General features: G+C 58.5%; 51 protein-coding genes, 3 tRNA genes, 1 rRNA gene and 1 pseudogene. 39 read left to right on the forward strand and 17 right to left on the reverse strand.

Annotated features, from left to right (window positions below):
* Positions 1-6: 6 nt before the first annotated feature.
* The 3 genes from rrf (at position 7) to dkgB (ending at position 1,273) form a co-directional block, all read left to right on the forward strand.
* Positions 7-122 (forward strand): 5S ribosomal RNA (gene rrf / locus F3J36_RS13660).
* Positions 123-222: 100 nt separating this feature from the next.
* A tRNA-Asp gene (locus F3J36_RS13665) sits at positions 223-299 on the forward strand.
* 170 nt (positions 300-469) lie between these two features.
* Positions 470-1,273 (forward strand): 2,5-didehydrogluconate reductase DkgB, encoded by an 804-nt coding sequence (gene dkgB, locus F3J36_RS13670; protein ID WP_088516998.1) that lies wholly within the window; start codon positions 470-472, stop codon positions 1,271-1,273.
* Between the two features lie 12 nt (positions 1,274-1,285).
* Here dkgB and yafC read toward each other — a convergent pair whose 3' ends face one another.
* Positions 1,286-2,194 carry a DNA-binding transcriptional regulator YafC gene (gene yafC / locus F3J36_RS13675; RefSeq protein WP_021507312.1) on the reverse strand — a complete coding sequence of 303 codons (909 nt, stop codon included), beginning with the start codon at positions 2,192-2,194 and terminating at the stop codon, positions 1,286-1,288.
* 100 nt (positions 2,195-2,294) lie between these two features.
* Between yafC and F3J36_RS13680 the strand changes: the two genes are divergently transcribed.
* Together F3J36_RS13680 and F3J36_RS13685 are read left to right on the forward strand one after the other, a co-directional pair.
* Entirely contained in the window at positions 2,295-3,473 is a 1,179-nt protein-coding gene (locus F3J36_RS13680; protein WP_166719875.1) for an MFS transporter, read from the forward strand.
* A gap of 148 nt (positions 3,474-3,621) precedes the next feature.
* Positions 3,622-4,422 carry an endonuclease/exonuclease/phosphatase family protein gene (locus F3J36_RS13685; RefSeq protein WP_031279675.1) on the forward strand — a complete coding sequence of 267 codons (801 nt, stop codon included), beginning with the start codon at positions 3,622-3,624 and terminating at the stop codon, positions 4,420-4,422.
* 192 nt (positions 4,423-4,614) lie between these two features.
* On the opposite strand, the gene mltD is transcribed toward F3J36_RS13685, so the two are convergent.
* Positions 4,615-5,991, reverse strand: coding sequence for a murein transglycosylase D (mltD, locus tag F3J36_RS13690; protein WP_166719876.1), 1,377 nt, complete (start codon positions 5,989-5,991; stop codon positions 4,615-4,617).
* 71 nt (positions 5,992-6,062) lie between these two features.
* Positions 6,063-6,818 carry a hydroxyacylglutathione hydrolase gene (gene gloB, locus F3J36_RS13695; protein WP_166719877.1) on the reverse strand — a complete coding sequence of 252 codons (756 nt, stop codon included), beginning with the start codon at positions 6,816-6,818 and terminating at the stop codon, positions 6,063-6,065.
* A gap of 40 nt (positions 6,819-6,858) precedes the next feature.
* On the opposite strand from gloB, the gene F3J36_RS13700 reads away from it, so the two are divergent.
* Positions 6,859-7,593: a class I SAM-dependent methyltransferase gene (locus F3J36_RS13700; RefSeq protein WP_021507307.1), complete on the forward strand. Its 735-nt coding sequence runs from the start codon at positions 6,859-6,861 to the stop codon at positions 7,591-7,593.
* On the opposite strand, the pseudogene rnhA reads toward F3J36_RS13700, so the two are convergent.
* Positions 7,578-8,145 (reverse strand): annotated as a pseudogene (rnhA, locus tag F3J36_RS13705) (ribonuclease HI). The gene F3J36_RS13700 and the pseudogene rnhA overlap by 16 nt on opposite strands.
* Here rnhA and dnaQ point away from each other — a divergent pair.
* Together dnaQ and F3J36_RS13715 are read left to right on the forward strand one after the other, a co-directional pair.
* Positions 8,099-8,830 (forward strand): DNA polymerase III subunit epsilon, encoded by a 732-nt coding sequence (gene dnaQ / locus F3J36_RS13710; RefSeq protein ID WP_021507306.1) that lies wholly within the window; start codon positions 8,099-8,101, stop codon positions 8,828-8,830. The pseudogene rnhA and the gene dnaQ overlap by 47 nt on opposite strands.
* Before the next feature lie 134 nt (positions 8,831-8,964).
* A tRNA-Asp gene (locus tag F3J36_RS13715) sits at positions 8,965-9,041 on the forward strand.
* 100 nt (positions 9,042-9,141) lie between these two features.
* Here F3J36_RS13715 and F3J36_RS13720 read toward each other — a convergent pair.
* A complete protein-coding gene (locus F3J36_RS13720; protein ID WP_166719879.1) occupies positions 9,142-10,635 on the reverse strand; it encodes an NCS1 family nucleobase:cation symporter-1 in 1,494 nt (497 codons plus the stop codon).
* Between the two features lie 144 nt (positions 10,636-10,779).
* On the opposite strand from F3J36_RS13720, the gene F3J36_RS13725 reads away from it, so the two are divergent.
* From F3J36_RS13725 to puuE, 3 genes are read left to right on the forward strand one after another with little or no spacing between them, the layout of a single operon-like run.
* Positions 10,780-11,502: a GntR family transcriptional regulator gene (locus F3J36_RS13725; protein WP_058769324.1), complete on the forward strand. Its 723-nt coding sequence runs from the start codon at positions 10,780-10,782 to the stop codon at positions 11,500-11,502.
* Positions 11,499-12,230, forward strand: a complete 732-nt coding sequence (gene hpxA / locus F3J36_RS13730; protein WP_021507303.1) for an allantoin racemase — start codon at positions 11,499-11,501, stop codon at positions 12,228-12,230. Before F3J36_RS13725 ends, hpxA begins: the two co-directional genes overlap by 4 nt.
* Positions 12,231-12,265: 35 nt before the next feature.
* The gene (gene puuE, locus F3J36_RS13735; RefSeq protein WP_021507302.1) at positions 12,266-13,219 is read left to right on the forward strand and encodes an allantoinase PuuE; all 954 of its coding nucleotides are present in this window, start codon (positions 12,266-12,268) and stop codon (positions 13,217-13,219) included.
* Positions 13,220-13,293: 74 nt separating this feature from the next.
* Here the strand turns inward: puuE and hpxZ are convergent, their stop codons facing one another.
* Genes hpxZ through F3J36_RS13755 form a run of 4 tightly spaced genes read right to left on the reverse strand, consistent with a single transcriptional unit; the run spans position 13,294 to position 16,857 of the window.
* Entirely contained in the window at positions 13,294-13,677 is a 384-nt protein-coding gene (hpxZ, locus tag F3J36_RS13740) for an oxalurate catabolism protein HpxZ (protein ID WP_058769325.1), read from the reverse strand.
* A gap of 2 nt (positions 13,678-13,679) precedes the next feature.
* Complete coding sequence (locus F3J36_RS13745; RefSeq protein WP_166719880.1) at positions 13,680-15,077, reverse strand: AtzE family amidohydrolase; 1,398 nt, start codon at positions 15,075-15,077, stop codon at positions 13,680-13,682.
* A complete protein-coding gene (gene hpxX / locus F3J36_RS13750; protein ID WP_010616983.1) occupies positions 15,074-15,259 on the reverse strand; it encodes an oxalurate catabolism protein HpxX in 186 nt (61 codons plus the stop codon). The genes F3J36_RS13745 and hpxX overlap by 4 nt, the downstream gene beginning before the upstream one ends.
* 11 nt (positions 15,260-15,270) lie before the next feature.
* Complete coding sequence (locus F3J36_RS13755) at positions 15,271-16,857, reverse strand: gamma-glutamyltransferase family protein (protein ID WP_159377491.1); 1,587 nt, start codon at positions 16,855-16,857, stop codon at positions 15,271-15,273.
* Positions 16,858-17,049: 192 nt separating this feature from the next.
* On the opposite strand from F3J36_RS13755, the gene hpxU reads away from it, so the two are divergent.
* From hpxU to katG, 10 genes are all read left to right on the forward strand, one after another.
* A complete protein-coding gene (gene hpxU, locus F3J36_RS13760; RefSeq protein WP_021507298.1) occupies positions 17,050-17,889 on the forward strand; it encodes a MurR/RpiR family transcriptional regulator HpxU in 840 nt (279 codons plus the stop codon).
* A gap of 194 nt (positions 17,890-18,083) precedes the next feature.
* Entirely contained in the window at positions 18,084-18,869 is a 786-nt protein-coding gene (locus F3J36_RS13765; RefSeq protein ID WP_031279673.1) for a transporter substrate-binding domain-containing protein, read from the forward strand.
* Positions 18,870-18,881: 12 nt separating this feature from the next.
* Positions 18,882-19,550 (forward strand): amino acid ABC transporter permease, encoded by a 669-nt coding sequence (locus tag F3J36_RS13770; protein WP_021507296.1) that lies wholly within the window; start codon positions 18,882-18,884, stop codon positions 19,548-19,550.
* Positions 19,547-20,203: an amino acid ABC transporter permease gene (locus tag F3J36_RS13775; RefSeq protein ID WP_021507295.1), complete on the forward strand. Its 657-nt coding sequence runs from the start codon at positions 19,547-19,549 to the stop codon at positions 20,201-20,203. The genes F3J36_RS13770 and F3J36_RS13775 overlap by 4 nt, the downstream gene beginning before the upstream one ends.
* A complete protein-coding gene (locus tag F3J36_RS13780; RefSeq protein WP_021507294.1) occupies positions 20,184-20,915 on the forward strand; it encodes an amino acid ABC transporter ATP-binding protein in 732 nt (243 codons plus the stop codon). Before F3J36_RS13775 ends, F3J36_RS13780 begins: the two co-directional genes overlap by 20 nt.
* Before the next feature lie 21 nt (positions 20,916-20,936).
* Entirely contained in the window at positions 20,937-22,172 is a 1,236-nt protein-coding gene (locus F3J36_RS13785) for an alanine--glyoxylate aminotransferase family protein (RefSeq protein WP_166719881.1), read from the forward strand.
* Entirely contained in the window at positions 22,169-23,428 is a 1,260-nt protein-coding gene (gene hpxK, locus F3J36_RS13790; protein WP_058781167.1) for an allantoate amidohydrolase, read from the forward strand. The genes F3J36_RS13785 and hpxK overlap by 4 nt, the downstream gene beginning before the upstream one ends.
* A gap of 12 nt (positions 23,429-23,440) precedes the next feature.
* Positions 23,441-23,935 (forward strand): 2-oxo-4-hydroxy-4-carboxy-5-ureidoimidazoline decarboxylase, encoded by a 495-nt coding sequence (gene uraD / locus F3J36_RS13795; protein WP_088517006.1) that lies wholly within the window; start codon positions 23,441-23,443, stop codon positions 23,933-23,935.
* A complete protein-coding gene (gene uraH / locus F3J36_RS13800) occupies positions 23,932-24,267 on the forward strand; it encodes a hydroxyisourate hydrolase (protein ID WP_021507290.1) in 336 nt (111 codons plus the stop codon). The genes uraD and uraH overlap by 4 nt, the downstream gene beginning before the upstream one ends.
* Before the next feature lie 245 nt (positions 24,268-24,512).
* Entirely contained in the window at positions 24,513-26,711 is a 2,199-nt protein-coding gene (gene katG, locus F3J36_RS13805) for a catalase/peroxidase HPI (protein ID WP_166719882.1), read from the forward strand.
* A 47-nt stretch (positions 26,712-26,758) separates the two neighbouring features.
* Here katG and F3J36_RS13810 read toward each other — a convergent pair whose 3' ends face one another.
* The 3 genes from F3J36_RS13810 to fadE form a co-directional block, all read right to left on the reverse strand.
* The gene (locus F3J36_RS13810) at positions 26,759-27,529 is read right to left on the reverse strand and encodes an amidohydrolase (RefSeq protein WP_059010998.1); all 771 of its coding nucleotides are present in this window, start codon (positions 27,527-27,529) and stop codon (positions 26,759-26,761) included.
* On the reverse strand, positions 27,517-28,677 hold the full coding sequence (locus tag F3J36_RS13815) for a pyridoxal phosphate-dependent aminotransferase (protein WP_141496661.1): 1,161 nt from the start codon (positions 28,675-28,677) through the stop codon (positions 27,517-27,519). The genes F3J36_RS13810 and F3J36_RS13815 overlap by 13 nt, the downstream gene beginning before the upstream one ends.
* Positions 28,678-28,861: 184 nt before the next feature.
* Positions 28,862-31,312, reverse strand: coding sequence for an acyl-CoA dehydrogenase FadE (gene fadE, locus F3J36_RS13820; protein WP_058776018.1), 2,451 nt, complete (start codon positions 31,310-31,312; stop codon positions 28,862-28,864).
* Between the two features lie 229 nt (positions 31,313-31,541).
* Between fadE and lpcA the strand changes: the two genes are divergently transcribed.
* Both lpcA and F3J36_RS13830 read left to right on the forward strand, forming a co-directional pair.
* On the forward strand, positions 31,542-32,120 hold the full coding sequence (gene lpcA, locus F3J36_RS13825) for a D-sedoheptulose 7-phosphate isomerase (RefSeq protein WP_021507284.1): 579 nt from the start codon (positions 31,542-31,544) through the stop codon (positions 32,118-32,120).
* 48 nt (positions 32,121-32,168) lie between these two features.
* Positions 32,169-32,936: a class II glutamine amidotransferase gene (locus F3J36_RS13830; RefSeq protein WP_127833720.1), complete on the forward strand. Its 768-nt coding sequence runs from the start codon at positions 32,169-32,171 to the stop codon at positions 32,934-32,936.
* Here the strand turns inward: F3J36_RS13830 and dpaA are convergent.
* Positions 32,907-33,650, reverse strand: coding sequence for a peptidoglycan meso-diaminopimelic acid protein amidase (gene dpaA / locus F3J36_RS13835; RefSeq protein WP_021507282.1), 744 nt, complete (start codon positions 33,648-33,650; stop codon positions 32,907-32,909). The two genes, F3J36_RS13830 and dpaA, sit on opposite strands and share 30 nt — an antisense overlap.
* A 244-nt stretch (positions 33,651-33,894) precedes the next feature.
* On the opposite strand from dpaA, the gene dinB reads away from it, so the two are divergent.
* A complete protein-coding gene (dinB, locus tag F3J36_RS13840; protein WP_058758014.1) occupies positions 33,895-34,950 on the forward strand; it encodes a DNA polymerase IV in 1,056 nt (351 codons plus the stop codon).
* A 100-nt stretch (positions 34,951-35,050) separates the two neighbouring features.
* Positions 35,051-37,603 carry an Ig-like domain-containing protein gene (locus F3J36_RS13845; RefSeq protein ID WP_166719883.1) on the forward strand — a complete coding sequence of 851 codons (2,553 nt, stop codon included), beginning with the start codon at positions 35,051-35,053 and terminating at the stop codon, positions 37,601-37,603.
* 65 nt (positions 37,604-37,668) lie between these two features.
* On the opposite strand, the gene pepD is transcribed toward F3J36_RS13845, so the two are convergent.
* On the reverse strand, positions 37,669-39,129 hold the full coding sequence (pepD, locus tag F3J36_RS13850; protein ID WP_166719884.1) for a beta-Ala-His dipeptidase: 1,461 nt from the start codon (positions 39,127-39,129) through the stop codon (positions 37,669-37,671).
* A gap of 254 nt (positions 39,130-39,383) precedes the next feature.
* Here pepD and gpt point away from each other — a divergent pair, with 254 nt between their 5' ends.
* From gpt to crl, 3 genes are all read left to right on the forward strand, one after another.
* Complete coding sequence (gpt, locus tag F3J36_RS13855) at positions 39,384-39,842, forward strand: xanthine phosphoribosyltransferase (RefSeq protein WP_021507279.1); 459 nt, start codon at positions 39,384-39,386, stop codon at positions 39,840-39,842.
* Positions 39,843-39,962: 120 nt separating this feature from the next.
* On the forward strand, positions 39,963-41,210 hold the full coding sequence (gene frsA / locus F3J36_RS13860) for an esterase FrsA (protein WP_166719885.1): 1,248 nt from the start codon (positions 39,963-39,965) through the stop codon (positions 41,208-41,210).
* Positions 41,211-41,319: 109 nt separating this feature from the next.
* Positions 41,320-41,721, forward strand: a complete 402-nt coding sequence (crl, locus tag F3J36_RS13865) for a sigma factor-binding protein Crl (protein WP_021313042.1) — start codon at positions 41,320-41,322, stop codon at positions 41,719-41,721.
* 81 nt (positions 41,722-41,802) lie between these two features.
* Here the strand turns inward: crl and ompC are convergent, their stop codons facing one another.
* Positions 41,803-42,885: a porin OmpC gene (gene ompC / locus F3J36_RS13870; RefSeq protein ID WP_021507277.1), complete on the reverse strand. Its 1,083-nt coding sequence runs from the start codon at positions 42,883-42,885 to the stop codon at positions 41,803-41,805.
* A gap of 246 nt (positions 42,886-43,131) precedes the next feature.
* Here ompC and proB point away from each other — a divergent pair, with 246 nt between their 5' ends.
* From proB to F3J36_RS13920, 10 genes are all read left to right on the forward strand, one after another.
* A complete protein-coding gene (proB, locus tag F3J36_RS13875) occupies positions 43,132-44,235 on the forward strand; it encodes a glutamate 5-kinase (RefSeq protein WP_088517013.1) in 1,104 nt (367 codons plus the stop codon).
* A gap of 10 nt (positions 44,236-44,245) precedes the next feature.
* Positions 44,246-45,499, forward strand: coding sequence for a glutamate-5-semialdehyde dehydrogenase (proA, locus tag F3J36_RS13880; RefSeq protein WP_166719886.1), 1,254 nt, complete (start codon positions 44,246-44,248; stop codon positions 45,497-45,499).
* Between the two features lie 353 nt (positions 45,500-45,852).
* Positions 45,853-46,584 carry a S24 family peptidase gene (locus F3J36_RS24380; RefSeq protein ID WP_031279669.1) on the forward strand — a complete coding sequence of 244 codons (732 nt, stop codon included), beginning with the start codon at positions 45,853-45,855 and terminating at the stop codon, positions 46,582-46,584.
* A 412-nt stretch (positions 46,585-46,996) separates the two neighbouring features.
* Positions 46,997-47,275: a hypothetical protein gene (locus F3J36_RS13890; RefSeq protein WP_021507273.1), complete on the forward strand. Its 279-nt coding sequence runs from the start codon at positions 46,997-46,999 to the stop codon at positions 47,273-47,275.
* Positions 47,276-47,453: 178 nt separating this feature from the next.
* Complete coding sequence (locus F3J36_RS13895) at positions 47,454-47,921, forward strand: glycoside hydrolase family protein (RefSeq protein WP_166719887.1); 468 nt, start codon at positions 47,454-47,456, stop codon at positions 47,919-47,921.
* Positions 47,922-47,923: 2 nt separating this feature from the next.
* Positions 47,924-48,268 carry a hypothetical protein gene (locus F3J36_RS13900; RefSeq protein ID WP_211073114.1) on the forward strand — a complete coding sequence of 115 codons (345 nt, stop codon included), beginning with the start codon at positions 47,924-47,926 and terminating at the stop codon, positions 48,266-48,268.
* On the forward strand, positions 48,265-48,558 hold the full coding sequence (locus F3J36_RS13905; RefSeq protein ID WP_021507270.1) for a hypothetical protein: 294 nt from the start codon (positions 48,265-48,267) through the stop codon (positions 48,556-48,558). The genes F3J36_RS13900 and F3J36_RS13905 overlap by 4 nt, the downstream gene beginning before the upstream one ends.
* A 201-nt stretch (positions 48,559-48,759) precedes the next feature.
* The gene (locus F3J36_RS13910) at positions 48,760-50,505 is read left to right on the forward strand and encodes an amylovoran biosynthesis protein AmsF (protein ID WP_166719889.1); all 1,746 of its coding nucleotides are present in this window, start codon (positions 48,760-48,762) and stop codon (positions 50,503-50,505) included.
* Positions 50,506-50,702: 197 nt separating this feature from the next.
* Positions 50,703-50,778, forward strand: a tRNA-Thr gene (locus tag F3J36_RS13915).
* Positions 50,779-51,204: 426 nt separating this feature from the next.
* Positions 51,205-51,927 (forward strand): hypothetical protein, encoded by a 723-nt coding sequence (locus tag F3J36_RS13920; RefSeq protein WP_166719890.1) that lies wholly within the window; start codon positions 51,205-51,207, stop codon positions 51,925-51,927.
* 182 nt (positions 51,928-52,109) lie between these two features.
* Here F3J36_RS13920 and F3J36_RS13925 read toward each other — a convergent pair whose 3' ends face one another.
* Entirely contained in the window at positions 52,110-53,528 is a 1,419-nt protein-coding gene (locus tag F3J36_RS13925) for an aldehyde dehydrogenase family protein (protein ID WP_166719891.1), read from the reverse strand.
* A 104-nt stretch (positions 53,529-53,632) separates the two neighbouring features.
* Between F3J36_RS13925 and F3J36_RS13930 the strand changes: the two genes are divergently transcribed.
* Positions 53,633-54,550: a LysR family transcriptional regulator gene (locus F3J36_RS13930; RefSeq protein WP_166719892.1), complete on the forward strand. Its 918-nt coding sequence runs from the start codon at positions 53,633-53,635 to the stop codon at positions 54,548-54,550.
* A 9-nt stretch (positions 54,551-54,559) separates the two neighbouring features.
* On the opposite strand, the gene F3J36_RS13935 is transcribed toward F3J36_RS13930, so the two are convergent.
* Positions 54,560-56,458 (reverse strand): flagellin, encoded by a 1,899-nt coding sequence (locus F3J36_RS13935; protein WP_166719893.1) that lies wholly within the window; start codon positions 56,456-56,458, stop codon positions 54,560-54,562.
* Positions 56,459-57,512 lie beyond the last annotated feature (1,054 nt).

Genomic DNA, 57,512 nt, shown 5'->3' on the forward strand with positions numbered 1-57,512 from the left:
AATTTGCCTGGCGGCAACAGCGCGGTGGTCCCACCTGACCCCATGCCGAACTCAGAAGTGAAACGCCGTAGCGCCGATGGTAGTGTGGGGCCTCCCCATGCGAGAGTAGGGAACTGCCAGGCATCAATTTAAGACCCCTAATCGGGTCGTGACCTTCCCGGTGACGCGGAAAGGGCGAAACACCTGAAATCAGCGACGGTCTGATATCAGTACAGAATCGGTGGAGCGGTAGTTCAGTTGGTTAGAATACCTGCCTGTCACGCAGGGGGTCGCGGGTTCGAGCCCCGTCCGTTCCGCCACTTAAATTGAGAAGCCCTGACTGTAAAGTCAGGGCTTTTTCATGTCCGCTAAAAACCTGCCATTGTTGAGTAAAACGCAAAATTCCTCTGCTCATAAGCGGATTTTTCAGCAACAATAATCCTGCCACAATACGCCTCATCGCAACATTCAACGTAATGATGAGGAAAACATGACAATCCCCGCTTTTGGTTTAGGAACATTTCGTCTGCAGGACGATGTCGTTATTCATTCAGTGAAAACCGCACTGGAACTCGGTTATCGCACCATCGATACCGCTCAAATTTATGAAAACGAAGCTGCCGTAGGTCAGGCTATTGCCGAAAGCGGCGTAGCACGTGATGAGCTGTTTATCACCACTAAAATCTGGATTGAGAATCTTGCCGCCGACAAACTGATCCCCAGCCTGCAGCAGAGCCTGGCGAAACTGCGTACCGACTATGTCGATTTGACGCTGATTCACTGGCCATCGCCGGGTGCAGCGGTATCGGTCAAAGAGAGCATGCAGGCATTGATGGCAGCGAAAGAGGCGGGACTGACGCGTCAGATTGGTATCTCTAACTTCCCGATTGCCCTGATGAAAGAGGCCATTGCCGCTGTGGGCGCAGAGAACATTGCGACCAACCAGATTGAGCTGCACCCGTTCCTGCAAAATCGCCAGGTCGTGGAGTTCGCGAAACAGCAGGGCATTCACATCACTTCATACATGACGCTGGCATATGGCGAAGCGTTAAAAGAACAGGTGATAAAGCAGATTGCGCAGAAACATCAGGCCACACCCGCGCAGGTCGTCCTGGCGTGGGCACTGGCACTGGGTTATGCCGTGATCCCATCCTCAACCAAACGTGAGAACCTGGCCAGCAATATGGCGGCGCAGGATCTGACACTGGATGCGGACGACATGGCGCAGATCGCCGCGCTGGATCGTCAGCAGCGTCTGGTCAGCCCGGAAGGCCTGGCACCAGACTGGGATTAATTCTCCCATGCATCAGCCCTGCACGCGCCAGGGCTGATCTCTGACCCACTCGCTGAGAAAATCAATAAAGGCCCGCACGCGCTGGCTCACCCCTAAATCGCTGTAATACACCGCATTAAAAGGCATCTCAACCGGTACCGACTGGTGCGCCAGCACCTCAACAAAAGTGCCCGCCGCAATTTCCGCATTCACCATAAAGTCCGACAGGCAGGCGATACCCTGATCGTTAAGGCATAGCTGCTTGATCGTCTCTCCGCTGTTCGATGACATCGCCGCGTCAATTTCATACAGATCGCTGCCATTGGCCGACACGGGCCAGCGATTAAGACGAGGCGTCTCGACAAAGCCGAGGCACTGATGCTGTGCCAGCGCCTCCACCGACGCCGGTGTACCATATTTCGCCAGATAAGCTGGCGTAGCGACCATTTTACGATAGCTGGTGAACAGCAGCCGGGCACGCAGCGTGGAGTCGGTTAAATCCCCGGCACGAATAGCGACATCCACTTTACGATCGATCAGGTTAATAAAGCTTTCAGAGGAGATTAGCGATAGCGTGACCGCCGGATAGCGCTCGCGAAAGGGTTTAATCATCGGCATCAGCAGGTTAAGGATTACCGGTGTTGCCGCGTCGATGCGCAGCACGCCCTGTGGCGCCTGCTGGCGCTCAATCAGCTCATTCTCTGCTGTCGCCATCTCAAGGATCAGCTTCTGCACGCGCCGGAAATAGAGTTCGCCTTCATAAGTCAGCGCCAGCTGACGGGTGGTACGCGTCAGCAGCGACACGCCAAGCTTGTTCTCCAGCTTCTTCACCGTGCGGCTCACCGCTGAATTGGCCATCTGTAACTGCTCCGCTGCACGGCTAAAACTGCCGCTTTCTACCACAGCGATAAAGACTTTTAACTCCTCTGAAGATGCCTTCATTATGCCTCCTCAGGCAAAAGTTTATTGTTACTTTGCTTCTTTTTGTTATTAAAGCACGAGTCGATAATGGCGCCCATCAAAACATTATTGGGAGTCAACCATGCCACTTGCACTCTGGGCGCTGACCATCAGCGCCTTCGCTATCGGAACCACCGAGTTTGTTATCGTCGGGCTGATTCCGACCATCGCTGAACAGCTCAGCATTACGTTACCTTCTGCCGGGATGCTGGTATCCATCTACGCGCTTGGCGTAGCCGTCGGCGCGCCAGTGCTCACCGCCTTAACCGGCAAGCTGCCGCGCAAGCAGTTGCTGATGGGGCTGATGGCGCTGTTTACCGTCGGTAATCTGGTGGCCTGGCTGGCACCCAACTATGAAACGCTGGTGATGGCGCGTCTGCTGACCGGACTGGCGCACGGCGTTTTCTTCTCCGTCGGCTCAACCATTGCCACCAGCCTGGTAAGCAAAGAGAAGGCTGCCAGTGCGATAGCCATCATGTTTGGCGGCTTAACCGTGGCGCTGGTCACCGGCGTACCGCTTGGCACACTGATTGGTCAGCATTTTGGCTGGCGTGAAAGTTTTCTGGCGGTCTCTCTGCTGGGCGTGATTGCGCTGGTCAGCAGCATGATACTGGTACCACGTAACATCGCACAGCCGCCTGCCACTTCACTGGCACAACAGGCCGCGGTAATGATCAATCCGCGTCTGCTGCTGATTTACGCGATTACCGCGCTGGGCTACGGTGGCATCTTTACCACCTTTACCTTCCTGGCACCGATGATGCAGTCACTGGCCGGTTTCTCGCCGACTGCCGTCAGCGGCGTGCTGCTGGGGTACGGTATTGCAGTGGCGATCGGGAATATCTGGGGCGGCAGGCTGGCCGATCGCCGCGGGGCGGTACCGGCGCTGACGCTGATTTTTGTCGCGCTGGCCATTCTGTTAGTGGTATTCCAGTTCACCGCCAGCATGCATTACCCCGCGCTGCTCACGGTGCTGGTGATGGGCGTCTTTGCCTTTGCTAACGTACCCGGCCTGCAGGTTTATGTGGTGCAAAAGGCCGAACACTATGCGCCAGGCGCAGTTGATGTCGCGTCCGGGCTGAATATCGCGGCCTTTAATATTGGCATCGCACTGGGTTCAACCGTCGGCGGTCACATCGTGGAACATTACGGTCTGGCGCAGACGCCATGGGTGGGTGCCGTCATCGTGTTTGCGGCTCTGCTGCTGGTCCGCCTCAGTGGCCAGCTGGATAAGCCGCGCACGGCAGCGATCATTGAATAAGCCGCACAACAGCCTGCCGCATGGCGGGCTGTTGCCGTTGCTGGCTGTGAGGCGAATTCCGACAATCAATAACAGCAATTGAAACCCCGCGCTAAAATCCCTATAACAGTCAGGTGAAGTTGTAGTCGTAAATCAGCCAGGCGGGACAGTGCGAAAAAAAACTTATGCAATGCGGTATGTAGCAGGTCAGCCTGCTGAGCGGATTTTTCCGCCAGGGGCGATGCTGCATCTTGGGCAGGCGTTACCGCCCGGTGCACCGCTGCCAGCCGACCCAACCCTGCGCGTGCTGGTGTGGAATATCTTCAAACAGCAGCGGGCAGACTGGATGTCAGTACTGCAGGGCTTCGGCAAAGATGCCCATCTGGTGCTGCTGCAGGAGGCGCAGACCACCCCGGAACTGGTGCAGTTCGCCACCAGCAATTATCTGGCGGCCGATCAGGTACCGGCCTTTGTGCTGCCGCAACACCCCTCTGGCGTTATGACGCTGGCCTCTGCCCATCCGGTCTACTGCTGTCCGCTGCGTGAGCGTGAGCCGCTACTGAGGCTGTCTAAATCCGCTCTGGTCACTGCCTATCCGCTTCCCACCGGCGAAATGCTGATGGTGGTCAACATTCATGCGGTCAATTTCAGCCTCGGCGTTGATGTGTACAGCAAACAGCTGGGGCCGATTGGCGAGCAAATCCAGCATCATCGCGGGCCGGTGATCATGGCCGGCGACTTCAATGCCTGGAGCCGCCAGCGTATGAATGCGCTCTACCGCTTTGCCCGTGAGATGGCGCTGCGCGAAGTAAACTTTACTGATGATCATCGGCGCAAAGCCTTTGGCCGCCCGCTGGATTTTGTCTTTTACCGCGATATGAAGGTCAGCGAGGCGTCGGTGCTGGTGACGCGTGCCTCTGACCACAATCCTCTGCTGGTTGAATTCAGTCCCGGCGCGGCTAAACGTTAAGCTAAGTGCGGCGCGCCAAAGCGCATGATTCACAGCGCTGAAGCCGCATCCTGCTCATTAAGCCACTTCAGGCTGCTAAAGGCATGGCGCAGCGGCGAAAATAACGAGGTTTGCGCGTGAGTGTGTCTGACTGCGGGAACGGGAAAAGGTAAATAATGAAAAAGGCTGACAAAAGTCAGCCTTTTCGGTGCATCAGGTATCGGGTGTTGCGCTATTCTTCACAAACAGCGTCAGCTTGTCGCCGGGCTGAATGTCTTTAGCGTCACTGTTCCAGCGCATCACGTCTTTGGTGTTAACACCGTGACGTTTGGCGATACTGGCAAAAGAATCACCCTTACGTACACGGTAGGTGATGCTGTTGCCGTTATCCGCCAGCTGCGACGCGCCAGCTTTGCTGCCAACGTTCAGTGTCTGACCGATGCGTACTGACGCACTGCGCAGGTTATTCTGCTGCTTCAGTGCACTAACGCTCACACCAAGCTTACTGGCAATGCCCGATAAGGTGTCGCCTTTGCGGACCTTATAGCTATTGCCTGCAGCGCTGACTTTCGCCAGCTCGCCGGGCTGTACCGCAGCAATATCACCGGAAGCCAGTGAATTGCGTAGCTGGGCCACGTTGGACTTTGGCACCATAATATAGTGCGGTCCGTTTGGCGCGGTGGTGCCGTTTTTATACCCGGCATTGAATGTCTTCAGCTTGCTGAGCGACATACCGGCCATATCTGCGGCCTGCGTCAGTTCAATCTGCTGTCCCACTTCAACGCGAGCCAGTGCACGGCTCTCATTCGCGGTTGGCAGCTTAATACCGTAACGCTTGCTGTTCTTGAGAATATCACTCAGGGCCAGCATTTTTGGTACGTAAACCGTGGTCTCGCGTGGCAGCGATAAATGCCAGAAGTCGGTCGGCTTACCGCGCGCCTTGTTCTGTTTCATCGCCTTCAGCACACGCCCTTCACCGCTGTTATAGGCGGCGATGGTCAGTAACCAGTCACCGTCAAACATGCCGTTCAGACGCTGCATCATATCCAGCGCAACTTTGGTTGAGGCCACCACATCGCGGCGTCCGTCGTACCATTGGTTCTGTTTCAAACCATAGTTTTTGCCCGTCTGCGCAACGATCTGCCAGATGCCAGCGGCATTCGCAGAAGAGGTTGCGTGTGGGTCAAAAGCGCTCTCCACTATGGGTAGCAGTACCAGTTCCATCGGCATTTTACGTTTCTGTATCTGCTCGACAATCCAGTACATGTACGGCTCTGCCCGTAATGTTACATCGTGGAGATAGCTCTTATTTTTTAAGTACTTTGTTTTTTGTTCGCGGATTCGCGGGTTTTCCGGAATCCCCATCTTCAACTCGTCACTAATGTGATTCCAGAGATCAGTGTCTTCTGCGAGGCTGGTTCCATCATCTTGCCAGCGCGGCGACAACAAGCGATCTCCGTACTTTCCATTTTCACCTTGACCAGCTGAAGACAGACTCTGTGCATGCTGTACCGGGATACTGGCGTCATTCCTTGATGCCTGACATCCAACCAGCAAGACCGAGGCGAGTAATATCGCTTTAGCCTTCATGTGTGTGTCAATAGTTCGCTTAAAAGACGAGCAACTATACGTTAGCGACCGGCACAACACAACCAGAAATATCAAAAACGGTCTTTCTTCTCGCGTAGATCGGCAAAAGTCTGCCATAACGGAGCCGACGACACATTAATGCCTAAAGCCTTTTGCAAATCAGGATCTTGCGTACGCAGGAATAAATTTATTTCACGCTCCAGCGCCAGTTTTGTTGGCAAAGTAATGCGATTTTCTGCGCGTAAGTCCTTAATTTGCTGATACCTTGCCAAAATTTTCGGGTCCTGAGGCAGAATAGCCGCAGCAAACTTCATATTGGATAAAGTGTATTCATGCGCACAGCAGATAAGCGTATCGGCAGAGAGTTGATTAAGCGCCTGAAACGACTCAAACATTTGCTGCGCAGTGCCTTCGAACAGTCGTCCGCAGCCACCCGAAAACATCGTATCGCCACAGAAAAGATAAGGTGAGCTGAAATATGAGATATGTCCTAAAGTGTGTCCAGGCGTTGCGATGACGCGAAAATTTAGCCCGAGCAGCGTAAATTCATCACCGTCACTGAGAATAGTGCGCGCGCCTTTATCGGCGGTCTCCTGCGGACCATAAACCTCAAGTTGTGGATAGTGCTCCAGCAGTTCGCTAACGCCGCCCACGTGATCGTGATGATGATGGGTCAGCAGAATGGCCTGCGGCTGCCAGTGATTGGCGTGAATTTTTTCCAGCACCGGCCGGGCTTCACCCGGATCGACGATCAGACAGCGTCCCTGTTCATCGTTCAGTGTCCAGATGTAGTTATCCTGCAACGCGGGAATACTGGTAAGATTCATAAACACCTCTCAGGTCGTAGAAAAAGGAAAATGGTAGAGCATGAAGCCAGCGAAAACACGCCAAATCCTGACTGCGCCGCGCTCCTGGCAGGATATGCCCTGGGGCGACTATTTCCGCGACGCGTTAACCCAGCAACTGCAACCGTATCTCGGCAAGCTGTACGGCTTTCATATGCTTAAAATTGGCAGCCTCAGCGCAGAAATCAATACCCGCCAGTGTGCCATATCGCATCAGGTTAATGTGGGCGATGAGGGCGATGGGCTGCACGTCATCGCCAGCGCAACGCAGTTGCCATTTGAAGCCAAATCGATTGATGCCTGTCTGCTGGCGCACACGCTGGCCTGGAGTCAGGATCCGCACCGCGTACTGCGCGAAGTGGATCGTGTACTGATTGATGACGGCTGGATGATTATCAGCGGCTTCAATCCGTTCAGCCTGCTGGGCATCAGTAAAGGCCTGCCCGGATTACAGCGCCGCGCACCATGGAGCGGACGGATGTTCAGCCAGGTGCGCCTGCTCGACTGGCTGAGCTTACTCAACTATGAAGTGGTCTATCGTACGCGCTTTCAGGTGGTGCCGTGGCACCGCCAGGGCGGCAAGATGATCAGCACGCACCTGCCGGCGCTGGGCTGTCTGAATATCGTGGTTGCGCGTAAGCGCACCTTCCCGCTGACGCCGGGCAAAGTGAAGATGATGCCCGGCAAAACCCAGTTACGGCCAGCGGTCAATGCCACGCGGCAGTTTCGTGAAGCCAGCGATCAGGACTCAACCTGATAGCCAATATCGTCGAGGGAAGGATTGCCGGCAGCGCTGCGTGCCAGTTCATCGCAGCGTTCGTTCTCCGGATGACCGGCATGGCCTTTTACCCACACCCACTGAATCTGATGGGTACTGAGCGCCGCGTCGAGTCGCTGCCACAGATCAACGTTCTTCACCGGCTTCTTTTCTGCGGTTTTCCAGCCGCGCTTTTTCCAGTTGTGAATCCAGCTGGTGATCCCCTGGCGCACGTACTGGCTGTCGGTGCTGAGCACCACGTCACACGGCTGGGTCAGCGCTTCCAGTGCCACAATGGCCGCCATCAGCTCCATGCGATTATTGGTAGTAAGGCGATAGCCGGCGCTGAATAATTTCTCGTGCTGGCGATAGCGAAGAATGGCGCCGTAGCCGCCGGGACCGGGATTGCCCAGGCAGGATCCATCGGTGAATATTTCTACCTGTTTGCGCATCTCTGGTAGACTTCCTTCTGACAAAACGCCAAGTCTGACATAAAACGAGTCCTATGAGCACTGCAAATAACCGCCAGATCGTCCTCGATACTGAAACCACCGGCATGAACATGATCGGAGTGCATTACGAAGGACATCGCATCATTGAAATCGGTGCGGTTGAGGTGATCAACCGTCGCCTGACCGGCAACAACTTCCATATGTATCTCAAGCCCGATCGGCTGGTGGATCCGGAAGCGTTCGGCGTACACGGTATTGCCGATGAATTCCTCGCCGATAAACCGACCTTTGCGCAAATCGCCGACGAATTCCTCGATTACATTCGCGGCGCGGAGCTGGTGATCCATAACGCTTCGTTCGACATCGGCTTTATGGATTACGAATTTTCCATGCTGCAGCGCGACATCGGCAAGACAGAAACCTTCTGTCAGATCACCGATAGCCTGGCGATGGCGCGTAAAATGTTCCCGGGCAAGCGCAACAGCCTGGATGCGCTGTGTAACCGTTTCGAGATCGACAACAGCAAACGTACGCTGCACGGCGCTTTGCTTGATGCCGAGATTCTGGCCGAAGTGTTCCTCACTATGACCGGCGGCCAGACCTCGCTGGCGTTTTCGATGGAAGGCGAGCAGAGCAATCAGGTGGCAGGCGAGCATATACAGCGCATCGTTCGTCCGGGCGCCGGCCTGCGCGTGGTTAGCGCCAGCGATGAAGAGATAATGGCGCATGAGAGCCGGCTCGATCTGGTGCAAAAGAAGGGCGGCAGCTGCCTGTGGCGCGCCTGAAGCCGCTGATTTTGCGTGGAAAAGCGTCGTTAAGCTGAAAAAAACGGCAAACGAGAGATTCCCCTGCAAAAAGCGTTGACGAGGAATGAGGCTGCCATTAATATGCGCCTCGTTCCCGACGGGGAACAAAGCGCGGAGCGGTAGTTCAGTTGGTTAGAATACCTGCCTGTCACGCAGGGGGTCGCGGGTTCGAGCCCCGTCCGTTCCGCCAATCTCTTTAAAGAAGCCGATGCAGCAATGCATCGGCTTTTTGCTTTTCTAAATCATACCCATCTGGCGTACGGTCGCCGTTAATGGCGACCGCCAGCGCATTAATCCTTCTGTACCGCCACTTCCGCACGATAGGTGGCTTGCGGCACCTCACGTTCGGCGCGCGCCAGCCAGCGGTAGCAGCCAGCGCCCAACGCCACGCCGATGAACCAGCTGAAGTTCGCCACCGCGTGCAGGGACGGAATAAAGCTAATCACCAGACAAATGCCGACGGAAGGCAGCAGTGCAGCAATCGCTTTCGGATTGAAACCGCCGCGATACCAGTAGCGGCCTTTTGGCGTATCGTTGAACAGGTCATCAACGTATACCTTACTGCGTTTGATCAGGTAGAAATCGGCGATCAGAATGCCAAACAGCGGCCCGATAAACGATCCCAGCACATCCAGCGTGTAGTGAATCAGCTCCGGCGACTGGAACAGATTCCACGGCGTCAGCAGCACTGAACCCACGGCGGCGATCATGCCACCCGCGCGGAAGCTGATCTTCTGCGGTGAGCAGTTAGAGAAATCAAACGCTGGCGAAACGAAGTTCGCCACGATATTGATGCCGATGGTGGCGGTAATCATGGTCAGCAGCCCGATAGCGACCGCTACATCGTTGCCTACCATGCTCACGGTTTCAATCGGATCGGTGATCATTTTGCCAAACAGCGACTGAGTACCCGAGACAATGACCACGGTCACAATCGAAAACAGCAGGAAGTTGAACGGCAGGCCCCAGCGGTTGCCGCGGCGAATCTCACCCATGCTTTTGCCGTAGCGCGAGAAGTCACCAAAGTTGAGCAGCGGGCCGGAGAAATAAGAGACCACCAGCGCGGTCGCGGTGATCATCTGCCAGGTTTGCTCGCCCGCGCTCAGTGATTTACTGGCGAGGGTGAAGGAGATACCGTCAAAACCGGTTTTGTATACAATCCAGCCCGCCAGCGCCACCATCACCACGTAGACCGCCGGACCGGCGATATCAATAAAGCGTTTAATCGCGCTCATGCCGTGCCAGAACACCATCGCCTGCAGCAGCCACATTATGCCGAAACAGCACCAGCCAAGCTGCGACAGGCCGAGCCAGCTGCTCTGCGTCATGCTGCTTAACGACGGGTAGAACTTCAGCAGCACCAGCATCAGCGCATTCGCCGCCAGATAGGTCTGAATGCCGTACCAGGCGAAGGCGATCAGCCCGCGGATCACCGCCGGGATGTTGGCCCCGAACACGCCAAATGCCTGACGCGAAATCACCGCGTAAGGCACGCCAGCCATCTGGCTCGGCTTTGCCACCAGGTTAGCGCACAGCTGCACGATACAAATTCCCACCAGCAGACACAGCAGCACCTGCCAGCTGGCCAGACCGAGGGTGAAGAAGCTGGCCGCCACCACATAGCCCCCCATGCTGTGTACGTCCGACATCCAGAACGAAAAAATGTTGTACCACGACCAGCTCTGGTTGCGGGTCGGCGCCAGGTCGTCGTTACACAGACGCGGGCTGTAATGGGCGTTGGCTTCAGAGGCCACCGCAGAGGTCACTTCAGAATGATTTGGCATGAAACCTGCTCCTCTTAACTTCATGGAAAAATAATGACAGCGTGAAACGGTATTGCAGGATCCAGGCCAGAATTGATTTCTTGTATACAAAAAATGAATTTCACGTATACGATGTCTGCATACAGTCACTTGCCGGAGCGGGTAATGAAGAGTGAAACAGGCCTGAAAACGGCTGCCGATCTGAATGACAGAGACGAACCTATCTATCAGGCGTTGCTGAACGCCATCGTGGAGCACCAGCTGCCGCCGGGCAGCAAATTGCCGGAAGAGGCGCTGTCGGAGGTGTTTGGCGTCAGCCGTACCGGCATTCGTAAGGTGCTGCAGCGCCTCGCGGCGGTGCAAATGATCACCCTGTCGCCCAGACGTGGTGCACAGGTGGCGACGCCGGGCGTGGAGGAAGCGCGCGACATCTTCGCCACGCGCAGCCTGCTGGAGTGCGCCAATCTGCCGGCGGTACTGGCGCATCTGCAGCCGCCGCATCTCGCCGCGCTCAGTGGCTTAATTGCCGACGAGCAGCAGGCGCACCAGCAGCACGACGGAGCCGCCGCCATCCGTCTGTCTGCAGCTTTTCATATCCAGCTGCAGGCGATTTCCGGCAACCAGGTGCTGACTGACATGGTGACGCGCCTGACGCAGCGCTCCTCACTGGTGATCGCCGCTTACGGTGCCCCCTGGCAGCGCGGCTGTCGTTGCGATCATCACGATCGGCTGGTGGATCTGCTGCGGCAAAACGATCTGCCGGCGTTAACCACGGCGCTGCAGCATCACTTCGAACATATCGTTGCCAGCCTGCACTTTGAGCGCAGCGGCGAAACCCTGCCTGATTTCACCCGGTTATTTGCCGGTCATAAAGGAGCGGCATCATGAGCCTGATCCAGGTGATCAACCCGAATACCAGCGCCGCCATGACGGCGACCATCGGTGCAGCGGCGCGCGCCGTGGCCGCACCTGGCACGGAGATTGTGGCGGTGTGCCCGAGCGAGGGCGTGCCCTCCATTGAAGGACACTTTGATGAAGCGATTGCCGCGGTGGGCGTGCTGGAACAGGTAAAACGCGGCAAAGAGCAGGGCGTCAGTGGCCATATCATCGCCTGCTTTGGCGATCCGGGACTGCTGGCGGCGCGCGAACTGGCGAGCGGACCGGTGATTGGCATTGCCGAAGCGGCGATGCACACCGCGACGCTGGTGGCGACGCGCTTTTCGATTGTCACCACGCTGCCGCGCACGCTGGTGATCGCCCGCCATCTGTTGCAGCAGTACGGATTCAGCCATCACTGTGCCGCGCTGCACGCCATTGACCTGCCAGTGCTGGCGCTTGAGGACGGCAGCGGCGTCGCGCAGGAGAAAGTGCGCGAGCGCTGCCTGCAGGCGAAACGTGAAGATGGCAGCGGGGCGATTGTGCTGGGCTGCGGCGGCATGGCGTCGCTGGCGCAGGATCTGACTAAAGAACTGGGCCTGCCGGTGATTGATGGCGTCAGTGCGGCGGTGAAAATGGTCGAGTCATTACTGGCGCTGGGCTTTGGTACCAGCAAACACGGCGATCTGGCTTACCCGATTAAAAAACCGCTCAGCGCGGCATTTCAGCACCTAAACTAAGGGCTGGTTGAGGACTGATGACAGGAACTTGCAGAATGAGTGATGTATCTGAAAAGAAAGAGTACAGCTTCAACAAAAACTATCCGCGCGATCTGATTGGTTATGCGGGCCAGCCGCCGCACGCGCAGTGGCCGGGTGAGGCGCGGGTGGCGGTGCAGTTCGTGCTCAATTATGAAGAGGGCGCTGAAAACAATGTGCTGCACGGTGACGCGGGCTCTGAGCAGTTTCTCTCCGACATCATCGGTGCCGCCAGCTATGCCGATCGCCACATGTCGATGGATTCCCTGTATGAGTACGGCTCGCGTGCCGGTTTCTGGCGCATCCATCAGGAGTTTCAGCAGCGCGGCCTGCCGCTGACCATCTTTGGCGTCGCGATGGCGCTGGCGCGGCATCCGCAGATTGTCGAGGCCATCAAAGCCGCCGATTACGATGTGGTCAGCCACGGCTGGCGCTGGATTCACTATCAGGGGATGGATGCCAAAACCGAGCGTCAGCACATGCAGCAGGCAGTGGACGTGCTCACCGAGTTATTCGGTAAAGCGCCCACCGGCTGGTATACCGGGCGCGACAGCCCCAATACGCGGCGGCTGGTGGTCGAGCAGGGCGGCTTCAGCTACGACAGCGATTACTACGGTGACGATCTGCCCTTCTGGACGCAGGTCACCTGTCAGGACGGCACGGTGAAGCCGCATCTGATCATTCCCTATACGCTGGAGTGCAACGACATGCGCTTCGCCACGCCGCAGGGATTCAACACCGCCGAGCAGTTCTATACCTATCTGCGCGATACCTTTGATGTGCTGTATGAAGAGGGCGCGACGGCGCCGAAGATGATGTCGATTGGCATGCACTGCCGTCTGCTGGGGCGTCCGGGGAAATTCCGCGCGCTGCAGCGTTTCCTCGACCATATTCAGCAGCACGACAAGGTGTGGGTGTGCACGCGTCAGCAGATTGCCGATCACTGGATGAAGACGCATCCGGCTGCCTGAGCGGCCTTACCTTTCACGGATGTCAGGTCGTTTTTGCCCTCTCTTGTCAGGAGAGGGCAACACTCGCGCCCGCCTCAGCTCATCAAACTCACCTGCGCCGCCACGATGCGCCAGCCGCACGGCAGCCGTACCCAGGTCTGCTGCTGACGGCCTATCTTCTCTACGCCCTCGCGGGTGAACTCGGTGCTGCACACAGCATAGTCATCGCCAAAAGTGGTGATCACCGTATTGCGCAGCGTGCGATCGAGCCCCTTTGACGGACGCGCCGCGCGAAAGGCGCGAATCTCGTCAATCCCGTACAGATTCTCTCCGGCACCGAGTCGCACCGTACGCGCATCGTGCCAGAACAGCTCGTCCAGCACGGCGACATCATTGCTCACCAGCGCCTGCTCGTAGCGGTAAAACGCGGCGGTGACTTCAGCCAGTATCGCCGGACGATCGATATGTTCAGGTGTCATCTTCAGGCATCCATAAAAGAGGTTTGTGGCAGCGTCACACCCTGCTGCTGCAGTGCCCAGGCGGCGCGCAGCGCCAGCTGTTCGTTAAACGGCGCAGCAATCAGCTGCAGGCCAATCGGTAAGCCGCTGGCGGTGAGCAGCGGTACGCTACACACCGGCAGGCCGAGGAACGAAATCGGCTGCGTCAGCATGCCCATGCTGGCGCGTGTCGGCAAATCCTGACCGTTGATGTGAATGGTTTCCTGGCCGATGGTGGTGGCGGTACAGGGCGTGGCCGGGGCGATCAGCACGTCGTAATGGTCGAACAGCGGCAGCACCTGCTGCTGGAAGTGACGGCGGAAACGCTGGGCCTGCACATACCACGCGGCGGGCAGCATCGCGCCCGCCAGCAGGCGTTCGCGTGAATTCGGCTCAAAGCGTTCTGGCTGGGTGCGCAGCGCTGGCAGATAGTGATTGCCGCCTTCCGCGGCGGTCATGATAAACGCGGCCGAGCGCGCCAGTTCGGCCTGGGGCAGCGTCACTTCTTCTGTCGCGCCGAGCGCGCTGGCCGCTACCGCCACCGCCGCACGCGCCTCATCGCTGCACCAGTCAGCAAAAAAGCCGCCCAGCACCGCGCTGCGCAGCTTTTCGCTGCCAGCAGAGAGCCTGTCACTGACCGGTTCCGCAGGCCGCGCCGCCTGAAACGCATCGCTGGCGTCGCCGCCCTGCAGCGCATCGTAGACCAGACTCAAATCTTCCACCGAGCGGGCAAACGGACCGATGTGGTCGAGGCTGGCGACAAACGGATGGCTGCCGCTGCGTGACAGACGGCCAAAGGTAGGTTTCAGGCCGAAAATGCCGCACAGCGAAGCAGGCACGCGAATCGAGCCGTTGGTGTCGGTGCCGAGTGAAAAGTGCACCAGCCCGGCAGCGACGGCTGCCGCGGAACCGCCAGATGAGCCGCCGGCCACGCGCGACAGATCGCGCGGGTTGCGGGTGGCACCATAATGGGTGTTCTCGGTGGTAAAGCCGTAAGCGTAGGCGTCCATATTCAGCATGCCGGAGAGCAGCGCGCCGCTCTGCTGCAGCTTAGAGACCGCCCACGCATCCTGCTGTGCCACCGGCCGCTCGCTGAACAGGCTGGCACCGGCAAGCGTGCTGTGACCGGCGACGTCAAACAGGTTTTTTACCGCATAGGGAATGCCAGCCAGCGCCGGCAGCGGCTCGCCGCGCTGACGCTGCTGATCCAGCCGTTCGGCTTCCCGCAGCATGCGCTGCGCGGTGACGGCGGTCCAGGCGTTGATGGCCGGGTTATGCTGTTCAATGGCGGCCAGCGTCTGCTGTGCGATGTCGCGCGCGCTGAGATCGCCCTGCGCCAGTGCCTGCTGCAGCTGGCTAATCGATAAGGCTGCCAGCGTCATGGATGAAACACTCCCGCCACTTCCAGGCGATCGTCCAGCGGCAGCGCCATCAGCGGCTGCGCCATCGCGGCGATACGGTTAAACTGCGTCAGCAGTTCGGCGCGGCGCGTGTCGTCCAGCTCCAGCGCCAGAATCTGTTCCATTTGGGCGATATAGGTTGCCCAGTCCGGTTGTGCACTCATGATTGTCTCCGTTAAAAACCGGCAGCGCTGCCGTTGCTGCGCGGATCAAACGCGCCTTCCAGCATGCCATTGTTGTGTCTGACGATGGCGCCGGCGTGGCCCACCACTTCACTGTATTCAGCCAGCAGTTCGACCTCATGACCGAGCGCGCGCAGCTGCTGCACGGTTTCAGGCGCGATGCGCGCCTCCAGCTTGAGGGAGTCCGAGGATTGGCCCCAGGTGCGGCCAAGCAGCCAGCGCGGTGCGCTGACCGCCTGCTGCAGCGGCTGGCCCTGAATGACATAGCGGGTAAAGATCGCCGCCTGGGTTTGCGGCTGGCCATCACCGCCCATCGAGCCGTACACCAGCGTGCGGCCATCCTTCAGGCGTGCCGCCGCTGGATTGAGCGTATGGAACGGCTGTTTGCCCGGTGCCAGCGTCAGCAGGTGATCCGGCTGCAGGCTGAACGCCGCGCCACGGTTTTGCCAGGTAATACCGGTGCCGGGCAGCACGACACCGCTGCCAAATTCGTGGTAGATGCTCTGGATAAAGGAGACCGCCAGGCCGCTGCTGTCCATCACCCCCATCCACACGGTATCGCCCGGTCCGCGTCCGGTGCCCCAGGGCGCGGCGCGATCGTCCTGTACCTGCGCGGCCAGCGTGCCGAGATGATCGGCATTCAGCAGCGACTGCACATCAATCGCCATGTGACGCGGATCGGTGATGTGTTGATCGCGCAGGGCAAAGGCCTGTTTGGTGGCTTCAACGATGCGGTGCACCGTCTGCGCTTCACTGGCGTCGGCCATCGCCAGACGATCGGTGATCCCGAGGATCGCCAGCGACACCAGCCCCTGCGTTGGCGGCGTCATGTTCCAGATATCGCCTTCGCTGTGCGCGAGGTGCAGCGGCGTGCAGCGCCGGGCGCGCTGCCGGTGTAAATCGTCCAGCGTAATCGGCATGCCGAGCGCGCCCATTTCGCGCGCCAGATGGTGCGCCAGCTCACCGCGGTAAAAGCTCTCCAGCCCTTGCTCGCTCAGCACGCTCAGCGTCTGCGCCAGCGCCGGCTGGGTAAAACGACTGCCGGCGGCGGGCGGTGCGCCATCAGGCAGAAAGGTGGCAGCAAAACCGGGCTGATGTTGCAGCTCATGCTGTTTTGCCGCCGTCGCTGCCGCCTGCGAGGCGGTGACCGGAATGCCATCGGCCGCATAGCGAATCGCATCGCGCAGCAAACGGCTAAGCGGTAGCGGCGTCGCGCCCAGTTCGTGCGCCAGCGTCAGCGCTTCCTGCCAGCCGCTGACGGTGCCGGCGACCGTCAGTGCCGCTTTAGGGCCGCGATGCGGAATATGGCTCTCACCGTGATAGAAGTCGGGGTGCGCCAGCGAACCGGCGGCGCCGCTGGCATCGATAGCAATCGGATCGCCACCGGGCGGCACCACCAGCCAGAAGCCGTCGCCGCCGAGGCCATTCATGTGTGGGTAAACCACCGCAATGGTCGCCGCGGCGGCCACCATGGCTTCCAGCGCGTTGCCGCCTTCGCGCAGAACTGCCAGTGCGCTTTCGCTGGCAAGGTGATGTGGCGTCACCGCCATGCCCATCGGGGCCATATTGCTTTGAATCATAATGAACTGTTCCCGGATTATTCTTTTGTAGCGGCGCGATTTGGCGCGCTGGATAGGGAAAACAAGCGCAACAAATTGCGCCGCTACCAGTCTGTACCAATGGTAAAGCAAGAGCCGTTCCAGTTTTGGTGTTACGCCAGCCTGGATCGATTTATGCTAGCTTGTGATGAAACGAAAGTTACAGGACCGATGATGAAACAGCTCGATGAACGCCTTCGCAGTCACTATCCGCAACTGTCGCCGCAGGAGCAGCGCATTGCTGACTTTGTGTTTGACCATTTTGATGATCTGATTAGCTATAACAGCGCTGAGCTGGCGCGGCTCAGCGGCGTATCAAAGGCCACGGTAAGCCGGCTGTTCAAACGCCTCGGCTATGAAAAATATAAAGACATGCGTGACGAGCTGCGCACCCTGCGCCAGAGCGGAATGCCGCTGACCGATAACCGCGACGCGGTGCAGGGCAACACGCTGCTGTCGCGCCATTACAAGCAGGAGATGGCGAACCTGACGCAATGGGTCAACAGCATTGACGCCCGGCAGTTTAGCGAGGTGATTGCCGCGCTGGGCGCCGCACGGCGGGTGTTCATCATTGGGATGCGCAACGCGTATCCGGTGGCGCTGCACCTGCGTCAGCAGCTGTTGCAGGCGCGCGCCCAGGTGCAGGTGTTGCCGCAGCCAGGCCAGACGCTGGGCGAAGAGCTGGTGGACATGACGCCAGAAGATGTGGTGGTGGTGATGGCGTTTCGCCGCCGGCCACGCATCATCCGTCCACTGATGCAGCAGCTGCAGCAGAGCGGCATCCCGGTACTGGTGCTGTGCGAACCGCAGGCGCAGGGCATTCTCACCCTGGCGCGCTGGCAGCTGTGCGCACCGCTCGACAGCGTTTCCGCCTTTGACAGCTACGCCTCGGCAATGAGCCTGATCAACCTGCTGGCCAACGCGCTACTGCACGAAATGCTGTCGCAGGGGCGTCAGCGCATCCATCAGATTGCCGATCTTTACCAGCAGCTCGACGAGCTGGAACACCGCTAAAGGGCACCGTTTTGGTGCTTTGCACCTTTTTTGATCGCGTCTGCTAACGGGGTGCTCCCCGTTAAGATGCGCCCTTAATCGCCTTAAATCCTCCGCTTAGCCGCTGCGTTTGCTACCTGTTGTGGTTGGCACATTAGTTGCAAATAAATTTATCAAGAATCTTTTGTTTCACCATTAACTCACCGGGGTGCATAATGAACAAAGTATTACTGGCAGTAGCAGGGGCAGCATTGCTGCTGGCGCAGGCAGGCAGCGCCATGGCCGATCAGCTGCAGGATATCCAGAAGCGTGGTGTGATTCGCGTGGCGGTGCCGCAGGACTTCCCGCCGTTTGGCTCGGTCGGTACCGATCTGCAGCCGCAGGGCTATGACATCGACATGGCGAAATACCTCGCGAAGCAGATGAAACTGAAGTTGCAGCTGGTGCCGGTGACCAGCGCTAACCGCGTACCGTATCTGCAGACCGATAAAGTCGACCTGGTGATCTCCAGCATGGGCAAAAACGCCGAGCGCGAAAAAGTGATCGACTTCAGCCGCGCCTACGCACCGTTCTTCCTCGGCGTGTTCGGCCCGAAAGGCGAGACGCTGAAAGATGCGGCGGCGCTGAGCGGTAAATCAATTGGCGTGACGCGCGGTGCAGTAGAGGACATGGTGCTGAGCGATGTCGCCCCGAAAGATGCTCAGGTGAAGCGCTACGAAGATAACAATACTACGCTGTCCGCCTATCTCTCCGGTCAGGTGCAGTATGTCGCTACCGGAAACCTGGTGGTCGCAGCGATTGCGCGCCAGAACGCGGAAAAAGCCCCGGTGCCGCAGTTTATGCTGAAAGATTCACCGTGCTTTATCGGCCTGAAAAAGAATGAGCCAGCGCTGAAAGAGAAAGTGAACGCACTGATTGAGCAGGGTATTAAAGACGGCACGCTGAACAAGCTGTCGGAAGAGTGGCTGAAAGCGCCGCTGCCTGCCAACCTCGGCGCATAACAGGAACGGCCAATGATTGGGCAACTTAACTTTGCAGATCTCTGGCCGCACTGGCCAGAGCTGCTGGCCGGACTGTGGGTCACGGTGCAGCTTACGGTGCTGGCGACGGTGGGCGGTGTCGGACTGGGTATTCTCGGCGCGGCGCTGCGCAGCGGCAAACCGGGCTGGGCCAGCCGCCTGTGGGGCATCTACGTCGAGCTGATTCGCAACACGCCGTTTGTGGTACAGCTGTTTTTTATCGTGTTTGGTCTGCCTAATCTCGGGCTGAAACTGACGGCCGGTGAAGCGGCGCTGCTGGCGATGCTGATTAACCTTGGCGCCTACAGCACTGAAATCATTCGTGCCGGTATCCAGGTCACGCCGCGCGGGCAGTGGGAAGCGGGGCGCGTGCTCGGGCTGAGCCGCACGCAAACCTTCATCCGCGTGGTGCTGCCGCCCTCGCTGCAGCGCATTTATCCGGCGCTGGTCAGCCAGTGCATCATTGTGATGCTCGGCTCGTCGGTGGTGTCGCAGGTCTCGTATGAAGAGCTGACATTTGCCGCCAACCTGATTCAGTCGCGCACCTTTTTGAGTTTTGAAGTCTATCTGGTGACCACGCTGATCTATCTGGCGTTGTCGATTGCCATGCGTCAGCTGCTGCTGGCGCTGGGTCGCAAATGGTTTGGAGCGCAGCCGGCATGACAACGTTTACTGACTGGGACATCCTGCGCAACCTGCTGCTGGCGGCGCGCTGGACGATTTTGCTGTCGCTGGTGGCCTTTTTCGGCGGCACGCTGGTGACACTGCCGCTGCTGTTTCTGCGTCTGCTGCAGCGGCGCTGGCTCACCCGCCTGATTCGCTGTTATACCGAGCTGTTTCAGGGCACGCCGCTGCTGATGCAGCTGTTTCTTGCCTTCTTCGGCGTTGGCCTGTTCGGCATCGACGTCGCGCCCTGGACGGCGGCGTCGCTGGCACTGACGCTGTATACCAGCGCGTTTTTACTGGATATCTGGTACGGCAGCATTCGCGCGCTGCCAAAAGGGCAGTGGGAAGCGTCGCGCTGCCTCGGCCTGAACTTTGGCCAGACGTTGTATCGCGTGGTGGCACCGCAGGCGATCCGCATCGCCATCGCGCCGACCGTCGGCTTTGCCGTGCAGGTGATCAAGGGCACCGCGCTGGCGTCGATTATCGGCTTTGTCGAGCTGACCAAAGCCGGCACCATTCTCAACAATGTGACGTATCAGCCCTTCAAGGTGTTTGGCCTGGTGGCGCTCGGTTACTTCCTGATGTGTTATCCGCTGTCGCGTTACAGCCAGTACCTGGAGAAAAAATTCAATGCCGCTCATCACCATTAATCAGGTCCAGAAGTACTACGGTGATAACCACGTACTGAAAGGGGTCGATCTGGATATCGACAACGGCGAAGTGATTTCCATCATTGGCCGCAGTGGCTCTGGCAAAAGTACCCTGCTGCGCTGCATGAACGGGCTGGAAGGCTATCAGGAAGGCAGCATTAAACTGGGCGGCATGACGATTACCGATCGTGAATCGCAGGCGCGTGAAATCAGCCGCTCGGTAGGCATGGTGTTTCAGAACTTCAACCTGTTTCCGCACATGACCGCGCTGGAAAACGTGATGCTGGCACCGCGCCGCGTGCTGAAAAAGAGCGAGGCGGAGTGCCGCACGCTGGCCACGCAGATGCTGGAAAAAGTCGGGCTCGGCGAACGCCTCAATTACTACCCGGCCAACCTGTCCGGCGGTCAGCAGCAGCGCGTGGCAATTGCCCGCGCGCTGGCGATGCAGCCAAAAGTTTTACTCTGTGACGAAATCACCTCGGCGCTCGATCCGGAGCTGGTGGGTGAAGTACTGAAAGTGCTGGAGCAGCTGGCCGCCGAAGGCATGACGCTGATTCTCGTCACCCATGAAATGAACTTCGCCCGCGACGTGGGCGACCGCGTGGTGTTTATGCATCAGGGACGCGTGTGGGAGCAGGGCGACAGCAAAACGCTGTTTGCAAATCCACAAACCGCCGAGCTGAAGCAGTTTATTTCGACCGTGCGTCTGTAACCGAACAATAAGGAACCCCTCATGGATATCAGCCAGTTCTCGCAAATCAATCCGCCACAGCGTCTGCTGATGGGACCGGGCCCGATCAACGCCGACCCGCGCGTGCTGCGCGCCATGTCGAGCCAGCTGCTTGGGCAGTACGATCCGGCGATGACGCACTATATGAACGAGGTGATGGCGCTGTACCGTGGCGTATTTCGCACTGAAAACCGCTGGACCCTGCTGATTGATGGCACCTCACGCGCGGGTATCGAAGCCATCCTGCTGTCGGCGATTCGTCCGGGCGATAAAGTGCTGGTGCCGGTGTTCGGCCGCTTCGGCCATCTGCTGTGCGAAATTGCCCGTCGCTGCCGCGCGGAAGTCCATACCATTGAGGTGCCGTGGGGCGAGGTATTTACCCCGGATCAGATCGAAGATGCGATCAAAAAAGTCAAACCGCGCCTGCTGCTGACGGTGCAGGGCGATACCTCAACCACCATGCTGCAACCGCTGGAGCAGCTCGGTGCGATTTGCCGCCAGTACGGTGTGCTGCTGTACACCGATGCCACCGCATCGCTGGGCGGCAACCCGCTGGAAACCGATGCCTGGGGGCTGGATGCGGTCTCTGCCGGCATGCAGAAATGCCTCGGTGGTCCGTCCGGTACCTCGCCGATCACCCTCAGCCCGCAAATGGAAGCGGTGATCCGTCAGCGTAAGTGCGTGGAGCAGGGCATCCGTACCGACGCACATCAGGATGGCGACGACGAGATGATCTACTCCAACTACTTCGATCTCGGCATGATCATGGATTACTGGGGACCGGAGCGGCTCAACCATCATACCGAAGCCACCACGGCGCTGTTTGGCGCACGCGAATGTGCCCGTCTGATCCTGCAGGAAGGGCTGGATAACGGCATCGCGCGTCACAAGCTGCACGGTGATGCGCTGCTGAAAGGTATTCAGGGCATGGGGCTGGAAACCTTTGGCGATCTCAGACACAAGATGAATAACGTGCTTGGCGTGGTGATCCCGCAGGGCATTAACGGCGACCAGGTACGCAAATTGATGCTGGACGATTTCGGCATTGAGATTGGCACCTCGTTCGGTCCGCTGCACGGCAAAGTGTGGCGCATCGGCACCATGGGCTACAACGCGCGCAAAGATTGCGTGATGCTGACGCTGAGCGCGCTGGAGTCCGTGTTGAATCACGTCGGTTTCCGCACCACTCAGGGTGCGGCGCTGCAGGCTGCCTGGGACCACTACGGGAGCCACGCATGAGTCATAGCCTGATGAGCGCCAGTGAGGCGCAGTCAGCGGCGGCGCGGGTGATGGCGCGCTGTGACGCGCTGGCAGCAATCAGTGAGAGCGAAGAGGGGCTGACCCGCGTCTATCTGTCGCCGGAGCAGGTGCGCGCCAACGCGCGCGTTGCTGAGTGGATGCAGGCGGCAGGTATGCACACCTGGCAGGATGCGGTCGGCAATATCTGCGGTCGCTATGAAGCGGCGGAGCCGGGCGCACCGGCGCTGCTGCTCGGCTCGCACCTTGATACCGTGCGCAACGCCGGACGTTACGACGGCATGCTGGGCGTGCTCAGCGCCATCGAAACCGTGCAGTGGCTGCATGACCATCAGCAGCGCCTGCCGCTGGCGATTGAAATTGTCGGCTTCGGCGATGAAGAGGGCACGCGCTTTGGCATCACGCTGCTTGGCAGCCGCGGTCTCACCGGCAGCTGGCCGGAGAGCTGGGTGTCACATCCGGACGGTAACGGTATTACGGTGGCGCAGGCGATGCAGGACCTCGGCCTGGACGCGGCGCTGATCCCGCAGGCGGCACGTGAGGTGAGCGACATTGTGGCTTATCTCGAACTGCACATTGAGCAGGGACCGTGCCTGGAACAGGACGATCTGGCGCTTGGTGTGGTGACGGCGATTAACGGCGCGCGCCGTCTTAACTGCCGCTTTGTCGGAGAGGCCGGTCATGCCGGCACGGTGCCGATGACGCACCGCAAAGACGCGCTGGCAGCAGCGGCAGAGTGGATGGTGTTTGTGGAACAGGCCACGCAGGATCAGGATGCGCAGCTGGTGGCAACGGTGGGCACGCTGAGCTGTCTGCCGGGCGCCGTTAACGTTATCCCCGGCGAAGTGCAACTGTCGCTGGACGTGCGCGGACCGCAGGATGAACCACTGGAGCGTCTGCTCTCCAGCCTGCTGACCCAGGCGGAAGCCATCGCGCTGCGGCGCGGGCTCAGCTTCAGCGCTAACGAGTACTATCGCATCGCGGCCACCGCCTGTGATACGCGGCTGCAGCAGGCGCTAAGCCATGCGGTAGAAACCGTACAGGGGCGCAGTCTGGCGCTGCCGAGCGGAGCCGGTCACGACGCGATCGCGATGGCTGAACGCTGGCCGGTGGGCATGCTGTTTGTGCGCAACCATCGCGGTATCAGCCATCATCCGGCGGAATCGGTGCAGGTGGCCGATGTGGCGCTCGGCGTGCAGGCCTATCTGCAGGCGGTGTGCGATCTGGCGCGCAGCTAAAGGAGCCGCGAAATGGATCTGAACGATTTTAATCAGGCGAGCGTCGCGCAGGCGCAGGCGGCGATTGCCCACTGCGTGGCGATTCCCGCCTGGCAGCAGGCGTTGGTGGCGGCGCGGCCGTTCGCCAGCCTGACGGCGCTGTACGCCACGGCGCAACAGCTGGCGCTGGCGTGGCAGGGCGACGCCTTGCGACAGGCGCTGAGCGCCCATCCGCGCATCGGCGAAAAAGCGCAGGGCGCGGGTAAAGAGGCCGCGCTGTCGCAGCAGGAACAGGCGGCGATGCAGCAGGCTAACGGCGCGCTGCAGCTGGCGATGCTGGCCGGTAATGAGCGCTATGAGCAGCGCTTCGGCCGGGTGTTTCTGATTCGCGCCAAAGGGCGCAGCGGCGAGCAGATGCTGGCGGAATTACAGCGCAGGCTCAACAATGATGAAGAGACTGAGCAGCAGGAAGCACTGGCGCAGCTGCGGGAAATTACCCTGTTACGGCTTAAGGAGAGCATCACATGAGCACCATCACCACCCATATTCTCGACACCGCGCTGGGCAAACCGGCGATTGGCGTCGCGATGTCGCTGGAGCAGAACAGCCCTGAGGGATGGCTGCCAGTGGCCGAGGGCGAAACCGACAGCGACGGGCGCATCAAAGATCTCACGCCTGAACCGCTGGCGCCGGGCCACTATCGCTTAACCGCGGAGATCGGTGACTATTTCGCCGCCGACGGACGTGATGCGCTGTACGTCAGCGCGCAGATTGATTTTGTGATTGGCTCCGCCGGCAGCCATTATCACCTGCCGTTCCTCATTTCCCCGTGGTCGTGGTCGACCTACCGCGGGAGTTAATCCAGGTCGCCATAAATGGCGCCCCTGTTAAATCGTTATGCGGTTCCGTAGGGTGCGCATTGATGCGCACCGGTATAACCCAATCCATCATGAGGTGTACCTATGCGCCCTGAAATTCGTGCTCTCTATCACAAACCTCGCGCTTGAAAGCCAGTAACTATCAAAACCTTCGGTCCATCCAAATATATTCTGCAACACGGTGCGGTTATCTTAACCGGACAACGTGAAGCCAATGGAGCCGAGAAATGAGCACGCCCGAAAATAATGATAATGCAGCCGCCTCAGGAAAATGCCCCTTTCATCATGGAGCATCGGAAGAGAAAAGCGTTTTAGCGCGTGGCGCCGGAAGCGGGACCACTAACCGCGACTGGTGGCCAAACATGCTGCGCGTCGATCTGTTAAACCAGCATTCCAGCCGTTCTAACCCCCTCAGTGACACTTTCAACTACCGTGAAGAGTTCAGCAAGCTGGATTACGCCGCGCTGAAAGCCGATATTCGTGCGCTGCTGACCGACTCGCAATCCTGGTGGCCTGCCGACTGGGGCAGCTACATCGGGTTGTTTATCCGTATGGCATGGCACAGCGCCGGCACCTACCGCACCATCGACGGTCGCGGCGGTTCCGGACGTGGCCAGCAGCGCTTTGCGCCGCTCAACTCCTGGCCGGATAACGTCAGCCTCGACAAAGCACGTCGTCTGCTGTGGCCGGTGAAACAGAAGTATGGCCAGAAAATCTCCTGGGCCGATCTCTACATTCTTGCCGGTAACGTGTCGCTGGAAAACGCCGGCTTCCGTACCTTTGGCTTTGGTGCCGGTCGTGAAGATGTCTGGGAACCGGACATGGACGTGGACTGGGGACATGAGACCGAATGGCTGGCGCACCGCCATCCGGAAAGCCTGGCAAACGCGCCGCTGGGTGCGACGGAAATGGGCCTGATCTACGTGAACCCGGAAGGTCCGGAAGCCAGCGGCGATCCGCGCTCGGCGGCCCCGGCGATTCGCGCCACCTTCGGCAACATGGGCATGAACGATGAAGAGATCGTCGCGCTGATTGCCGGCGGTCACACGCTGGGTAAAACACACGGTGCTGCGGCGGCCAGCCACGTGGGCGTCGATCCGGAAGCCTCGCCGCTGGAAGCGCAGGGTCTGGGCTGGCACAGCAGCTACGGCAGCGGTGCCGGTGCCGATGCCATCACTTCCGGTCTGGAAGTGGTATGGACGCAAACCCCAACGCAGTGGAGCAACTACTTTTTCGAGAACCTGTTCAAATATGAGTGGGTACAAACGCACAGCCCGGCGGGCGCGATTCAGTTCGAAGCGGTTGATGCCGAAGCGATTATCCCGGATCCGTTCGATCCAGAGAAAAAACGCAAGCCGACCATGCTGGTCACCGACCTGACGCTGCGCTTCGATCCGGAGTTCGGGAAGATTTCGCGTCGTTTCCTCAATGATCCACAGGCGTTCAACGAAGCCTTCGCCCGTGCCTGGTTCAAACTGACGCACCGCGATATGGGGCCAAAAGCGCGTTACATCGGTCCGGAAGTGCCGAAGGAAGATCTGCTGTGGCAGGATCCGTTACCGCAGGCCACGCATCAGCCGACACCGGATGACATCACCGATCTGAAAGCGAAAATTGCCGCTTCGGGTCTGAGCGTCAGCCAGCTGGTCTCTGCGGCCTGGGCGTCTGCTTCCACCTTCCGTGGCGGCGATAAACGCGGCGGCGCGAACGGTGCCCGTCTGGCGCTGGCGCCGCAGAACGGCTGGGCGGTCAACGCCAGTGTCACCCGCGATGTGCTGCCGGTGCTGCAGAAGATTCAGCAGGAGTCAGGTAAAGCGTCGCTGGCGGATGTGATTGTGCTGGCGGGCAGCGTCGGGATTGAGCAGGCGGCAGCAGCGGCAGGTGTCGCGGTGCAGGTGCCGTTCACGCCGGGCCGCGTAGATGCGCGTCAGGACCAGACGGATGTTGAGTCATTCAACGTACTGCAGCCGCTGGCCGATGGTTTCCGCAACTATCGCCGTGTGCAGGGCGGTTCTTCCACCGAAACCCTGCTGCTGGACAAAGCGCAACAGCTGACGCTGAGCGCGCCAGAACTGACGGTACTGCTGGGTGGTCTGCGCGTGCTGGGCACCAACTTCGACGGCAGCGCGCACGGCGTGTTTACCGATCGTGCAGGCGTGCTGAGCAACGACTTCTTCATCAATCTGCTGGATATGCGCACCGCATGGCGCGCCACCGATGAGAGCGCTGAGCTGTTCGAAGGCCGCGATCGTCAGAGCGGAGAAGTGAAGTACAGCGCCACCCGCGCCGATCTGGTGTTTGGTTCTAACGCCATCCTGCGCGCGCTGGCGGAAGTTTACGCCAGCAGCGATGCGAAGCAGAAGTTCGTTAACGACTTCGTGGCCGCCTGGACCAAAGTGATGAACCTCGACCGGTTCGATCTGTAAGCAACTGACGTGAATAACGCGAACCCCGGCCTGGCCGGGGTTTTTTATTACTTCAGCGTATATTCATCGGCGTCGCGCCAGGCCGGGAAGCGTTCGCGATAGTCCTGCAGCGCCTCCAGTGATAACTCGGCGTCGAGGCGCGCGCGGGCGAAGGGTTCAGCGGCCGCGAGGATCTCACCCTGCGGCGAGATAATCCGGCTGTCGCCGCTGTATTGATGCTGATTGCCGTCACTGCCGACGCGGTTACACCCGGCTACATAGGCCTGATTCTCAATGGCGCGCGCCAGCAGCAGCGCCTGCCAGTGCAGCGCGCGCGGTGCCGGCCAGTTGGCGACGTACAGCGCCAGATCGTAATCATTCTGGTTGCGCGAAAACACCGGGAAGCGCAGGTCGTAGCAAATCTGCGGCAGAATACGCCAGCCGCGCCAGTGGAACACCTCGCGCGTTTCACCGGGCACATAGTGCTGGTGCTCACTGGCCATGCGGAACAGATGGCGTTTGTCGTACTGGTGCAGCGTGCCGTCGGGCTCCACCAGCAGGAAACGGTTTACCGCGCCCTGGTCGCTCTGAATCGCCGCGCTGCCACCGACCAGGGCATTCAGGGCTTTGGCATGACCGTGCAGCCACGCCACTACCTGATCCTGCGGCAGCGAACTGGCCGCCGCCTCCATGGCGAAGCCGGTGGTAAACATCTCCGGCAGCAGGATGACATCGCGGCCCGTCAAGCCCTGCAGCACCTCATCAAAATGACGCAGGTTGGCCGCGCCATCCATCCAGCTCAGGGTTTCCTGTAATACGGTAAGTTTTAAAGCTGACATAAACGCTCCGCAGCGGCGTCAAGCGTCGCTTCCTGTTTAGCAAAGCACAGGCGAATGAGCTTGTGCGGGAAAGGGTCCGCGCAGAACACTGACAGCGGAATCGCCGCCACGCCCACTTCGCGGGTTAACCACTGGCAGAAACTGACATCATCCAAATCGGAAATGGCGCTGTAATCCACCAGCAGGAAATAGGTGCCGGCACAGGGCAGCACCTTAAACCGGCTGGCGGCCAGCGCCTGCGTCAGGCGGTCACGCCGGGCGCGATAGAATGCCGGCAGCGCATCAATATGTTCCGGCTGCTGGCGCAGCATATCGGCAATCGCCAGCTGCGCCGGGGTATTCACTGAAAAAGTGAGATACTGATGCACTTTGCGAATTTCGGCGCTGATCGCCGCCGGAGCGATGCAGTAACCCACTTTCCAGCCGGTCATATGAAAGGTTTTGCCGAAGGATGAGACTGCGATGGCGCGCTGACGCAGGTCGGCATGTGCCAGCACGCTGGCATGGCCCTGCTCATCAAAACAGATGTGCTCATAGACTTCATCGCTGAGCACATAAATTTCCTGTCCGGCGATCGCCTGCCACAGCGCGGCGTAGTCGCTGGCGTGCCACACGGTGGCGGAGGGATTATGCGGCGTGTTGACGATCACCAGCCGGGTGCGCGCGCTGAGCAGGCTGCTGAAGGCCTGCCAGTCGACCTGAAAAGCGGGCGGCTGCAGCGCGATGCGTTTCAGCACGCCGCCAGCCAGCTGAACCGCCGGCGCATAGCTGTCGTAGCTGGGATCGAAGCAGATCACCTCGTCGCCCGGCCGCACCAGCGCGGTGATCGCGGCATACAGCGCTTCGGTTGCGCCCGCCGTCACGGTGATGTCGCTGTTGATATCCGGCCGATGACCGTACATGTCTGCGGTTTTATCGGCGATCGCCTCGCGCAGCGGCAGGGTGCCAATCATCGGCGCGTACTGGTTAGCACCTTCGCTGACGTGATGTGCCAGGCGCTGCTGCAAATAGCGCGGGCCGTCAAAATCGGGAAAGCCCTGTGACAGGTTGATGGCATTGTGCTGGGCGGCAAGGGCGCTCATTTGGGTAAAAATGGTGGTGCCGAGCGCCGGTAGTTTGCTCTCGGGGATCAGGTTGGGCTGCGTCATTATCGGGTGCCTTAAGCGCGAATGTCGTTGCGGAGTAACCTTGTGCTGCAGCCACTATAAACAGGATATCAACACTTGGCAATCGAGACGCTTAGACGTCTAAACGTGGCTGGCACAGACGCTGAGTGCGCTTATCCGCTGCCGCAGGCCATAAAAAAAGCCTCCGGCTGGAGGCTTTTTACGGTTACGCCGCTTCGCTGGGGCGGGCGCTCGGTTTGGGTTTGCTGTCCGGTTTGGCCACCGCCAGCGCCTCGGGCGCAAAATCATCCACGTTGATGGCCTTCAGCCGGCTGGCTTCGGCCCGCGTCAGCACCTTCGCTTCACTCTCGTCAATCCAGCCTTCTTTCAGCGCGCGCTGGGCCAGCGCATCCAGCCGGGTGAAGGAGAAGTGTTTTTTCTGCTGCTGACACAGACGATCGTGAATCACTTCCGCCGCCATCACATCCTGCAGCGCCTGCTCCAGCTGACCGGCCGGGTTGTGCTCACTCGGCGTCAGATACTGGCCGCGGCCCAGACGGGTGCGGGTTGCGGACGGCAGCTGCAGCATTTTGGCCAGCTTATGATCCAGTTTATCGGACGGTGCCGGGCAGTGTTTGCCGCCGGCGAAAATCACCAGCCGCAGCGCACCTGCAACCAGGCGATTCGGGAAGTTGCGCAGCAGATCGTCCATCGCCACTTCCGCCTGATGCAGCGCATCCTGCACGCCCCAGTGCACCAGCGGCAGATCCGCCTCGTTGCGGCCTTCATCGTCATAGCGTTTCAGCGTGGCGGATGCCAGATACATCTGGCTCAGCACATCGCCGAGGCGTGCCGAAATACGTTCGCGACGTTTCAGGCTACCGCCCAGCACCGCCATCGACACATCCGACAGCAGCGCAAGGTTGGCGCTCAGGCGGTTCAGCTGCTGATAGTAGCGGCGGGTCGCGTCACGGGTTGGCGTAGCGCTGGTGCGGCCGCCGGTCAGGCCAAGCCACAGGCTGCGCACTTTATTGCTGCCGACGTGGCCGATATGGCTGAACAGCGCGCGGTCAAAGGCGACGAGATCGTTCTTGGCGGCGGCGTTCATCTCTTCCAGCACCCACGGGTGGCAGCGGATTGCGCCCTGGCCAAAGATAATCATGCTGCGCGTCAGGATGTTCGCGCCCTCAACGGTGATGGCGATCGGGGCGCCCTGATAGGCACGCGCCAGGAAATTGTTCTCACCAAGCATGATGCCTTTACCGCCGGCGATATCCATTGCATCAATGATGGCGCGCTGGCCGCGATGGGTGCAGTGGTATTTGACAATCGCTGACAGCACCGCCGGTTTTTCGCCCAGCATAATGCCGCTGGTGATCAGCGTCGCCGCCGCGTCCATCACGTAAGCGTTACCGGCGATGCGCGCCAGCGGCTCCTCAATCCCTTCCATTTTACCGATAGAGACTTTGAACTGGCGGCGAATGTGCGCGTAGGCACCGGTCGCCAGCGCCAGGCTTTTCAGGCTGCCGGTGGCGTTAGACGGCAGGGTAATGCCGCGTCCTACCGACAGGCACTCAACCAGCATTCGCCAGCCCTGGCCGGCCATCGCCGGACCGCCGATGATGTAATCGATCGGCACAAAGATATCTTTGCCGCGCGTCGGCCCGTTCTGGAACGGCACGTTCAGCGGGAAGTGACGTCTGCCAATTTCAACGCCTGGCGTATGGGTCGGGATCAGCGCACAGGTAATGCCCAGCTCTTCGGTTTCTCCCAGCAGATGATCGGGATCGGAGAGCTTAAAGGCGAGGCCGAGCACGGTGGCAATCGGCGCCAGGGTAATGTAGCGCTTGTTCCAGGTCAGGCGCATACCCAGCACCTGCTGGCCCTGCCAGTCGCCCATGCACACCACGCCGGTATCCGGAATGGCACCGGCGTCGGAGCCCGCTTCCGGGCTGGTCAGCGCAAAGCAGGGGATTTCATCGCCGCGCGCGAGGCGTGGCAGGTAGTGATCTTTCTGCTCATCGGTACCGTAATGCTGCAGCAGTTCACCCGGACCCAGCGAGTTCGGCACGCCGACGGTGATCGCCAGGATCCCGGACACGCCTGCCAGTTTTTGCAGCACACGCGCCTGCGCGTAAGCGGAAAACTCCAGACCGCCGTACTCTTTTTTGATGATCATGGCAAAGAAGCGGTGCTGCTTGAGGTAAGCCCACAGCTCCGGCGGCAGATCGGCCATTTCATGGGTGATTTCGAAGTCGTTAGCCATGCGGCAGGCTTCTTCTACCGGGCCATCCAAAAACGCCTGTTCCTCTTCGGTCAGGCGCGGCTGCGGATAGTTGTGCAGTTTCTGCCAGTCCGGTTTGCCGCGAAACAGATCGCCTTCCCACCAGGTGGTGCCGGCGTCGATCGCCTCTTTTTCGGTGCGCGACATCGGCGGCATCACCTTCTGGAAGCTGTGCAGAGCCGGCTTAGAGAACATGCTGCGGCGCATCGCCGGCAGGTTGAAAGGCAGCAGAATAATGGCCAGCGGCAGCAGCAGCCACGGCGTCCACAGGCCGGTGGCGGCCAGTGCCGCGGTCCACAGCAGCACAATCGCACTGCTAAGCCGCAGTGAAACCTGATGGTAGAAGAGGGCGCTAATTAACACCAGCGTCGCGATGATCGAGGCAAGCAACATAATGAACCGCTCCGTAAGTTGTAAGAGGTCTGACCTGTTAGTGATAAGGTTTAGAGCAGCGCACAAAATTTATCAATCTGTTTACATCGCAATTACAACCGAACTCACAAAATCGCGCCGGCAATTGGACGTCAGCGCGGCGTCGCGCTTTTCCCTGCTGCGGGCGCTTTGCGGCTCTGGCCCATTCCGTTAAACTTGCTGGGTCAATTTTCCTCTAAAGGACATCCCTATGTATCAGGACATTATTCGCTCAGAACTCAATGAAGCCGCCGATACGCTCAATAAGTTCCTGAGTGATGAAGCCAACATTCACGCCATTCAGCGCGCAGCCGTGCTGCTGGCCGACAGCTTCAAAGCCGGTGGCAAAGTGCTCTCCTGCGGCAACGGCGGCTCGCACTGCGATGCCATGCACTTCGCTGAGGAGCTGACCGGGCGCTACCGCGAAAATCGTCCTGGCTATCCGGCCATCGCCATTTCGGATGTCAGCCATCTCTCCTGCGTCAGCAACGATTTTGGCTACGACTATGTGTTCTCCCGCTACATCGAGGCGGTCGGGCGCGAGGGCGATGTGCTGCTGGGGCTGTCCACTTCGGGTAACTCGGCCAACATCATCAAAGCCGTAGAAGCCGCGCGCGCCAAAGGCATGAAAGTGATTACCCTGACCGGCAAAGACGGTGGCAAAATGGCCGGTACGGCCGATATCGAAATTCGCGTGCCGCACTTTGGTTATGCCGATCGCATTCAGGAGATTCACATCAAAGTGATCCACATCCTGATGCTGTTAATCGAAAAAGAGATGGTTAAGTGATGACGTGCTCCTCCCGCGCCCGCGGGAGGTTCTGATAAGGCGGTTGCTATGTGCGAATTGCTCGGGATGAGCGCCAATGTCCCCACGGATATCTGTTTCAGTTTTACCGGTCTGGTGCAGCGTGGCGGTGGAACCGGGCCGCACAAAGATGGCTGGGGCATCACCTTTTACGAAGATAAAGGCTGCCGCACGTTTAAAGATCCGCTGCCGAGCTACAACTCGCCGATTGCCCGCCTGGTGCAGGAGTATCCGATCAAGTCGCACTCGGTGGTGGCGCATATTCGTCAGGCCAATCGCGGCCAGGTGTCACTGGAAAATACCCATCCGTTTACCCGCGAACTGTGGGGCCGCAACTGGACTTACGCGCATAACGGTCAGCTAAAGGGCTATCGCCAGCTGGAGACCGGGCATTTCCGTCCGGTAGGCGAAACCGACAGCGAAAAGGCGTTTTGCTGGATTCTGCATAAGCTGGCTGAGCGCTATCCGCGCACGCCGGGCAACTGGCCGGCAGTGTTTCGCTATGTGGCGGAACTGGCGACGGAGCTGCGTCAGAAGGGCGTGTTCAATATGCTGCTGTCTGACGGACGCTATCTGATGGCCTTCTGCTCAACCAATCTGTACTGGATTACGCGCCGCGCGCCGTTTGGCAAAGCGAAGCTGCTCGATCAGGATGTGGAGATTGATTTTCTGCAGCAGACCACGCCGAAAGACGTGGTGACGGTGATTGCGACGCAGCCGCTGACCGGTAATGAAACCTGGCACCGCATCGTGCCAGGTGAGTGGGCATTATTTTACCTGGGTGAGCGCCAGGAATGATTTCGACGCCGCTTCCGGCGTGGTCATGACCGGCGTGTTGTTCACCGCATACTGACCGGTTGCCGTCACGTTGACCGTTGGCGGCACGTGGTATTTGGCGAAGTAAGCATAGCCCGGCTGCAGTTCACGCCAGAAGCTGATGTAAGTCGAGTAACGATGACGCTGCATGTTGCTGTCGGTCATGCGGAACGGGAAGATGTTGACCTGCACATCCTGCTGACCGTTACGCAGCGCGGCGTTCACGTAAGTGAAGATCTCATCCATCGATGCGTTGGTCATGGCATAGCAGCCTACAGACACGCAATCGCCGTGAATCATCAGATAGTTACCGTTATAGCCTTTGGCGCGATCGTACTGATTCGGGAATCCGGTATTGATGGCGCGATAAAAACGGCTGTCCGGCTTAAGCTGATTCATCTTCACGTTATAAAAGCCTTCCGGACTTTTAAAATCGCCCTGACGACGTTTCGGCCCGAGGCCGCCGGAGAAGTTACAGATGCGATAGCTGTCCAGCAGACGATATTCATTACCGATTTTGCCGTACAGTTCCAGCGTACGCTCTTCCTTGAAGATCTGAATAAATACCGGTGTGCCCAGTAATTGTTTCTTTAACTCTTTGCTCACCGGAGCCAGCGGCTGCATTGGCTCAGGCGTCATTGCCCAGCTCAGGAGCGGCATAAGAATCATCGCAAACAATAATGCGATTCTGCCCATTCTGTGTGTACCTTGAAGTGAAGAGGAACGCTGACGCAGTGCGTCACTGTATTGCATTATCGGAAATATCCGCTACCGCAGCGCAACATTATCATTGTCTGGCGTTTAATCAAGCCGGAGTCCGAGAAAATGGTGCAATCCTAAAGGGAATACGACCACAAATTTGTAAACTTTAATCGCACGCGCCACAAATATTGCCGTTGTTTTTCTCTGCTGTATACTTATCCAGTATCCGGAGGGGCGTATGCGCAAAATCATTCATGTCGATATGGACTGCTTTTTCGCGGCAGTGGAAATGCGCGACGATCCTTCATTACGTGATATCCCGATTGCCATCGGCGGCAGCCGCGTGCAGCGTGGGGTGATCAGCACCGCCAACTATCCGGCGCGGAAATACGGCGTGCGCAGCGCGATGCCGACCGCCACAGCGCTGCGCCTCTGTCCCCATCTGAAACTGCTGCCCGGCCGTTTTGATGCCTATAAAGAAGCCTCGCAGCAGATTCGCGCCATCTTTACCCGCTATACACCACTGATTGAGCCATTGTCGCTGGATGAAGCCTACCTGGACGTCACCGACAGTGAACACTGCCAGGGATCGGCCACGCTGATGGCGCAGGCGATTCGCGCCGATATTCTGCGCGAAACCGGCCTGACCGCGTCTGCCGGCATTGCGCCGATCAAGTTCCTCGCCAAAATCGCTTCTGACATGAACAAGCCAGATGGCCAGTATGTGATTACGCCGCAGGCGATGCCGGACTTTCTGCTGACGCTGCCGCTGAGCAAGATTCCCGGCGTTGGCAAAGTGGCCACCAAAAAGCTTGAAGAGATGGGGCTGCGCACCTGCGCTGATGTACAACAGGCCGATCTGGCGCAGCTGCTGAAGCGCTTTGGAAAATTTGGCCGCGTGCTGTGGGAGCGCAGCAACGGCATCGACGATCGCGACGTGGTGGTGGAGCGCGAACGCAAATCGCTGGGCGTCGAGCGCACGCTGGGCGAGGACATCCATCACTGGGAGCAGTGTCTGGAGATTATTGATTTTCTCTATGCCGAGCTCGATCGCCGCCTCAGCGCGATCCGCCCGGATAAGCAGATTGCACGTCAGGGCGTAAAGCTGAAATTCAACGATTTTCAGCTCACCACCCAGGAACATGTCTGGCCGGTGCTGAATAAAGACGACATGATCGCCGTGGCGCGTCAGGCCTGGGATGAACGCCGCGCCGGACGCGGTGTGCGGCTGGTGGGGTTGCACGTCACGCTGGTAAATCCGCAGCTGGAGCGCCAGCTGGTGCTGGGACTGTAACGCCGCGCCCGCTTCCGCTCTCTTCGGGACGTTTCGTACATCGTTCCACTAATGAATCGCCAACAATGCACGCTTTTACACTCCTCACTCAAGGTGCAACATGGCAAATTATTACTCAACCCGCCCGACCATTACGTCAATCTATGATGATGTTGGCGAGACCGGCGTCGTTTCACGCGGCGGGTTCACTGACGATGTGCGTCCACGCATTACCGGTAAAGCGAATCCGGGGGCGGTGATTTACCTCTATGACAACAACCGGGTTATTTACCAGTTTCAGGCCGGGCGCGACGGGACCTTTGACGTGACCTTCGGGTATGACTTACCGCCGGGAGCACACAGCTTCCGGTTATCCAGTCAGGGCCAGTACAGCGAGCCTTACGCGATCAATATCTCCTCAGTCAACGTCGAGCCGCCGAAAATTCTCTCACTGTACGATAACGTGGGTGAAACCGGTGATGTGCTGCACGGTGACAAGACCGACGATCGCCGCCCGCTGATCAAAGGCAGCGGCACGCCGGGGGCCACCGTGACGCTGCTGGATAACGGCACGGTAATCGGCCAGACCCGCATTGATGCCAAAGGCAACTGGAGCCTGCAGCCGTCGCGCGATCTGCCATTAGGTGAACATAACCTGACGGTGCAGAGCCAGGGCATGACCAGCAGCGGCTTTAAGGTCGAGGTGGTGCCGGTGAAAACCATCAAACCGGAAATTCTGGAAATCTTTGACCGCGTGGATGAAACCGGCCTGCTGAAGCCTGGTGATGATACCGACGACCGACGTCCGCTGCTGAAAGGCGTGGGCACGCCGGGTGCGGTGGTGTGGCTGATGGACAATGGCCGCGGCATTGCTTATACCGTGGTGGATAAGCAGGGCAACTGGACGCTGCAGCCGACTAACGATTTGGCGCTGGGTAAACACCACCTCGCGGTTTACATCAATGGCGTGGTCAGTGAACCGGTTGAACTCAACGTGGTGATCCGTGAAGGGTCTGAGCCGGTGATCGTGGCTATTCATGACAATGTGAATGAAGTGGGGGTGGTTGAGCCAGGTAAAGACAGCGACGATCGCCGGCCGATTGTCAGCGGCACCGCACTGCCGCACACCACCATCTGGCTGCTGGATTCCGGCGGTATCCTCGGCAGCGCGCGTTCGGATGCGCAAGGTAACTGGAGCATCAAGCCGGATATCGAACTGCGTTATGGTCTGAATAAACTCTGGGTCAGCAATGGCGACTCGGTCAGCGACATCTATCCGATTAACATTGTGCCCATGCAGGGTCAGGCACCGGAGATCCACGCGGTGTATGACGATGCGGGCTACCACGCTGGTAATGTTGCCAACGGCAGCAAAACCGACGATGCACGGCCAACCCTGAGCGGCAAAGGCATTCCGGGCGAAACCGTCACGCTGCTGGCTAACGGGATTCAGGTGGCGAACACCCTTGTTGATGCGCACGGTAACTGGACGATGGAGCCGTACCGCGATCTGGATCCGGGCAGCTACAGTCTGGTGGTCGACAGCAACGGTAAGAAGAGCGCGCCGTGGAAGATTGACGTGGTGGCGGAAAACCGCATTCTGAATCTGTACGATGATGTCGGGATGGAAGGAACCATCGGCAATAATGGCGTCACCGATGATACGCGTCCCACAGCAAGCGGCATGGGCCAGCCGGGCAGCCTGGTTAAACTGATTGTGGGCGGTACGGTATTAGGCAGTGCCATCGTCAATGAGGATGGGCTGTGGCAGATTGAGCCGGTGCGCGACTTACCGGTGGGTTCACATAAACTGATGGTGGTGAGCGACGGTTTTTACAGCCAGCCTTTCTATGTTGAGATCGTGGCCGCAATGGAAGACGCGCCGGAGATCCTGTGGCTGGACGATAACGTGCGCAACGTTGACTACATCTCTGAAAACGGCAACTTCTACGATCGTCGTCCGGTCATTACCGGCCAGGGGCGCGCTGGCGCGCTGGTGGAAATTTTCGATAACGGCGTGTCGATCGGTAGCGTGAAGATCCAGCCGGATGGCATGTGGCAATTCCAGCCGCACAGCGATCTCGCGGTGGGTGATCATGAGCTGGTGGCGAAAGTTGCGGGTACAGCCGGCAACACCATGCCGATCACTGTCGTTGAGCTGAAAATTACTCAGGTGCTGGATGATGTCAACGAGCCGGCGCTGCTGCAGCCAGGCGATATCACCGATGACAGCAAGCCGCAGTTTAAAGGCACTGGCCTGCCGGGCGAATTCATTTATTTGCTGAATAACGGCGAGAAAGTCGGTTCCGCTAAGGTAAACAGCAAAGGCGAGTGGACGCTGGAACCCAAATGGCACCTTGAGCCGGGTGAGCATAACTTCGAAATTCAGGGGCGTCATCTGAAGACCGAAGCGTTCAGCCTGGTGGTTGAGGAGCCGGTTGAAGAGGACTTCACGATGCTGGCGCTGGATGAAAGCTCGCTGACGCTGACGTCGCTGCTAGGCGATGCCGCGCCGCAGCTGTTCAGCGAGTCGCCGCAGTCGGCCTCTCCCGCCACGCTCAGCCTGGATAACCTCGATCTGCGCGTCGAGAGCGGCGTTCAGCTGGCACGCAGTGAGACGCTGCCGTCGCTGGAGATGTTGCCGCTGGAAGAGAGCTACAGCGCGGTCGCCTGACGCGGCACCGTTACCGTAAATAAAAAATCCTGCCCGGGGGCAGGATTTTTTTTATCGCAACGGCGTTACGCTTTTTCCGGCACCACGTTCAGCAGCGCGGTCAGCAGTTTCCAGTACAGACCGACGCTGTCGATGTGCACCTGCTCGTCCGGCGAGTGTGGACCGGTGATGGTTGGCCCAATCGATACCATGTCCATGTCCGGATACGGTTTTTTGAACAGACCGCACTCCAGACCGGCGTGAATCACCTGAATGTTTGGCGTCTTGCCAAACAGCGCTTCATAGGTCTTACGCGTCAGCGCCATGATGGGCGAGTCGGCATCCGGCTGCCAGCCCGGGTAGCCGCCTTTCGGCGCGGTTTTCGCCCCGGCGAGCGCACCCAGCGAGGTCAGGGTTTCGACCACCCAATCTTTACCGGTGTCGATCAGCGAGCGAATCAGGCAGATGATCTCGGCGCTGTCCTGCTCCATGGTGACCACGCCGACGTTAAGCGAGGTTTCCACCACGCCTTTCGCCACGTCCGAGTTGCGAATCACACCGTTTGGCGTGCTGTTCAGCAGGTTGATGAAGCGATCGCGGCTGTCTGCGGTCAGCGCCTGGCCCTGATGCGCCAGCGGCTCGCTCAGCACGGCGACGTTCTTCTCTTTACTGCCCAGCTCATTCTGCAGCGTGGCCTGGAAATGGGCGGCAGCAGACTTCAGCGCATCCACTTTATGGCTGTCGATGGCCAGCGTAGCGAACGCTTCGCGCGGAATCGCATTGCGCAGCGTACCGCCGGTGAACTCAATCAGACGGATATCCAGCTCAGTAGCGTGCACGGCAAGGAAGCGCGCCAGCAGCTTGTTGGCGTTGCCGAGACCAAGATGAATGTCCGCGCCGGAGTGACCACCTTTCAAACCTTTCAGCGTCAGCTTCAGGGTTTCGAAACCGGCAGGCACGGCCTCGCGGCTCAGCGGCAGGGTAGTGATAAAGTCGATACCCCCGGCGCAGCCCATGTAGATCTCACCTTCCTCTTCCGAGTCGGTGTTGATCAGGATGTCCGCCTGCAGCCAGTTTGGCTGCAGACCAAAGGCGCCGTCCATGCCCGACTCTTCGGTCATGGTCAGCAGCACTTCCAGCGGACCGTGGGTCAGGCTGTTGTCAGCCAGCACCGCCAGCGCAGAGGCCATACCGATACCGTTATCCGCACCCAGCGTGGTGCCGCGCGCTTTCACCCACTCGCCATCAACGTACGGCTGAATCGGGTCTTTGGTGAAGTCGTGTACCGTGTCATTGTTCTTCTGCGGCACCATATCGAGGTGCGCCTGCAGCGCCACCGGAGTACGGTTTTCCATGCCTGCGGTAGCAGGTTTACGAATCAGGATATTGCCGACCTGATCGCGTTCAACCCAGAAACCTTGCTCTTTAGCCCAGCCAACAACGTATTCGGCCAGCGCTTCTTCATGGTAAGAAGGGTGCGGAATCGAGCAGATTTTTGCGAAGATATCCCACAGCGGCTGCGGGGAAAGTTGAGACAATTCAGACACAACGCGTCTCCTGTGTCAGCGCGGCGGACATACCGCTCGCACGCGGGTTTCCAGTGAAAGATCGCCGTCAGCACATCTGACGTGATGGGCCAGAGAATATCACTGTTTCCTGCCGGGTGCGCCATCGGGCGCGCTAAAAACCTGCAACCGATGTGACGGGTGCTGGTTTTTAACGCGTCAGATCCTTATAATCTCGCGCAACCTTTTCCCCCTTGCATATTTTTAAGCCAATCTCATTGGCCGGGATTCCTTTTATGAGCGAAAAATACGTCGTTACCTGGGACATGCTGCAGATTCATGCCCGTAAACTGGCCCAGCGCCTGCTTCCTGTGGAACAGTGGAAAGGCATCATCGCGGTCAGCCGCGGTGGTCTGGTTCCGGCATCGCTGCTGGCGCGTGAACTGGGGATTCGCTACGTCGATACCGTGTGCATCTCCAGCTACGATCACGATCACCAGCGTGAAATGAAAGTGCTGAAGCGCGCAGAAGGCGACGGTGAAGGTTTTGTGGTCATCGACGATCTGGTGGATACCGGCGGTACCGCGCAGGCGATTCGTGATATGTATCCAAAAGCGCGTTTCTGCACCATCTTCGCCAAGCCGGCTGGCCGCGCGCTGGTGGACGACTACATTGTCGATATTCCGCAGAACACCTGGATCGAGCAGCCGTGGGACATGGGCGTGGTGTACATTCCGCCGATTGTAAAAAGCTGATTGATGCAACGCAAACAACGCCCGGTTATGCCGGGCGTTGTGCTTTCTGCGCCTCGCGCCCGTGCGGCGGGTGCAGTACACTCTTAGCCATCTATGCGACTGCCGCAGGAGAAGCTTAAGATGGCCGAGAAAAATCTCAGCGAAGAACTGTTCAAACCCCGCTTCAAACACCCGGAAACCTCCTCGCTGGTGCATCGCCAGCACCACCCGACGGCGCAGGTGCACAATGCCCTGGAAGGCGATACCCAGCGCGGCTGGTATCGCATGCTGAATAAGCTGCTGTGGACGTGGCGTGGCCTGGCACCGCAGGAGATCAGCGAAGTGCTGGCGCGCATTGCCGTCAGTAAGTTTGAACACACCGACGAAACGCTGCTGGACACGGTGATTGGCTATCGCGGCGGCAACTGGAACTATGAGTGGTCGAAGCAGGCGGCGCTGTGGCAGCAGCACGCGATGCAGAACGCCGATCATGATGAGGCCGGCCAGCAGTGGCTGCATGCCGCCAGTCTCTACAGCCTGGCCGCGTATCCGTACATTAAAGGTGATGAGCTGGCGGATCAGGCACAGGTGCTGGCGAATCGCGCTTATGAAGAAGCCACCCAGCGCCTGCCCGGCGAGCTGAAATCCCTGACCTTTCCCATCAGCGGCGGCAGTCCGGTCACCGGCTTCCTGCATATGCCGGCGCAGGCCAGCGCACCGTATCCCACCGTGCTGCTGTGCGGCGGTCTCGACTCGCTGCAGAGCGACCATTACCGGCTGTTTCATGATTATCTGGCACCGCGCGGCATCGCCATGCTGACGCTGGATATGCCGTCGGTGGGTTTCAGCAGCAAATGGACGCTTAATCAGGACACCAGCCAGCTGCATCAGCAGGTGCTGCGCGAGCTGAGCAACGTGCCGTGGATTGACCACACGCACGTGGCGCTGTTCGGTTACCGCTTTGGCGCCAACGTGGCAACGCGGCTGGCTTACCTTGAGGTGCCGCGTCTGCGCGCGGTGGCATCGCTCGGGCCGATGGTGCATCACGTGTTTGTCGATGCGCAGCGCCAGCAGCAGCTGCCGGATATGTATATGGATATGCTGGCCAGCCGGCTGGGCATGTCGTCGACCTCCGACAGCAATCTGCGCATCGAGCTCAACCGCTATTCGCTCAAAGTGCAGGGCCTGCTGGGCCGCCGGACGCCGGTGCCGATGCTGGCCGCTTACTGGCCCAACGATCTGTTCAGCCCGGAAGAGGAGGCGCAGCTGATCGTCAACTCCTCGGCGCAAGGCAAGGCGCTGGCGATTCCCGCCACGCCAGTGTTTGCCAGCTTTGATAAGGCGCTCAACCAAATTTGCGACTGGCTGGCAAAACAGTTGCAGCGCTAACTGGCGAAATACGCAGACTCTGCTACAACTTACCTTCGGGAAAATACGTGCGGTGGCGTTTTGCCGCCGCGCTGCGTTTTATACGGTTTATTTGAGGGAGAGAGTTAGCATGACGTTACCGAGTGGTCACCCCCGTAGTCGCCTGCTTAAGCGCTTCACCGAATTGGGGCCGTACATCCGTGAAGGACAGTGTGAAGAGACGCGTTTCTTCTTTGATTGCCTGGCGGCGTGCGTCAACGTCAAACCGGCGCCGGAAAGCCGCGAGTTCTGGGGCTGGTGGATGACGCTGAACGCCTATGAAGATCACTTCACCTACGAATACCACTTCGGCCTGTTTGATAAAGACGGCGACTGGAGCGTGGCCGCGATCAAGGGCAAAGAGAACAATGAGAAAGTGGAGAGCACGCTGCGTAATTTCCACGAGCGCCTGAAAGCCACGCTGCATGAGTTTAAGCTTGATCTCAGGCCCGCGGCGGGGTTCAAAGAAGAGCCGGTTAAACTCAGCGCCTGAACCTGAGTCAGACCAGAATAAGAAAGAGCCGGTGATGAGCCGGCTCTTTTTTTACAGACACAGACAGGGTAATGCTGAAGCTTAGAACTGGTAGGTCAGACCGACCGCCACCACGTCATCGCTGTTGATGCCCAGCGGGTTGTTGTCATCCAGCTGGTTGATTTTGTAGTCAACCATGGCCGACATGTTTTTGTTGAAGTAGTACGTCATCGCCACGTCGACATATTTCACGATGTCCGCATCGCCAATGCCTTCAATGTCTTTGCCTTTGCTCTGCACGTAGCCCAGCGATGGACGCAGACCGAAGTCGAACTGATACTGTGCAACCACTTCAAAGTTCTGCGTTTTATTCGCCACGCCGCCCGTGATTGGCGTCATGTTACGGGTTTCAGAGTAGGTCGATGCCAGGTAGATGCTGTTCGCGTCATATTTGATGCCCGCGCCCCAGGCTTCCGCTTTGTCACCACGGCCCAGACGGGTCGCCACGTCCTGCGAGTTAGTACGGTCAGCAGAGGAGATCGCACTCATCAGGCTGACACCGCTATCGCCGAGGGTGTAACCCAGTGACGCACCGTAACCATCGCCGTTCTGCTTAGGAATCTCTGAACGGCCGTTGGCGCTGGTGGAATCGTTCTTGCCCTGATACTGCACCGCGAAACGCAGGCCATCAACCAGACCGAAGAAATTGCTGTTGCGGTAAGTGGCGACGCCAGAAGTACGGCCCAGCATGTAGGTGTCGGTGTAGGCGCTGTCACCACCGAATTCTGGCAGCACGTCGGTCCATGCCAGCACATCGTAAACCACGCCGTAGTTACGACCGTAATCAACAGAGCCGTAGTTACCAAACTTCAGACCGGCAAAGCCCAGACGGGTTTTGTTACCGATGTTAGCGTCGGTGTTGGTTTCTGCGCGGTTACCCTGGAACTGATATTCCCACTGACCGTAACCGGTCATCAGGTCGTTAATTTGCGTCTGGCCTTTGAAGCCCAGACGGATGTAAGTTTTGTCGCCGTCAGCGGCTGCGTTGTCGCTGAAGTAGTGCATGCCTTTCACACGACCGTACAGATCCAGTTTGTTACCGTCTTTGTTATAAACTTCTGCGGCTTGTGCGGTTGAGGCCAGAGCCAGCGCGGAAACGATGAGTGCCAGTGTGCTTTTCTTCATTTTGCTATCAATCCCAATGAGTAAAATTTGTTGTACCCGTGAAAAGGTTTGTAAAACACGGGACTTTTTACCGACTGGCAATGAAGGTTTTATGACATTTTTTCTGATTTCTTGTTAATCGCGAACTTTTGGTCTACCCGCTTGTCAGGCGTTTTTTGTGCTTTTCCCCTTGCCGCTGTTGGCTTCCTTGCTGACTCCTGTTAAAACGTCCCTTCGCAGATTTTTTTCTTACATGGCAGGAAAAACATGAGTGGCAGTCAGACCCTGGTGGTCAAATTGGGTACCAGCGTCCTCACCGGCGGATCGCGCCGGCTGAACCGGGCGCATATGGTGGAGCTGGTTCGGCAGTGTGCACAACTGCACGCCGCCGGTCATCGCATTATCATCGTCACCTCAGGCGCGATTGCCGCCGGTCGCGAACACCTTGGTTACCCGGAACTGCCACCGACCATCGCCTCAAAGCAGCTGCTGGCTGCGGTGGGGCAGAGCCGTTTAATCCAGCTGTGGGAGCAGCTGTTCTCCATCTACGGTATCCATATCGGGCAGATGCTGCTGACGCGCGCCGACATGGAAGACCGTGAACGCTTCCTCTACGCGCGCGATATGCTGCGCGCGCTGCTCGACAACCATATCGTGCCGGTCATTAACGAGAACGACGCGGTGGCGACCGCGGAAATCAAGGTTGGCGATAATGACAACCTGTCCGCGCTGGCGGCGATGCTCGGCGGTGCCGATAAACTGCTGCTGCTGACCGATCAGCCAGGTCTGTTTACCGCCGATCCGCGCACCAATCCCGAGGCAGAACTGATCAGCGATGTGCATCAGATTGATGATGCGCTGCGCACACTGGCTGGCGGCAGCGTCTCCGGTCTCGGCACCGGCGGCATGGCCACCAAACTGCAGGCGGCGGATGTCGCCTGCCGAGCCGGCATTGACGTCATCATTGCGGCCGGCAGCCGCGCGGATGTGATTGGGGATGTGCTGCACGGCAAACCGGTGGGGACGCGCTTCCACGCGCAGCAGTCACCGCTGGAAAACCGCAAGCGCTGGATCTTTGGCGCGCCACCGGCGGGCGAGATCACCATAGACGACGGCGCGCTGGCGGCGGTGCTGGAGCGCGGCAGTTCGCTGCTGCCGAAAGGCGTCCGTGACGTACAGGGCAATTTCTCGCGCGGCGAAGTGATCCGCATTCGTAACCTGCAGGGGCGCGACATCGCCCACGGCGTCACGCGCTATAACAGCGATGCGATGCGCATGATCGCCGGTCATCACAGTCAGGAGATTGGTGAGATCCTCGGTTATGAATATGGCCCGGTTGCGGTGCACCGCGACGATATGATCGTCAGTTAAGGAGCGGATAATGTTAGAACAGATGGGTAAAGCGGCGCGTGAGGCGTCGTACAAACTGGCGGAGCTCTCAACCGAACAAAAAAATCAGGTACTGCTGACCATCGCCGATCGACTGGAAGCGGAAAGCGCCGACATTCTGGCGGCTAACCAGCAGGATCTGGCCGATGCGCGCACTAACGGCATGAGTGCGGCGCTGCTCGATCGTCTGACGCTCAACCCGCAGCGCCTGAAAGGCATCGCGGATGACGTGCGCCAGGTGTGCCGTCTGGCCGATCCGGTTGGCCAGCTGATCGACGGCGGGCGGCTCGACAGTGGCCTGCGCATTGAACGACGTCGCGTGCCGCTCGGCGTGATCGGGGTGATCTACGAAGCGCGCCCAAACGTCACGGTTGATGTGGCGTCACTGTGTCTGAAAACCGGCAACGCGGCGATTCTGCGCGGCGGCAAAGAGACCTGGCGCACCAACGCCGCCACGGTGCGGGTGATCCAGAACGCGCTCATTGAGCATGGTTTACCGGCAGCAGCGGTGCAGGCGATTGAGAATCCGGATCGCGAACTGGTGAATCAGCTGCTGAAGCTCGATCGCTACGTTGACATGCTGATCCCGCGTGGCGGTGCCGGGCTGCACAAGCTGTGTCGCGAAAATTCCACCATTCCGGTGATCACCGGCGGTATCGGCGTGTGCCATCTCTATCTCGACGAAACCATGGAGACGGACGCCGCGCTGGAGGTGATTGTTAACGCCAAGAAACAGCGTCCCAGCGCCTGTAACTCGCTGGAAACCCTGCTGATTCATCGCGATCAGGCTGAGCGTTTCATTCCGGCGTTTCTGCAGCGTATGGCGCAGGAGAACATTGCGCTGCACGCCGACGAAAACGCGCTGGCGCTGCTGCAGCAGGGCCCGGCCAGCGTGGTGGCGGTGCAGATGCACCAATACGACGATGAGTGGCTGTCGAACGATCTGAACGTCAAGCTGGTGGCGGACCTCGATGAAGCGGTCGCACACATCCGCGCGCACGGCACCCAGCACTCCGACGGTATTCTGACGCGCAGTATTGGCAACGCCAATCGCTTCGTGAATCAGGTCGACTCATCGGCGGTATACGTCAACGCCAGCACCCGCTTTACCGACGGCGGCCAGTTCGGTCTCGGCGCTGAAGTGGCGGTCAGTACGCAGAAACTGCATGCGCGCGGTCCGATGGGGCTGGAAGCGCTCACCACCTACAAATGGATTGGCTGGGGCGACGATACCCTGCGCCGTTAGTTTTCTCTCCGGCATCATGATGGGCACCTGACGCGGTGCCCTTTTTGATCGCTTTCGATCCAGTTATTTCCAGAGCTTTTCGTTTTATTCCTGTCATCTGTGGCGCGCCTGCGGCTTTTCGCCCATTTTTTGCTGTGGGTGCTGGTCTCAGCGTTACAGAACAATCCTGAAAACCCCTGTCAGAACAAGCTGTCAGAGATTCATTACTGGTTTCCACCAGGGCGAAGAGGATAATGATCGTCCAGCTTTATTGATAAAAGCGGTTGGGTAGTAAACTAGCGGTAATATAAAATGAACTGGTAGCAAAAATGAAAATAACATTCAGTCTTTTACTGATGGCAGACTATTAACTGATGGTTAAAAAAGAGAGTACGAGACAAGCTTTTACTGCCAGGCTGATTGCCGCATGCGAGAGCGCGGGAATTGTCGGACATGGACGGAACAAACAGGTCGCTCAGGCACTGCAACAACGGGGATGCAGGATCTCAACTCCAGGGGTCTGGAAATGGTTTAACGCGCAATCCATTCCGGATGACAGTAATCTGCTGGCGCTCAGCCAGCTGTTAGGCGTGCGCGTGGAGTGGCTACAGTTCGGCATGGAAAAACCGGATGTGGCGCTTGCCCGTCAGCGCCTGATCGATCCGCAGCACATGTTCCGCGTCGAAAGCCTGGATATCGGGCAACGCAGCGCACAGGGTATTGTCGCGCGCGACGAACTGGTCGAGACCATTCAGGCGATTGAATATGGTCTGGATGAGGCGCGCGTGCTGTTTAACGGCCGCCCGGCCGAAAATATCCGGCTGATTGCCCTGAACAGTGACTCCATGGCCGGGACTTTTGCTCCGCGCGATCAGCTGTTCGTTGATATCAGCGTGCACCGCTTCGACGGTGACGGCATCTATCTGTTCAATCTCGACAACCAGCTCTACCTCAAGCGGCTGCAGTTACAGCACAAGAAGGTGGCGGTGATCTCCGATAACAAACGCTACGAGACCTGGTATCTGACGCTGGACGAAGCGGCGTCGCTGCAGGTGATTGCCCGCGTCATCATGAGCCAGGCGCGTGACTATCAGATTCTGGGCTGAGCAGCAGTGCGTTAACCGGCAAAAAAATAATCCGGCTGAAATCAAAAATTTAACTGTCGGTAAATAAAAAATTAACTGTCAGTGTTTGCCAATGCATTAGAACCTGTTAATAATTTGACCATAGATGGACGACATCTCTGCTCCCGGATGAGCCCGCTCTTAAACAATTGAGGCGCTGCACAAGCGCGAGACAACCCACCCAAAGTCAGTGAATTTTGGGATGGGGTGGATACGCACTTAGCAGCGTCGTCAGTTGTCCTCTGCTTTCACTCTCCTCTGCTTATACCTGGCCGTTTTTTACGGCCGGGCAAGCCAGTTGCGGGTGATTGCAGAGGGGCCACGGACGTCCCGGTCTGTGCCGAATCGCCGTGCTCACCACCCCATCGCCAAAGACTCATTCACAGGAGGAGTTATGGCGATTATTCAATATGGCAAATCAGTCTTTAGCGGAAACGCGCGCACCCGTCGCCACCGGCGGCGTCAGCCGCTCAGCCGCCTGAAGCGCAGCATCGACAGTGCCCTGGGCCTGGAGTGTGATGAGATCACCCTGCGCACCGCCGAGCGCATCTGCCAGCGGGAAATCCGCTCCCGGGTAGACCGCGCAGTACTGGCGCCCACGCGGCCCTGCAACGACAACCCCAGCTTTGATAACTGCTGTTTGCCCCACGTTCATTTGTACGCCGTGCGTTAATTCTCTGCTGTTTTCCCAGTTCTGAACGGAACGTTTCACCTTTCCTCACTGTTTAGTTGCGCTTGAGCGTTGCGCTTAACGGCTGCCTGTCGCCCGGCGCAACCGATCAGCGAGGTTTATGTGTTGTGGTTATTTGCGCAGCTTTTCATGCCGTTGCGCCCGTCAAAGAGGAACCGTTATGAGCCAAATCATTGCCATTTTGAATTTCGAAGAGGGATACCGCGAAGCGCCTTACCTCGACACGCAGGGGTTTCCCACCGTTGCGGGCGGTATTCGCATCGGGCCGAAAGGCGCGTCGCTCAGCAACTATATCTTCCGCGTGCCGCGCCGCGTTGGCGACGTGTGGAAGCAGTGCATCGTTGAGGGCAAGGTGCAGGAGATGCAGCAGCGCGCGCTGGTGCAGCAGGCACTGAGTCAATGCAACGAGGCGCGCAGCGATGTGCTGATCAGCATGGCCTATCAGATGGGCGTCGACGGTCTGGCGCTGTTTCGCGGCATGCTCACCGCGGTGACGCAACGCGATTTCGACGCGGCGGCGAACGCCATGCTCGATAGCCTGTGGGCGCGGCAAACTGCGGGGCGCGCCCGGCGTCATGCCGAAGTGATGCGCACGGGCACCTACGACATCTATCGGGGGCTGTTATGAACATGCGCTGGCTGTTGTTCGTTATCGCCGTGCTGGCGGCCATTATCCTGCTGCTGTTGCTGCAGCGCTTCACCACGCTGGAGTTTGTTAAACACGCGCGCCTGCTGTTTAAAACCTGGTCGGTGTGGCTGGCGTCGCTGGGTTCAATGCTCAGCGCCTGGGTGCAGTCGTTTCCCTCGTCAGCGCTGGATGCGTGGAACGCGCTGCCGGCGGATATCAAAGAGATCCTGCCGCACAACTATCTCGGCCTGATCGGTGCCTTCATGGTGGCGATGGGCGTACTGGCGCAGTTCGTGCGTCAGAAGAACCTGGTGGAGCAGAGAAAAACGCTGGAGGACAAATCATGAGCTTTCTTCTTTCTCAGCTTGCCGGCAGCTGGCACTGGCTGGCGGCAATTGGCGGCGTGATTGCCGCGCTGATTGCCAGCTACGCCGGCGGCAAAAAAATCGGCAAGGTGCAGCAGCAGGCGAAAGCTGATGTTGCGCAGGCTGAAAAGACCGCCGCGCAGGCGGTTGAAGTTAATCACCAGCAGCAACAGCTGCGTGAGGAGGCCAGACGTGTGGAAACCCGCAACGGTAATCTTGATGACGCTGCTGCTCGCGACAAGCTGCAGCAGTCGAAATACCACCAACCCTGAGGCGCCCGTCGTTATCGACTCCGCCTGTTCGTTATTTTCCCCGATTTACACTCACGGCAATGACGCCGAACGCATGGACATTCGCACCGTGCGCGCCATCAACAACCACAACGATCTCTGGGACCAGCACTGCCGCCCGGCGGCGCACTGACGCTGTTCTCTCGCTTTGTATTGCAAACCTGAAATGCCGAGGAGGCTAAGATGACCGAAGTTAATTCTTTTGCTGAACTGCGTACCACTGTGCCGGCCAAAAACGGCGATCTGGCGTTCCTGCGCCGCTACAACCCGGACTCCACCTTCCGTGGCGGCGGTGATTTTACCGGCTTTATCGGCACCACCACGGCCGCCGATGACGGCGGTACGCTGGCGGTCGGCAATGGCTTTTACTGGAAACGCGTGATCAACGATCCGGCCGACGTCAACGTCTACCACTTCGGCGCGAAAGGGGACGGTTACGCTAACGATACCGACGCCTTTAACCGCATGCTGGCGTGGACGCAGGGCTACAGCGGTAACATCCGTGACCTGCCGGTGCGTTTCCCGGGCGGTAAATTCCTGATTAACCCAATCGACATCAGCGCCACCGAGATCGCCTTTTTTGGTCTGCAGGGGGATGACGTGGAGCTGGGTTCGCTGCCGCGCACCACCATCATCTCCGACAAAAGTGCCAACACGGTGTTCAAAGTGAAAGCACGGCGGACCGCGATCAAAGGCATTACCTGGCACGGTCAGGCATCGGCCGACGTCACCACCAACACCGGCACTATCACCGCCGAGATGTGCACCAACGTGCAGCCGTTCTTCGAAAACACCTGCATCGAAGGCACCACGTTAAATATTTACTGTTTCCGTGCGCAAAACAGCGGCGGCACGGTGATTAAAGCGCTGGATACGCTCGACAGTAAATTCGACCAGATCTACTCGCTGTGGACCTATGGCCGGGTGTTTGATATTGGCTGGTCGAACTCGCCAAACGGCAAGTGGGACCACTCAACGGCTATCGAGATCTGCAACTGTAACTTCCAGACCGGCTACGGCGACGCCACGCTGTACATGCCGCGCGTGACGCAGGGCATCATGCGTAACGTGTGGATTGAGCACACGCGTAATCCGGGCGATCTGTCGGACGGTGCCTGGAGCATTGATACGCTGAACATTGAGGATTGCGGCACGCCGTTCAATCTCAATAATGCGCGCGTCATCATGCGGCAGATTGGCCTGCAGTCCGGAGCGAAGATCTCGAACGATATGGCCGGTACGCGCTGGCTGTCGACCTTTGACTACGGCTATCGTCGCGAAGAGCATCACGGCACGCTGATCACCGGCTCATTCCGCGCGGGCTACTACAGCGGCCACAAAGTCACCAACAATACCGACACCGATAACTGGTATCGCCTCGGCCAGCTGTTCTTCCCGACGGCGAATCAGCAGTGGGTGATGGAGCTGATTGGTAAAGCCGACGCCACCCAGCCAACCGGAACAGCCGCTTCGCCGGTCAATCTGGCGGGCACCGGGAAAACGTGGATTAACCTGCAGCGGCTGGAAACGGTATGGGCTGACGCCTGCCATATGGGACAGCCGGCGGTGCTGGATATTCGCTACAGCCGCGTCGGCACCACCTATGCCGTGGTGTGGGTGAAGCTGCGCGCCAACAGCGGCGACACGCTGATTAACCTGAAGACCACCGGTCCGACGCGTTTTGAAGCTGGCTCCTGCTCGCTGTTCCAGCCTGATTTCTCGGTGGTGACGGATACCACCAAAATGGGCACCCTCAAACCGGCGGCGCGCTTTGGCCTGCACAATGGCGTCGCGGGTATTGGGGCTAACGAGAAAGGCGTGCTTACCGTCGCGACGGCAGCAGGTACGCCGACCAATAAAACTACGCCGACGGGCTTTGTGCTGGTCAATATCAACGGTGTCGATCGTAAGCTTCCTTATTACGATTGAGGCCAGCACCTTTTGGCGAGGCTGCGGCCTCGCCTTTTTTTGTGCCTGACGCGAGAGGGCGCTGATCCGCCGCGGTTATTCCGCGTCAAAACTAAGGCCAGCCCGGGTGATGCTGAAAAACGCAGCACTTAACCGGCACCATCTTGACTCATCCCCCCGATTTTTCTATGTTTACTCCCCGTAGTTCCCGCCTCAATGCCGGTATAGCTCAGTTGGTAGAGCAGCGCATTCGTAATGCGAAGGTCGCAGGTTCGACTCCTGTTTCCGGCACCAGTTAAATCAATCCCTTATCTAATATTGTTACTGTCCCGATTCAGCCTGTGTGACAGATTTGGGACCGAAGCATCCATAAGCTTGTCGATTTTTTTGCGTACGCAGAAAGGGATGGGCGTCGGATGTGCGTACCCGCTATCTATACAGTATGGTAAAGTGACCGCGCCTTTATTCAGGCCTAAGATTGCGGAAAGTCATTCCTGTAAGTGTTGCCACGCTGTAAACAGAATGGCCAGAATTAATAATCTGTTTTAGCGATTTAATTACAAATTCACCATGACAATGCTTACCGTCCAGGATGATCTTTCTTTAAGCCATTTTAATGACTCTAATGTGGAGGTTAAACTCAACGCGATTCGGGTAAGGAAAAGACCGCCTCGATAGAACAGAAGACAGCTTTGACATAACCGTGGAATTGAGGGTGATATGGAAATAACAAAGAAATTTATTTTAGATGGATTAGCCAGGTTTGATCTTAGCAATCTTCCCGGCAGACCTTTTGATAACGCATTTGAGCTTTTAGCAGCTCCTCCAGCCAGAAAGCGTCTTATCATGCTGGGATTCAATGGCTCGGCGGTGGATGCTCACATATCAAATGCAAACTCGATAATTAAAGATTATGAAGAACCCGATGTTTCAAACGTAGTAAAGGGAACGCAGGGATCGTGGGGAATTACCCATCTGGCCAAACGCTTACAGCAAATTCCAGCCAGTCTGGGTTATAACTGGCAGGATGTGGTTTACACCAATGCTTTGATGATGTGTTCCGAAAACGCAGCATCCTTAAAACAGGAAGCCATCACACATAATCAGACAATGGAAGAGCTGATAAAAAACTCAATGTCTTTTTTTGAGGAAGTGACACTAGCGTTATGCCATCCGGAGTTGATTATTGCCCACAGCAATGGGCTGTCATCACTCTCCGCTGCAAGCCTGTTGCTGAAGCATTTTGGCGATAAAGATACATTGATGTATTCCCATCCAAAGGGTTATTTCACAACGTTTGGTTTCGTTGGCCGATTCAACGATAAATCTGTTCCTGTTGTTTGCGTTCGACACATGTCGAGATTTAAACCGCAGGAGGAGTATATTAAAGCCGCGATTTCTCAAATGCATGAACTGGTGCAGGCTGAAATGCGATCAGCCTGAGTTGGCACAAGAGGATTACTACCTTCGTATTTCATGGTAATAAAATTTTGGATCGCCCTGGCGTCTGCCATAAAAAATACTCACTTGAGAAGATCGGGACAGTGACAATCTAAAGAGAGGAACAGGTCTCTGGCATTACACCCTGCGCCGCAGTGCGATCAACTGCGGCGCTCAGATCGTTCTCAACCAGCAATCAGCGCCCGTGGTTCCAGAAACGCGCTGATACCCGCCTGACCCATTTCCCGGCCGATGCCGGAGTGGCGGAAACCGCCGAACGGCGCGCGTGGTTCGTGAGCCAGCGTGTTGATCATCACGCGGCCAGCGATCAGCTGTTCTCCCACGTTGCGCGCATGCTGTTCATCCGCACCGATCACCAGTGCCGACAGGCCGTAATCGCTGTCGTTGGCCATGGCGATGGCTTCGGCTTCATCGCGGTAGGTCAGGATGCTCAGCACCGGGCCAAAAATCTCTTCGCGCGCCAGCGGCATTTCATTGGTGACATCGCTGAACAGCGTCGGGCGGATATACCAGCCGTGGTGCAGCCCATCCGGGCGGCCGCTGCCGCCGGTCAGCAGGCGCGCGCCCTGTTGTTCGCCAAGCGCAATATAGTGCTGCACGCGCTGCCACTGTTTCTCGTTGACCATCGGCCCGATGGTGGTGCGCGCGTCAGCCGGATCGCCGGAGACCTCCGCAGCGACCGCCGCCGTCAGCGCCTGTTCGAACTCGGCCTTGCGCTGCTCCGGCACCAGAATGCGCGTGCCGGCAATACAGGCCTGGCCGCTGTTGATAAAGCCAGCCTGCACCGCCAGCCCGGCTGCCTGCGCGGCATCGGCATCCGGCAAAATCAGCGTCGGTGATTTACCGCCCAGCTCCAGCGTGACGCGTTTAAAGGTGTCGGCGGCGCTGCGCAAAATCGCTTTGCCGGTGGCGGTCGAGCCGGTGAAGGAGATTTTAGCCACCTGCGGACTGCGGCTCAGGGCTTCACCGACGCTGGCACCGCGTCCGGTGACGATATTAAACACCCCCGCAGGCAAACCGGCGGTGTGCAGCGCCCTGGTGATCACCTGGGTCTGCAACAGGCTGAACTCGCTGGGTTTGATCACGGCGGTACAGCCTGCGGCAATCGCGGTCGCCAGTTTGTGGCAGATAAAGCCTGCGTTGCTGTTCCATGGCGTGATCAGGCCGGCAACGCCGAGCGGCAGCATTTGCACCTGCGCGCGACCTGCCTGTTGTACAAACGGATAGCGTTTCAGCTCTTCAATTACCTGCAGAATTACGTCAGCCGGATAGCGGCTCATCCACTCGGAGCGTGCGGTGGGCGCACCGTATTCCTCAAGGATCGCCGCGTGCAGCTCACTTTCGGCTCCGTTAACCGCATGGTACATCTGTTCCAGCAGGGTGATGCGCTGCGCCACCGTGGTCGCGGCGAAGGCGGGAAACGCCGCCGCGGCTGCCGCAATTGCGCGTTCAGCATCCTGCGCATTGGCCAGACGCGCTTTACCGATTACGCTGCCGTCGGCAGGTTTGATAATATCCAGCCATTCATCGCCGTCAGGAGTGACAAACTGGCCGTTGATATAGATGTGTTCAATCATGTGCATGGCTATGCTCCTTTGCATGTTGCGTGGCGGCAAAGTAGCACGCACCACCGGCGGCGATAATCCGCCTCCGCCTGCAAAGGGTATTGCGCGAAACGGAATAATTGATGAACCGGACAGGTCTGACTGAACTGGAAATTGTGCTGGCGGTCGCGCGGCGCGGCACCTTTAAAGCGGCGGCCAGCGAGCTGGAGATGTCGCCTTCGGCGGTGACCAATGCGGTTGCCGCGCTGGAGAAGCGGCTGGGCGTGCGGCTCTTCAACCGCACCACGCGCAGCGTCGCGCTGACCGATGCCGGACGGCGTTTCAGCGAGAAAATTGTGCCAGCGCTGGCGATGATCCGCAGCGCGGCTGAGGAAGCCGGCAGCGATCCGGGCGATCCGGCCGGCATGCTGCGTCTCAACGTGCCGCCGGAGAGCAGCGCGCTGTGGTACGCATCGATATTGCTGCCGTTCCTGCAGCGCTATCCGCGCATTCGCGTCGATATTTACAGCCAGAAAGAGCGGGTGGATATTGTGGCCGACGGCTTCGATGCCGGCATCCGGCTGGCAGAGGACGTGCCGGGCGATATGATTGCCGTCAGGCTGACGCCGGAAATGCGCATGATTGTGGTGGCCGCGCCAGCCTACCTCACACACGCGGGCACACCGCAGACGCCAGAGGCGCTCGATCAGCATCAAACCCTGTGTATGCGCATGGCGGACGGCAGCGTTTACCGCTGGGAGCTGAGCCAGCAGCAGCAGCGTTATCGGCTGCAGGGCGAGCCGCGTATGGCGGCCAGCGACATGAGCGCCATCCACCAGGCGGCGCTGGCGGGTCTGGGCATTGCCTGCATGACGGAACAACAGGTTGCGGCGGATGTGCAGGCGGGCCGACTGGTGCACCTGCTGCCCGGCTGGCAGGTGCCTCTCGGTGCGCTGTGCCTCTACTATCCGGGACACCGGCTGGTGCCGCCGGCGCTGCGGGCGCTCAGCGAATTTGTGCGTGAGCAGCGTGATGCTTCTGCCTCATCTGAAGCCGGATGACGTCCTTTATCAGGCGTTCAGTAACTTCAGCACCTGCTGCGGCAGCTGATTAGCCTGCGCCAGCAGGGCGCTGCTGGCCTGCTGCAGAATTTGCTGACGCGACAGGCTGGAGACTTCCGTAGCGTAATCCGCATCCTCGATACGGGAACGCGATGCCGCAATGGCGGCGGTCGCGTTACCCTGCAGCGTTTGCGCCGAGAGCAGCCGGTTAGCAACGGCGCCCAGACGGGTGCGCTGACTGTCGATTTGCCCGATGGCGCGATCCAGCGTGGCGAGCGGATCGTCCGGATGTTTCAGGCGGATCTCTGAACCGGTCTCGGCCACGCGCAGCGTCGTAAAGTTGGTGGAGGCATCGGTCACTGACGACAAAGCCGCCTGGAAGTAAATCTGCACATCACCCACGCCCTGCAGGGTTTTCAGCATCAGGTTGCCGCTGCTGTCACTGCGGACGAAGGTGGCGGTTTTATCCAGATTGCCGTTCGGCACATCCATGTAGTAATTGCCGTCGGCGTCGAGTTTCAGCACATCATTACTGCTGTTGCCATCGACATCGGTATAGCGCACATCCACATTGGCCGGATCGAGCGTGATGTAGGAGGTGCCGGTCACGCTGTTTACCGCACTGAAGCTGTTAATGCTGCTGGCGCTGGTCGCGACGATGCTCAGGGCGTTACTGGTGCCATCCGAGGTCGCGCTGACGGCGGCGTTGTAATACTGGTAGTTACCGCCGCCGTTATCCACTTCCATTACATACTGCCCGCCGCTGGTGCGCAGCAGACGGCCATTGCTTACCGCATTGCCGCTGGCATCGCTGAAGCTAAGGCTGGCGGTGCTGGTGTCGATCGCCGGCGTGTCGGTCACCGTGGTCGGCAGGGTGGCGAAATCGCTGTCGGATTTGGCGGCACCGCCGGTCATGCGTGCCGTTACCGCGCCGCTGCTGCCAAAGCTGAGCGTGGCCGGATACCAGCTGTTGTTCTGCTCAATATAATACTGGCCATTATCCTGCGTTAACGTGGCTGCGGGCGTGGTGCTCAGCGCGCTGCCGCTGCTGTCCTGAAAATTAACCGCCGGGATGGTGCGCGACGCAATGCTGCTGACGTTGCTGTACAGCGGCGCCGGATTGCTGCGGCTAATCGAGACGTTACCGGCAGCCGTGGCGGTGTCCCAGCGCGCACTGACGGCGGCCAGATAATAGACCGGCTTGCCGTCGGCGTCGCTGCTCTGCACGTACTGGCGGTTATCACCACTACTGCGCACCAGCTGCGGTGAGCCGCTGGCGGGCACATAGTTTACGGTGATCGCCGGGTTGCTGAACGCCATATTGGTGGCGAGGCCGGTGAGGGTAGTGACATTGGTCACTTTGCCGCTGATGCCGCTGATCACCAAATCCTTAAGTCCCAGCGCCTCCACGCTGAAGCCGGGCGCCGACAGGTCGAGACTGATTTTCTCGTTGTCATTAGCGCCAACCTGGAATCCCAGCTTACCGGCGCTGCCATCCAGCAGCCTGATGCCGTTAAAGCTGCTGCTGGTGTTGAGCCGGTCAATCTCTTTCAGATTGAGGTTAATCTCTGCCTGGATGGCGTCCGAGTCGCTCTGCGAATTGGTGCTATTTAATCCCTGAACCGCCAGCTGGCGAATCCGCTGCAGGCGGTTATTGATCTCATCCAGCGCGCTTTCCGCGGTTTCGACCAGTGACAGGCCGTCACCGGTATTACGCTGCGCCACCGCCAGGCCGTTCTGCTGGCTGCTAAAACGGTTACCAATCGCCTGACCTGCCGCATCGTCACGCGCGCTGGTGATGCGCATACCCGACGATAAATGGCGGATCGCATCGCCCAGCGCCGCGCCACTTCTGGCAGATTGCTTGCTGGCGTTGAGGGCAGACAGATTGGTTTGCAGGCTGATCATTTCCGGGCTCACTGATAAATACACTGATAGCGTTATCGGCATTTACCGGCTTTCTTTAAAAAAATATTTGGCCTAAGTCACGTCAGTGAAGCGCTAATTGTTAAAATAAGCAGCATGAAATCGCGCTAAGTTGAGTTTGTGGTGCGGTAAGGATCTGTATTTTTTCGCACGGCGCTAATTTATAGAGGCAGGGCTTGACGACTACTAAAAATAGCAGGTCAGTACAATGAATAAAGGTTATTACTGCTTAAGCGGGACGGCGAGGGCGTAACCCATTGCGATAACAACCGCTTAGGACGCTACTGGACTTATCCGCCGGTTTCCCTGCTCTTATTCCTGGTCAGCAGCGCGCGCCGCCCTTATCAATCGCCGCGGTTGCGCTTTATCCATGCTAATCAGTCAGCGCGAAATAAGGCGGCGGGGCGAGTGAGTAAATTCCGTTTTGGTCTGGAAGGCATTGACCTTATAACTTCGCCTGGTAAGAATGCGGTAAAAGTTTTGAATCAGATCGCAATTTTGGGCCTTGTGCCATTTGCAGTCCGGCTGCGATAGCCGGACTGAATTAACGCCACTTGCACCCCGCGCCGCGCAACACACATCGCGGCGTAATAAAAGTGCAGGGCATACAGCAAATATCGTTAATGTCGTGACGCTCGTTGCGAAGGCCCGTCGAAAGATGCACCTTTTCAACCGCGGTCGGCAGTTCCCGTTCTCCTGATGCGGCAAAAAATAGCTGGAGAGGTAGCGCCGATCAGGATAACGAATAAACCTCTATCTGATAAATGTTTTACCCGGCAGCAACGCAATAAATACGTTGCTGTGCAGGAGGTGTTGGGGCTAACTGGCTGATAAATAACTGAACTCTGCGGAGTGCAGCGCCCCTTCTTTACGCCTGAAAATGCACCAAAGAGAATTCCAGCACGCTGGTCGCTGTAAGCCAGGGGCGGTAGCCTGCGGTTTTTACCCTTTAAATCGCCAGATAAACCTGACCTGAATATATAGCGAAATTCTTATCTGGCGCCAGCGAAAAATAGTCTTATTCCGGCGGTCATAT

Origin of the sequence: Pantoea sp. Cy-640, from assembly GCF_011752635.1 — a bacterium.
GTDB classification, from domain to species: domain Bacteria; phylum Pseudomonadota; class Gammaproteobacteria; order Enterobacterales; family Enterobacteriaceae; genus Pantoea; species Pantoea dispersa.

Coding starts and splice junctions, on each gene's coding strand:
- F3J36_RS13910 (WP_166719889.1), top strand. CDS start 48,760: ATGACCGAAGTTAATTCTTTTGCTGAACTGCGTACCACTGTGCCGGCC.
- F3J36_RS13830 (WP_127833720.1), top strand. CDS start 32,169: ATGTGCGAATTGCTCGGGATGAGCGCCAATGTCCCCACGGATATCTGT.
- katG (WP_166719882.1), top strand. CDS start 24,513: ATGAGCACGCCCGAAAATAATGATAATGCAGCCGCCTCAGGAAAATGC.
- hpxK (WP_058781167.1), top strand. CDS start 22,169: ATGAGTCATAGCCTGATGAGCGCCAGTGAGGCGCAGTCAGCGGCGGCG.
- uraH (WP_021507290.1), top strand. CDS start 23,932: ATGAGCACCATCACCACCCATATTCTCGACACCGCGCTGGGCAAACCG.
- F3J36_RS13905 (WP_021507270.1), top strand. CDS start 48,265: ATGAGCTTTCTTCTTTCTCAGCTTGCCGGCAGCTGGCACTGGCTGGCG.
- proA (WP_166719886.1), top strand. CDS start 44,246: ATGTTAGAACAGATGGGTAAAGCGGCGCGTGAGGCGTCGTACAAACTG.
- fadE (WP_058776018.1), bottom strand. CDS start 31,312: ATGTTGCTTGCCTCGATCATCGCGACGCTGGTGTTAATTAGCGCCCTC.
- dnaQ (WP_021507306.1), top strand. CDS start 8,099: ATGAGCACTGCAAATAACCGCCAGATCGTCCTCGATACTGAAACCACC.
- dkgB (WP_088516998.1), top strand. CDS start 470: ATGACAATCCCCGCTTTTGGTTTAGGAACATTTCGTCTGCAGGACGAT.
- F3J36_RS13935 (WP_166719893.1), bottom strand. CDS start 56,458: ATGATCAGCCTGCAAACCAATCTGTCTGCCCTCAACGCCAGCAAGCAA.
- F3J36_RS13755 (WP_159377491.1), bottom strand. CDS start 16,857: ATGATTCAAAGCAATATGGCCCCGATGGGCATGGCGGTGACGCCACAT.
- F3J36_RS13680 (WP_166719875.1), top strand. CDS start 2,295: ATGCCACTTGCACTCTGGGCGCTGACCATCAGCGCCTTCGCTATCGGA.
- mltD (WP_166719876.1), bottom strand. CDS start 5,991: ATGAAGGCTAAAGCGATATTACTCGCCTCGGTCTTGCTGGTTGGATGT.
- F3J36_RS24380 (WP_031279669.1), top strand. CDS start 45,853: ATGGTTAAAAAAGAGAGTACGAGACAAGCTTTTACTGCCAGGCTGATT.
- F3J36_RS13810 (WP_059010998.1), bottom strand. CDS start 27,529: ATGTCAGCTTTAAAACTTACCGTATTACAGGAAACCCTGAGCTGGATG.
- F3J36_RS13920 (WP_166719890.1), top strand. CDS start 51,205: ATGGAAATAACAAAGAAATTTATTTTAGATGGATTAGCCAGGTTTGAT.
- F3J36_RS13720 (WP_166719879.1), bottom strand. CDS start 10,635: ATGCCAAATCATTCTGAAGTGACCTCTGCGGTGGCCTCTGAAGCCAAC.
- dinB (WP_058758014.1), top strand. CDS start 33,895: ATGCGCAAAATCATTCATGTCGATATGGACTGCTTTTTCGCGGCAGTG.
- F3J36_RS13925 (WP_166719891.1), bottom strand. CDS start 53,528: ATGCACATGATTGAACACATCTATATCAACGGCCAGTTTGTCACTCCT.
- F3J36_RS13700 (WP_021507307.1), top strand. CDS start 6,859: ATGAAGCCAGCGAAAACACGCCAAATCCTGACTGCGCCGCGCTCCTGG.
- proB (WP_088517013.1), top strand. CDS start 43,132: ATGAGTGGCAGTCAGACCCTGGTGGTCAAATTGGGTACCAGCGTCCTC.
- frsA (WP_166719885.1), top strand. CDS start 39,963: ATGGCCGAGAAAAATCTCAGCGAAGAACTGTTCAAACCCCGCTTCAAA.
- yafC (WP_021507312.1), bottom strand. CDS start 2,194: ATGAAGGCATCTTCAGAGGAGTTAAAAGTCTTTATCGCTGTGGTAGAA.
- gpt (WP_021507279.1), top strand. CDS start 39,384: ATGAGCGAAAAATACGTCGTTACCTGGGACATGCTGCAGATTCATGCC.
- F3J36_RS13845 (WP_166719883.1), top strand. CDS start 35,051: ATGGCAAATTATTACTCAACCCGCCCGACCATTACGTCAATCTATGAT.
- F3J36_RS13895 (WP_166719887.1), top strand. CDS start 47,454: ATGAGCCAAATCATTGCCATTTTGAATTTCGAAGAGGGATACCGCGAA.
- F3J36_RS13890 (WP_021507273.1), top strand. CDS start 46,997: ATGGCGATTATTCAATATGGCAAATCAGTCTTTAGCGGAAACGCGCGC.
- ompC (WP_021507277.1), bottom strand. CDS start 42,885: ATGAAGAAAAGCACACTGGCACTCATCGTTTCCGCGCTGGCTCTGGCC.
- F3J36_RS13770 (WP_021507296.1), top strand. CDS start 18,882: ATGATTGGGCAACTTAACTTTGCAGATCTCTGGCCGCACTGGCCAGAG.
- lpcA (WP_021507284.1), top strand. CDS start 31,542: ATGTATCAGGACATTATTCGCTCAGAACTCAATGAAGCCGCCGATACG.
- F3J36_RS13725 (WP_058769324.1), top strand. CDS start 10,780: ATGAAGAGTGAAACAGGCCTGAAAACGGCTGCCGATCTGAATGACAGA.
- F3J36_RS13815 (WP_141496661.1), bottom strand. CDS start 28,677: ATGACGCAGCCCAACCTGATCCCCGAGAGCAAACTACCGGCGCTCGGC.
- F3J36_RS13785 (WP_166719881.1), top strand. CDS start 20,937: ATGGATATCAGCCAGTTCTCGCAAATCAATCCGCCACAGCGTCTGCTG.
- hpxX (WP_010616983.1), bottom strand. CDS start 15,259: ATGAGTGCACAACCGGACTGGGCAACCTATATCGCCCAAATGGAACAG.
- F3J36_RS13930 (WP_166719892.1), top strand. CDS start 53,633: ATGAACCGGACAGGTCTGACTGAACTGGAAATTGTGCTGGCGGTCGCG.
- hpxA (WP_021507303.1), top strand. CDS start 11,499: ATGAGCCTGATCCAGGTGATCAACCCGAATACCAGCGCCGCCATGACG.
- gloB (WP_166719877.1), bottom strand. CDS start 6,818: ATGAATCTTACCAGTATTCCCGCGTTGCAGGATAACTACATCTGGACA.
- dpaA (WP_021507282.1), bottom strand. CDS start 33,650: ATGGGCAGAATCGCATTATTGTTTGCGATGATTCTTATGCCGCTCCTG.
- F3J36_RS13745 (WP_166719880.1), bottom strand. CDS start 15,077: ATGACGCTGGCAGCCTTATCGATTAGCCAGCTGCAGCAGGCACTGGCG.
- crl (WP_021313042.1), top strand. CDS start 41,320: ATGACGTTACCGAGTGGTCACCCCCGTAGTCGCCTGCTTAAGCGCTTC.
- puuE (WP_021507302.1), top strand. CDS start 12,266: ATGAGTGATGTATCTGAAAAGAAAGAGTACAGCTTCAACAAAAACTAT.
- F3J36_RS13775 (WP_021507295.1), top strand. CDS start 19,547: ATGACAACGTTTACTGACTGGGACATCCTGCGCAACCTGCTGCTGGCG.
- hpxU (WP_021507298.1), top strand. CDS start 17,050: ATGAAACAGCTCGATGAACGCCTTCGCAGTCACTATCCGCAACTGTCG.
- F3J36_RS13765 (WP_031279673.1), top strand. CDS start 18,084: ATGAACAAAGTATTACTGGCAGTAGCAGGGGCAGCATTGCTGCTGGCG.
- F3J36_RS13900 (WP_211073114.1), top strand. CDS start 47,924: ATGCGCTGGCTGTTGTTCGTTATCGCCGTGCTGGCGGCCATTATCCTG.
- uraD (WP_088517006.1), top strand. CDS start 23,441: ATGGATCTGAACGATTTTAATCAGGCGAGCGTCGCGCAGGCGCAGGCG.
- F3J36_RS13780 (WP_021507294.1), top strand. CDS start 20,184: ATGCCGCTCATCACCATTAATCAGGTCCAGAAGTACTACGGTGATAAC.
- hpxZ (WP_058769325.1), bottom strand. CDS start 13,677: ATGACACCTGAACATATCGATCGTCCGGCGATACTGGCTGAAGTCACC.